Consider the following 57,671-nt stretch of genomic DNA (forward strand, 5'->3'; position numbering starts at 1 on the left):
TTAAAGATGGCATTGAGCGCGCCTCAAAAATATTGATGCCAACCTTGTTTATTATGCTACTGATTATGGTGGGTTATGTCCTAACACTAGAGAATGCGCTTTTAGGTGTTGAGTTCTTTTTAATTCCGGATGTTGCTAAAATTACCCCATCGGTAATTAATGGCGCTTTGTCACAAGCATTCTTCTCCTTGTCTCTAGGTATGGGGATATTGATCACTTATGGCTCTTATATTGACCGTAAAACGGATATTGTTGGCTCCGCAAAACTTGTTGCTCTGACCGATACTGCGGTAGCATTCATCGCTGGCTTAATGATTTTACCCGCGGTATTTTCATTTAATCCCAACGTTAATCCAGCTGAATTAAGTGATAGTTCAGTGTCATTAATTTTTACCTTTTTACCTAAAATATTTTTAGCATTACAAAGCTCAATCGGTTACATCGGCGCGAGTGCTGTTGCGGCATTTTTCTTCACTTTAGTCTTCTTTGCGGCCATCACCTCACTAGTGTCAATTTTAGAAGTACCGGTTTCCTATCTAGTCACAGAGAAAAAACACAGCCGTAAGAAAGCATTGTCAATATTATTGATGAGTGCTGGGCTACTCACTATTTTTGCTACCTTGTCGTTTGGTATGGTGTCATTCTTTACCGAGTTTACCTCATATGCTGGCGGCGTTCGGTCATTTTTTGATGTGGTATATGATGTTTTCTACGAGACTATTTTACCCTTGAATGGCTTTTTATTATGTGTATTTGTTAGCTATCGTTGGAAGAAACTTAATTTATCTGAAGAGCTAGCGAGAGGTAATGCAAACTATATAGGATCTTGGGCCGAAAAGTATATTAACTTCTCTTTAGGTACTTTTATCCCTGTTATTGTTTTTGCTATCTTTATTAATACCGTGCTGCAAAAGTTCTTTGGATATAGCATCTTTGGCTTTTAACCATTTGGTAAGCAAGCATAATTTAAGACGAATAAAACACGTTAAATAAGACTTAAGGCCGGATAATTTGTTATTATCCGGCCTTATTTTTTCTAGCTAGAGCTGCTTATAATGATTGAATTTATCTCCGTATCTGATTTTAGTGAAAGCCAGCGACTATTTCATGGCCGTGGCCATGCATACCCCACATTGTCACATGTCAATGTTGATTGGTTTGAACCCGTAATTCTGATCAGTTTATATCAAGAAGTTGAAGCTCATTGGCTAGCAGAACAAGTAGCGGCTTTACAGACTTTGAGCGATAAGTGTCAATCAATTCAAGTGCAATACCGCTGCCGTAAATTTGCTCCATGTGAATTGCTCTGGGGGCAGGAAGTCACTGACTTGTGTGCTGTGGAGTATGGTTTGAAATACCATATTAGTTTAGGTAAAGCGCAAAATTCGGGTTTGTTTTTGGATATGCGTAATGGCCGAGACTGGGTTCAAAAGCATAGTGAAAATAAGCAGGTATTAAATTTATTCTCTTATACTTGTGCTTTTTCTGTTGCGGCATTGGCTGGTAACGCCAGTAAAGTGGTGAACGTTGACATGAGCAAAAGCTCATTAACTAAAGGTCGAGAAAACCACAGATTAAACCAACAAGATCTCAGTAAAGTTATTTTTGAAGGTGTTGACATTTTTAAGTCTTATGGACGCCTGAAAAGGTATGGACCGTATCAGTTATTAGTGTGCGATCCGCCATCTTTTCAAAAAGGGAGTGTTGATATTGTCAGAGACTATAAGAAAATTATTCGTCGCTTGCCTGAGCTAATGTCAGATAATGGTGATGTATTGTTGTGCTTAAACTCCCCTGATCTTAATGTGGATTTTTTAATGGCTGAGGTTGCAAGAGAATGCCCTGAGTGCGTTTTTCAATATCAACTTAATACACCCGCAGTATTTAAAGAAGCGCATCAAGGTAAAGGGCTTAAATGCTTGTATTTTATATATAAACCGAGCGCATAAATTTCAATTTTTTCCTGTCTAGTTTGCTTGTCTAGTTTAGGGTCAAGCAAACCTTATTATTATTTGTCTCAGCTAGTGAACATTTGTCCACTTTAGGTAGTCTTAATTTAACACCACGCGTGCGGCCAATAAAATCAAAAAGCTACCGGTAACCTTGTCTACCAGATGACTATTGGCTTTTAATTTTTCTAAAATAGGCCCGCGTGACATCATAAAAGCAATAATGACATACCACAGCATATCAATAATGCCGACAGTGGCGGTCATCACAGCTTTTTGCTGCCAACCTGCGTTAGGATCAACAAACTGACTAAATAAAGCGAGAAAAAAAATCGCTAATTTAGGGTTCAAAAAAGCAATCAAAAAACCATCTCGCCAACCATTAATGGTTGGATCTATTGTTTTACCTTGTTGGACAAACTGAATGTTTTGTTGTTTACTCATTAGCGCTTTAATACCCAAGTACAAAAGAAAAGCCGCACCAGCGTATTTGATGGCTGAAAACAACATGGGTGATTGCACGATAAGCAGGCCGATACCTGTTGCGGTTATTGCCGCATATAACGCCACACCTAAGCCGTGACTGATGGCGGTGGCATAACCTTGGCCTGCACCACCATTTAAAGTGTTTTTAATCACTACGGCCAAGCTTGGGCCTGGTGAAAGGGCACCAAGAATACAAATAACCACGAGTGATAGCCATAAATGAAACTCCATAATTGAATGCGCCTTAGATTGGTTAAATTGATTTGTGCGACTAATGTTGATTTTTAATGCGAAGAAAGCTGGCAAATTTTGGCACACCCCGTTGTGTTTTACCAATGTATTTATAGGTTATTATGCTGCCAATTTTAGGTGGTTGCTGGCGCTGCTGATCGGAAAAACCTGTGCCTATTTTAAAAGTGATACCTTCGGGGGTTTTTACTTTAACGGCGCCCAGTAAACCTTGGTATTTTCCTTTACCTAGCGTATGCGCAATGACTAGCGCTTCAGCGTCTTGATATATTTTTAGTTTTAATAGGTTCTTGCTACGGCCACTTTGATAATTTGCTGATGCTAGGTGCAGCATTAAGCCCTCGCCATTATGAGCAACAGTGTCATCCAACAGATCATACAAGGCCATATTACTGGCTAGCTTTTTTTGCTTAATCATCGCGAGGTAAGGCGAGCTATTACTTGCTATCAATTGCTTCATGGTCAAAATACGCTGAGTAAAATCAGCGCTGTGATTGGGTAAGTCGAAAAGCATTAATTTAAGCTTTTTCCAGCATTTTCCATCTGAGTGTTTACGTCGAACACAGGCGCTGATTTGGGAAAATTGTCCTCGGCCGCTCCAAAGTTCACCCCCCATAGGTATGTTAGGCCAATGTTTAATAAACCAACCCGGTGGTGACAAGACATTACCATTGCGGGTTAATAGTTTTTGTCCAGTCCAGTATCCGCGTACACCGTCTAACTTCTCGCTTACCCAGTAATCTTCAATAACCGCGCTCTGCTGATATTTAGTAGCAAGCTGTAGCCGAGGCTTTTGTAGCTTTTTTATTTCTAGGTTTGCTTGCTGAGCAAGTACGCAGGGCAATACGAAGATTAAAAAGTTAAAGCAGAAAATTTTTTGATATGTGGTTGCTTGAAACATCCTTGTTCCTTTTTAGTATCTGAGCCCAAATGATCAAAACGAATATCTTGGGAAATTTTAAAGACAGTATAGAAGCATTTCAGTATTTTGGGCTATTCGTTTGCTTACTTACTTAAAAAACACTTAAACAATACTTTAGGAAAACAACTATTTAAGGTCGAAATTTTTTCAATGTTGACTACACTTTTGCATAAAATAGAATTTAATGGATGATAGTCGATGAAACGGATAATGCTTTGTAGCCTAATGTTGATGCTTTTATGCGCTTCATTTTTGGCGACAGCGGGGAAAAAACACTGCCAAGACTATCGTCAAAAACTCGATAATATTCAAGCGCAACAACGCCAAGCCAATACACATAAACGCAGTCATAGTTTGTCGAGCAAAGAAGCTAAAGCACGCGATAGATGGTGGCGCTGTGAAACCGGTAAACTTAAAGCTAAGTCTAAAGCTAAAGCTAAAGCTAAAGCTAAAGGTAAGTCTAAGTCTAAGCGAGAGAAGAAATCAAAGCAAAAGCTCGCTAGTAAGAAAGCACAAAATAAAAACCGTAGTCAATCCGCTGCCCTTAAGCTATACAAAAATAGTAAAGCTTTAGTGCCTTTTGCTAGCAATAACCCTCTAGTGATACGTTCAAAATATCAAGGTGAACAGTTACAGGCTTGGCTGGTATTTTATCAACCAGCGAAAAAGTGTGCTCGACCAAAATCTATACAAGATTTTGCTAAATGTGTTGAAGACAAGCGTAGCCAACAAACTGAATTTGAAAAAAGCAATTAAGCTTGTGTTTGTAATATTCACTAATTGATTGTCTTTTACACCACTTGAGTCTCATGACTTCAAGGTGTTTTGAATTTAGTTATTTGATAACTAATGATAATTATTTTTGGAACGGCTTTTGCTCTTAACTTGTTAAGTAGGATTGTTAAATAGGCTTATAGACAAGTTAACAGTAAAGAGGGCGTAAAGTATGCAAAAAAATAGACTATTAAAAATAAAGCGCATCGCAAGCATTATGCTAGGTTTTTTATGCTTATTGCTCGGTATGGTTTTTATCTTACTGCCTGGCCCTGCGGTGATTTTTATACCGCTGGGTTTAGCGATGTTAAGTTTGGAATACCCGTGGGCAAAAATAGGCTTAAAAAAAAGCCAGCGCTATTTTCGTCAAGCAGCAGTAAAAACAGATCAAGGTTTGTCTTGGTTGGGGAGAAAATTAGGTCGTTAATAGCAGGTGAGATGTGATTGTAACGGCTTGCATAGTGCTTAATTTAAGCGCTAATAAAAGTGAGTCATTAGTTTTAATATCAATGACTCACTTTTATTATATAGTGTTAATTTTTCTGGGCGATATACTGGGCTTTAGTATGATTATATTGCGTGACAATACTATCAATGGTCTCTTGGCAGTAGTCTCGCAAGCCACTTAGTAGCATGAACTTTTTACCGTGGCCGATGATTTTTTCTTGTGAAACTAAATCAAATGATAAACAGGCGTTACCGCGTTTGCCTTCTATCGCTAAAGTGGTTGAAGATAAACGTAAGGTGATATCTTGAAAATCAAGATTATCCAGTTTAATAGACATACTTTCGTACATAACCATAGGGCGAGTTGGGTTGATCATCACCTTATTTTTTTGCATTAAGTCGACCAAAATATGTGGAAAAGTATGTCCTGAAAATTCAACATAAGCGCGCGTCAACGCTTCAATCGATTGGCTGTTTTTTGTGCAATTACCGGCCACCGACATATTCAAATATTCTTTTTGTTTATCGTCAGTAATACGCGCGGTGCTGTTGATTTCTGTTGGAATATTTAAGGTAGTGGCGTCTGTGACCATACCAGAAAATCTAAAGCTCATTTCTTGGTGCAATCCTGCGCGCTCTAATATTAATGAAAACAGTAAGTCACCTGGAACACAAAAGCGTTTAGCGTTTATGTCATGTAGAGGATTAAAATCGTCAGCAATTTGTTTAGCAAAATCACTCGCCTGTTGACGTGTGAAACTAATTTTATCATCCGAAATTCGGCAATAATTCTCTAAAAACATGGAGTCTTGTCATCACTTTAAGCTATTGAAATCGGTGCTATTCTATCAGTATGCTTAGTCAAAATCGAAGCTTATTAATATTTAACTGACAAAGCAGACCAGTAAAACTAAGGCCTTTAAGCTAACAGCTGCATCGAATAGTTATAAACGAGTTGTTCTTTATTATGTTTGCTAAGTTGCTTAAGTTGATACTCGCGACGACTTGCTTGCTGTCGATTTGGTTGAGATTCAGCGTAAGCTAAAGTTACCGGACGGCGAGCTCGGGTATATTTTGCCGCTTTTTTGTTACATTCGTTGTGCTCAAGTACCCGTCGTTCAAGTGAGGTGGTAATACCCGCATAAAGGCTATTGTCGGCACAACGAAGAAAATAAACGTACCACATAGTAATAAAGTCTGATCAGAGAGCTAATGATGCATTTTCGCAATTTTTTTGTTGAGATTCGAGATAAAAATGAATTAATACTGGCTGCTAGTTGGTGATTTTTATACTATTGCCACCTGAAAAAATAATAGGTTGAGATATGTTGCAAACAGAAACAGGTGCTTTACGCAAAATGCGTGCGGATTTAGCGGCAGATGGTACGGTAAATTACCGTATGGTGCTCGGTGAGCAAGAAGTTGAGTTAAATCCCCTAATAGGCAAGCACCTAACGCTGAATTTTAGTGGTCATATAGATTGTCAGCATTGTGGCAGAAAAGTCAAAAAAAGTTATGCTCAAGGTTATTGTTTTCCTTGTATGCAAAAACTTGCGCAATGTGACATGTGTATCATGAAACCAGAAACTTGCCACTTTGAACAAGGCACTTGTCGAGAGCCAGAATGGGGCGAAAGTAATTGTATGATCCCGCATTATGTCTATCTCGCCAATACCTCAGGTTTAAAGGTTGGCATTACCCGTCATACACAAATTCCAACGCGTTGGATTGACCAGGGTGCTACTCAGGCATTACCTATCTTTAAAGTCAGCACTCGCTTACAATCAGGGTTAGTAGAAGTTGCTTTAGCTGAATTTATTGCGGATAAAACCAATTGGCGGGCGATGCTTAAAGGCAGTGCAGAAGCGATAGATTTAAAAGTCATTGCTGAAGAACTCAAGCCTAAAATCGCCGAAAAATTGGCAAGTGTTAGCTTAAAATATGGTACTGATGCCGTGACTGAGTTGGATGAGGATGTGGTTAACTTGCATTTTCCCGTTAAGCAATATTTAACAAAAATATCATCTTTTAATTTTGATAAAACGCCCGAAGTTTCAGGTGTTTTACTCGGGATAAAAGGGCAATATTTGATTTTTGAAACGGGTGTGATTAATTTACGTAAATTTACGTCATATCATGTTAGTTTGCAGGTAAGTTAATTATTGCCAAGGATAATCAATTTACCTAGGATAGATTATATTTTTAACTATTACGGGGCGGTTTAATTTTACCGCTACGTGAGTTATAGCGATAAAAGAGATGTGAGGATCATTATGAAGAATGTGAACGATTATGCAAAAGCAGCCGGTGAAATATTTGTACTTTCAGATTCTTTTGTCCGCATTAAAGAGTTGATTGATGATGAACAGTCAACGATTGACGATATTGCTGATGTTATTCTTTTGGACCCGGCATTAGTGGCAACCATTTTAAAACTTGCTAATAGCTCATTTTTTAATTATCCAGGAAAAATTGATACTATCTCTAAAGCCTTACTCGTGTTGGGCATTACTGAAGTTTATAATTTAGTGATAGCTTTTTTTACTAACCGCACCTTTAAAAAAGTGAATGTTGAACAGGACTATTTAGATGACTTTTGGTGTAAAAGTGTGGATTGTGCGCTCATTATCAAATATATCGGTAGCAAACTTAATATCCCCAATGCCGAACGCTTGTTTATTATCGGGTTACTACATAACTTGGGTGAGCTTGTTGTTCAGCAAATATCGCCAGAAAAAATATTAGCGGCTAACAATTTTTCTTCACCACAGCTCCCTTGGGAAAAGCAACATCATGAACTTGGTTTTACTTACGGTGAATGCAGCGCTGAACTTTTAAAGCAATGGCAATTACCGTACAGCATTATCGAACCTATTCGTAATCAAGATAATAGCGATTTCTCTTACAGCACAGATGAAATTAAACTCTTGTATCTAGCAAAACGCATTATGTTGAGTCAGTTTGATTTTAGCTCACACCCTATTGAGTTGTTATTAAGCGAAGATGCCTTGCAGCAATTACCGATAGATGAAAACACGATACAAGAGGCGATCAATTTTTGTGACTTTGAGCGCTTAAGTATTTTAGCCATTATCAATCCAGGCGCAGCAATGATTTTTTAATGGTTATGCCATTTCATTGTTTATAGCGACATTAACCACAACTTATATTGATACTTTACATGCATCAATATAAGTCTTAATACCAGTCTCTAGTCATTAATAAAGCGCTAGCGGTGATGTTTTTTTAATGACCTTTTGGTTTTAAAAAACCTCAACGGCTGCTTGAGTATCAGCTTTTAATCCCTCACTGAAAACTTCAACAATTCTGCTTAATATCAGCCTTTAATGCCTCATTGAATACCTCACTGAAACCTCCCCCTTTAGCTTAATGCCATTAGGTCTTTAGTTTTTACATTAATGCCTGACATATCAGTTTGTACAAAAATATAGCTATTAAGCCTTACTCATTTAGCTCTGTTTTAATGGAGAGGGGCTAATTTTTCTTGCTGAAAATATTGCACCAGTAGCTGACAAATAAATTTCATACGCACTATCGTGGTGCGGCAGTATCAAGCTGTAAATTCCTATCTTATTGTTTTTATAGAGTATTTTAATTGGCATGAAGATTGATAAGTATTAGTTAATAATAATTAGGGAATAACAACATGAAACTAGTAAGTGCAATTATAAAACCATTCAAGCTTGATAGCGTCAGAGAGGCTATTTCTGAAATAGGCATTGAAGGCCTAACGGTCAGTGAAGTAAAAGGTTTTGGTCGCCAGAAAGGGCATACCGAATTATATCGGGGAGCTGAATATCAAGTAGATTTTCTCCCGAAAGTGAAACTTGAAATTGCGGTAAATGATGATGTTGTGCAACGGTTAGTTGATGCCATCGCAGAAGCAGCACATACCGGTAAAATTGGTGATGGCAAAATATTTGTTTATGACCTTGAGCATGCCGTGCGAATTCGTACTGGTGAACAAGACGTAGAAGCGATATAGGAGCAAAATCATGGAACAAAATATTTTTCAACTTCAGTACGCAATGGATACCTTTTATTTCCTCATTTGTGGCGCCTTGGTAATGTGGATGGCGGCAGGCTTCTCCATGTTAGAAGCCGGTTTAGTTCGAGCCAAAAATACCACAGAAATTTTGACTAAAAATGTCGCGCTCTATGCGATTTCTTGCATGATGTACTTATTTGTTGGTTACGACATTATGTATGGCGGCGGCATGTTCTTATCAGGTATTGAAACGGTAGATCCCGCCAAGGTATTAGAAGACTTTTCAGCACGAGAAGATGGCTTTACCGGTGCAGCAATATATTCCGCGGCATCTGATTTCTTTTTCCAAGTAGTTTTTGTTGCCACTGCTATGTCAATTGTCTCTGGTGCAGTAGCTGAGCGCATGAAACTATGGGCCTTTTTAGCCTTTGCGGTCGTGTTAACTGGCGTTATATACCCAATGGAAGGTAGCTGGACTTGGGGCGGTAATGCTGTTTTTGGTTTATATACTCTCTCTGAACTGGGTTTTTCTGACTTTGCTGGCTCGGGTATCGTACATATGGCAGGTGCAGCTGCGGCATTAGCGGGTGTTTTACTGTTAGGAGCACGTAAAGGTAAATACGGTAAAAATGGCCAAATAAACGCAATACCAGGCTCAAACCTGCCAATGGCAACGTTAGGAACCTTTATTTTATGGATGGGTTGGTTTGGCTTTAACGGTGGTTCAGTATTAAAACTTGGCGATATTGCGAGTTCACACTCAGTCGCTATGGTATTTCTAAATACCAATGCAGCAGCAGCGGCAGGTGCAATCTCGGCGTTAGTTCTAGCTAAATTGCTCTTTAAAAAAGCAGATTTAACTATGGCGTTAAATGGTGCTTTGGCAGGGCTAGTGGTCATTACGGCTGAGCCATCAACACCGACACCTATTCAGGCCACCTTGTTTGGCGCTATTGCAGGTATTGTGGTGGTGTTATCCATTATCAGCTTAGATAAAATAAAAATTGATGATCCGGTGGGTGCTATCTCAGTACACGGCGTGGTTGGTTTACTAGGCTTATTATTAGTGCCGTTAACCAATAGTGCATCAAGCTTTAGCGGGCAATTAATTGGTGCTGCAACCATTTTTGTTTGGGTGTTTTCTACTAGTTTTGTAGTCTGGTTTGTGCTGAAAAAAGTTATCGGTATCAGAGTCAGCGAAGACGAAGAATATGAAGGTTGTGATCAATCTGATTGTGGTATGGAAGCCTATCCAGAGTTTACTCGTGGCTAAATAACTTAGGTTAATAAAGCGATTAAAACATTAAAAAGCCTGTGTCTTAACTTACACAGGCTTTTATTATTTTAATGGCTCAACACTCAGTTTGATTATTTATAACAGAGCAAGAGTTTGAAATATTTATCAAAGTTCTACTACCATTAGTCATAAAGTGTGTAAGATTAAGTTATTAACCGATATGTTTATGAGTGGATTGTTAGATGGCAAGAGAGCAGTTTGGTGTTTGTGCAGAGCCCAGCCTTCACGGATATTATTTATTATTTAATGCGTTAGATGATAAAAATTTATTTTTACGTAAAGCACTATCGCGTTTACCCGCCTTATTTGATAAATATGCTGACCGTTTTTCAGAAGCCAATTTAGCGGGCGTTATTGCGATTGGCACAAACTTTTGGGATGAACTTTACCCGCAAGGACGGCCTAAGCATTTACGTCAATTTCCAGAAATGGCGATAGAAGACCGCACCGCTCCAGCAAATAACTATGATCTTTATATCGAAATTCGTGGTGACCGAGCTGACGTAAATCATATTGTTGCGACAAAAGTTTGTCAGTTATTAGCAGATAGTGTTGAATTGGTTGAGCAAGTTCGAGCGTTTCGCTTTTTAGATGGCCGAGACTTAACCGGCTTTGTTGATGGCACTGAAAATCCACAAGGCCATCACCGTCGTCGTGTTGCGCTGATCACCGACGCACAAGATGCCGAATTTTCTGCGGGTAGTTATCTGCATATCCAGCGTTATCGCCATAACTTAAATTTGTGGAACTCATTGGAAGTTAAAGAACAAGAAGACGTTTTCTCACGTACTAAAGTGAACAATGATGAGTATTCAGAAGAAAATAAAGCGCCATCTTCGCATATTAAGCGGGTTAATTTAAAAGACAGTGCAGGGAATAGCCTTGAAATATTACGCCAAAGTATGCCGTACGGTGATATGAAGCTGCAAGGCTTGTTCTTCGTCGCTTATTGTCACTCGCCTGAGCCTTTTGAATTAATGCTAAAAAGTATGATTGCTGGTGATGCTCATGGCCATAGTGATCATCTACTCAAGTATACACAAGCGGAAACGGGGGCTGCATTTTTTGTACCTAGCTTAAATGTTTTGGCACAGCTTGGTCACTAATACTGGGTATTTTAGTGCCAACGCTATATTGTTTGGCAGATAAATATAGCGTTGAGCGACACCTAATTAAACCTAAGAATTAAACTCAATAAGTAAACCTAATAAGTAAACCCCATCCTGAATTAAAGACTTAAGTTAAGTTTTTCAAAAATAATGCTTCAAGCCTAACAATGGTTTTTTTTATTGCTTTAACGTCAGTCGGGGCAATAAAAATAGTATCATCACCAGCAATAGTACCAAGTACACCATCACTTTTACTTAAACTGTCGAGCAAGCGCGCGATTAATTGCGCCGCGCCAGGACTCGTTCGAATAATCACCATAACGTCATTGTGCTCAATATCGAGTACTAATTGTTTGAGTGGGCTTTTAGCCGTAGGCATACCCAATTCTGCCGGCAAGCAATAAACCATTTCTTGTCGGGCATTACGGGTTCGTACCGCACCAAACTTGCTTAGCATACGCGATACTTTCGACTGACTAATATTTTCAAAGCCTTGAGATTTTAAGGCTTCGGCAATATCAGCTTGTGAACTAAATTGTTCTTGCTTTAATAAATCTTTGAATGCTTGTACTAAAGCTTCTTGTTTTTGTTGTCCGCTCATATAGGTCCACTACTTGATAAAAATTAGGGTCGACTATTATTGATATATAATACCTACTTAAGACCTAAGTATTATTTCATAATTTTTATTATACGTTATCCTTATAAGGCAATACAGGTTAATAATCCTCAGTCTACCAACTCTATTAAGTCTGTTAAGTTTACTAAGTTAATTTAAGTTAATTTAAGTCCGAGCCGGCTAGGTTAAGTCGTGCAGAAAACAAATTTAACCGTATAGGGTTATAGCCATTTTGCTAAGTTATTGAGTATGAAAGGTTAGAGGCACAGGTTTATAGTTCAAGATGGAAGCTGTGTGTGGGGATCTTTATTAAAATTAATAATACCGAACATAAGTCTTATAAACTGGCCCTTTGGGTATTTAGTTGTAAACTTATAAGCTTGAAAATAAATCTAATATACCGCTAAATGAATACCCTAGGTCAGGCGACTCAGAGGGTAAATACAAGCATAATTATCTATATAATATTTTGCTTGAGCTAAATTCATTCAGAGGCGCTAAGTTGTACAATAAGTTAATCTGTTTGGTAAAATCATTGTTTTTTGGCCATTTTTACTATATCTTTTGGCCGACAAATTATTACGTAATTACTCAAATTTCTGGAGACATCGAATGAAAGTTGCTGTGCTAGGCGCTGCTGGTGGTATTGGCCAAGCGTTATCTTTACTATTAAAAACTCAATTACCTGCGGGTTCTGAGTTATCTTTATATGACGTTGCACCAGTTGTTCCAGGTGTTGCCGTTGACTTATCACACATCCCAACAGCAGTAAAAGTTGCTGGTTTTGGTGCTGATGATCTAGCTGGTGCCCTTACTGGAGCTGATATTGTTATTATTCCAGCCGGCATGCCACGTAAACCTGGTATGGACCGTGCAGACTTATTTGCTGTTAATGCCGGTATTATTAAAACCTTAGCAGAAGGCATTGTTGCAAATTGCCCTAAAGCGCTAGTCGGTATTATTACTAATCCAGTAAACGGTACTGTGCCAATTGTTGCTGAAGTTTTCAAAAAAGCCGGTACTTACGATAAAAACCGCGTTTTTGGTGTTACAACGCTTGACGTTATTCGCTCTGAAGCTTTCATTGCTGAATTAAAAGGCTTGAACGTAAGTGAAGTTAAAATTCCAGTAATTGGTGGCCATTCAGGTACCACAATTTTACCATTGCTTTCACAAGTTCAAGGTGTGACTTTCTCTGATGAAGAAGTTGCGGCTTTAACACCTCGCATTCAAAATGCCGGTACTGAAGTAGTCAATGCTAAAGCGGGTGGTGGTTCTGCTACACTTTCAATGGGCGCTGCTGCTGCTCGTTTTTGTTTATCTTTAGTTAAAGGTTTACAAGGTGAAGATGTTGTTGATTACGCTTACGTAGACGTTGAAGGCGGCGATGCGGCATATTTTGCTCACCCAATTCGTTTAGGTGTTAATGGTATTGCTGAAATATTACCTTACGGCGAGCTAAGTGCATTTGAACAAAAAGCAAAAGATGACATGCTTGCAACATTAAAAGCTGATATCAAAGAAGGTGTTGATTATATCAACGGCTAATTTGTTATAAATTTTGCTTTAAAAACCGCGTTTAACGCGGTTTTTTGTTGCCTAAATTTTGTTCGCGGCTGCTATTATGCTAACAAAGTTATGTTGATAAAGCGGATGATAAATCAACAGCTTTAGTCGTGATTTTATTAATCACCCTTTAAGCTGATTTCCTAGCCTAACTTCGACACTGGCTCCTGAAGTAGAGCAGGGATAAATGCCAGATTAGAAATAAAGTGAACCGCTTTAGTTTATTTTTCCTGCGCACATCAAAATCAGCAACTTAATGGCATTGGTATAATGCCAAAATATTGGTAAAATGCGGGTAACTTCATTAAACATAACTGTAATATGACTCAGCCCTTTAGTTACCAAACAACATTTAAATTAGACAAATCTCATTTTAGTGAATGCTATGATGAATCGGTACCCGCGCCAACTTTCGTTGTGCTATATCGTAAAGGCGCATTTTTGCTACTGATAGGTGCATTGTTGGTGATGTTTTCTGAACTTAATCCATATGCCGCTTGGTTTATTTTCTCTTTAGGCTTGTTAGAGGTTGTCAGCAGTCGCTATAAAAAAGCCTGGTGGGTGGCACGTCAGATGTTAAGTAAAGTGGCGAAAGCTGAGGTGAGCTTAAAAATTGATGCAGACAGTGTGCATATATCGTCATTTTATAACGACAACAAGATGAAATTTAGCGATATAGAGCGAATAACACCCACAGATCAGGGTTGGTTAATTAGTCATAATTCATTTAGACACTATATTTCTAATCGTTGCCTCAATGCATCAGCTCAGGATTTTTTACAGGCTAAAGTTAGCCAATAACCAATAGATAAGTGGTCATGCTGATGAGTTTTCCTGAACAACTTTTTATCTTTCTGATTTAGTAAGATTTTAGGAAAAATCGCATGAAAGCTGAATGAGAATAATTCTCAAAAACCTTGACAGTGATCAGTATCTTGATTAGTCTGGCAGAAAATATAAATTCATCAAATTTTTGATTATTTAGGCGGGCTTCACGTTGAATAAAATCTGGTTTTCTCCTTTGGTATTAGTTGCACTTTTAGCGGCAAGTTTTAATGTGGCAGCAACTGACGAGGTTAATGTTTACTCTTACCGTCAACCGTTTCTGGTTGAACCTCTATTTAATGAATTCACTAAAGCAAGCGGTATTAAGGTTAATGTGGTTTTTGCCAAAAAAGGTATGGCCGAACGCCTAACACGTGAAGGTGAATACAGTCCGGCAGATATCTTATTAACCACAGACATTAGCCGTTTAATTGAATTAAAAGATAATGGCTTATTACAACCGGCTCAATCTGCTGAATTAAGTGCGGCAATTCCTGCGCAATTTAAAGCGGCTGACAATACTTGGTATGCGTTAACTACACGGGTACGAAATATTTACTCAGCAAAAAGATTAGGTAAAATTGACTTCAATTATGAAGATCTTGCTGATGAAAAATACCAAGGTCGAATTTGTACACGCAGTGGTAAGCACCCTTACAATGTTGCTTTAGTGGCATCTATGATTGCAGAACACGGTGAAGCAGATACGCTGACTTGGTTACAAAAATTTAAAGCCAATTTAGCGCGTAAACCACAAGGCAGTGATCGTGCACAAGTGCAAGCCATTCATCAAAACTTATGTGACATCTCGTTAGGTAATAGTTATTACTTTGGTAATATGCTCAAAGATGAAAAACAAAAGCTTTGGGCTGAGGCGGTTTATATTAACTTCCCGAATCAAAATAATCGTGGTGCCCATGTTAATATTTCCGGCATGGCGATGGCAAAATATGCGCCAAATAAAGCCAATGCATTAGCATTAATGAATTTTTTAGTATCAGCGCCGGCGCAAAAAATGTATGCGGAAACCAACATGGAATATCCTGTACGCCCAGGGGTAAAACCGTCTAAATTAGTCGCTGCTTGGGGAGAGTTCAAAGCCGACAGTTTACCGCTAGAAACTATGGCTAAACACCGTAAAGCCGCTTTGATTTTACTGGATAAAGCAAAATTTGATTTATAGCGCTTATCATTAAGTTCTCGCCTCGTGCTCACCGGTAATAAAAACACCAGTTGGAAATTCTTCAGCTGGTTTTTTGCTTTAGCCTTAATGTCGCCAATTGTGGTGATGTTATTGGGCAGCATTAATGCGTCCAGCGATCTTTTTAGCCATTTATGGGCGACGGTATTACCTGAATATATCCGTAATACCTTGGTACTTGGAGTGTTGGTGGCCTTGTTATCATTTTGCTTTGGTGTGCCGGCAGCCGCGCTTATTAGCCAAACTAATATTGTTATGGGCAAGCAGTTAAGATGGTTGCTGATGTTACCGCTCGCAATGCCTGCGTATTTAGTCGCTTATTTATATACCGATTTATTTGATTATGCTGGCCCTGTGCAACGGTTATTGCGCGCGTGGTTTGATTGGCAATCACCCAATGATTATTACTTTTTTGATATTAGAACCCTAGGTGGTGCAGCCGTTGTTATTGCCTTGGTCATGTTTCCTTATGTGTACATGTTGACACGCACCGCTTTTGAGCAACAAGACCGTAACTTGTTAAGAGCAAGTCGGTTATTGGGTTGTACCGAGCGACAAAGTTTTTTTCAGATGACTTTACCTTTAGCTCGTCCGGCTATTGCCGTGTCATTAGCGCTAGTCACTATGGAAACATTAGCCGACTTTGCCACTGTGCAATATTTTGCTGTCAGTACATTAACCACAGCTATTTATGATACTTGGCTTGGCTACAATGATTTTGCTGCCGCTAACGCATTAGCCAGTGTGTTGATGTTATTTATTTTATTTATTGTTGTTGCAGAGCAACGCGCTAGAGCGGGGCAGCGACATCAATCAAGCCGGCCAAATACCCAACACCAGCGTAAGCAGCTTAGTGTTGCTCAGCAAATCATTGGCAGTATATTCTGTTGGTTTTTAGTCTTTGCTGGTTTTTTATTGCCGGTTATTTTATTGCTAGTAATGGTGATAGATTATGCCGATTATCAACAGCTTGTTGCATTAATTGCTACCGGTAAAAACAGTATTGAAATTGCGACTTATACAGCGACCATCGCCACGTTCATTGCCTTGATACTGGCTTTATTTCAACGTTTACATCAAAGCCGGTTTCGGATGTTGCCAGTGCAAATTTCTGGTTTTGGTTATGCTATTCCAGGTACTGTGCTTGCAATGGCCATGCTAGCCACTTTTGGCCCATTAGATCATGCTATTAACGACGTGGCTAAGGCGTTAGGTTTTGCCGCGCCTGGATTAATATTGTCAGGTACTGTTTTTGCTATTGTCTTTGCTTATATCGTCAGGTTTTCAGCTATTGCCAACGGCACTATTAGCGCGGGTATAGAGCAAATTCCAAAATCACTTGATTTAGCACCAGCGAGCTTAGGTGTAACTACCTTGTCAGCAATTTTTCGTGTTCATCTACCGTTATTAAAATCATCTATTTTGGTGGCTTGGTTGTTAGTTTTTGTTGAAGCCATGAAAGAGTTACCTGCGGTACTGTTATTGCGACCCTTTAACTTTGAAACCTTGAGTACGCAAATATATCAGCTTATCTCAGATGAACGTTTAGAGCAGGGCGCGTTAGGCGCTATCTTAATTGTCTTGTTTGGCTTATTGCCGATTATTATTCTCAACCGCCAGAAGGACACCCAGTGAAACCACTGATTAATATTGAAAATTTAGCCGTTGAATTACAAACAAAAGTGATTTTAACGCAAGTTGATTTATCATTGGCTAAAGGTGAAATATTAGGACTGGTTGGCCCCAGTGGTTGTGGCAAAACAACCTTACTAAACACCTTAGCTGGTTTTGTTGCACAAAGTGCCGGCACCATTGAAATTAACACCAGCAATAATCAGCAAATAAAAATCAGTACTGCAGCCATGTTGCCGGCAGAACAGCGTAATATCGGGATGATATTTCAAGACTATGCTTTGTTCCCTCACCTTAGCGTTAATGAAAATATTTGCTTTGGCCTGAAAAAATTAACAAAAACAGAGCAAGCAAAACGCTGTAAAGAGTTACTGACTTTACTTGAATTAACTGAGTTTGGACAAGGTTACCCGCATCAACTATCTGGTGGGCAGCAGCAAAGAGTCGCTATCGCCCGTGCTTTAGCTCCACAACCTAGCTTATTATTACTTGATGAACCTTTTTCAAATATTGATGCTAGGTTACGTAATGAATTAATGATTGAAATCAGGCAGTTATTAAAGCGTTTGGGTATGACCGCTATTTTTGTTACTCATAATAAAGATGAAGTGTTCACCTTTGCGGATAAAATTGCCGTTATGCATCAAGGTAAGGTGCTACAAATTGGCCCTCCTGCTCAGGTTTGCCAGCAGCCTAATAGTTGGCAAGTAGCTGACTTTTTACAACTGGGGAGTTGGCTGCCGGTAGCACTACTGGCGGATTATAATCACGCGCAAGTAACCAGCCTAATTGGCCAATTAGTGCCTAGTGCTATCGTTAATGCACCAGTAGACAACAAGAAAGACTCGACACTTAGTTACCAATTATTGGTTAAACCCAATAATATCGAGTTGTGCGAACAACAGGGCAGTAATGTCATCGTTGAACATATCGGCGTAACCGAACAAGGCTATCACTATTTACTCAGTAGTATTGACCAAGATAGCGCACTAGTCTTCTCACAATTGAGCTTTTATAGCCCAGAACTATTTACCTTAGGTGATAAACTAGCGATCAAGTTAAAGGGCGAAAACTTTAACTTATATACCCGCGCCACTTGAATAGGCAGATTTTTGCCAGATGAAAAAAGTGGGTTTATTGTCACTAATTGTTGACACTAGAATGACTTTTTTAGTTACAAAAAATTAATTTTCAGTCTACATTGGGCGTCAGATCCACAAAAGTGCACAATTTCATTCACTTCCCTCAAAGCCTTTATTTACAGGCATTCAGCGCTATGGATTTGCAAAAACTTTACTTGACATAAGTTTACTTTACTCACTAAACTGTAACAATGTGGTAAAAAGTGGGAATTAGTGGATCGCAGGTGATCCCAAAACAATTAAAGTGGATAATAAAGTAGATTATGTTCAGAGGCACTAGTGCAATAACACTCGACAGCAAAAATAGGATCACTATACCTACGCGGTATCGCGAGGAGCTATTTGCTGATTGCCAAGGAAAAATGGTCTGCACTGTAGATATTCAACATCCGTGTTTATTGTTATATCCACTACCCGAATGGGAAGAAATAGAATTAAAGCTTTGTGAATTGTCGAGTATGAATCCACAAGAGCGTTTATTACAACAAGTGTTATTAGGTAATGCCTCAGATTGCGAAATCGATAAAAGTGGCCGTTTATTAATTAATGGCCCACTGCGTCAACATGCAGGCTTGAAAAAAAACTTGATGTTGGTCGGTCAGTTGAGAAAGTTTGAAATCTGGAATGATAGCGCTTGGCAAAACCAAATGCAGCAAGGCATTGCACAAATTCAGTCAGGTGAAATAGAGCTCACTGACCGATTACTTGATTTATCTTTATGATAAATCGTTCAATGAAAATTATGATAACTAGATGGCGTTGATAAATTTATAATGCAACATGATAATGCACATATTTCAGTTTTACTGGCCGAGTCAATCTCTGGATTGGCGATAAAACCAGAGGGGACTTATATCGACTGTACCTTCGGTCGTGGCGGACATTCAGGTTTAATTCTTGATAATTTAGGTCCTAACGGGCGCTTGATCGCGATAGACAGAGATCTAACCGCGATAGAAGCGGCAAAAAAATATGCCGCCGATAAGCGTTTTATTATCGAACATCACGGTTTTGCTGACTTACAGATGATTGTTGAGAAGCATGAGTTAACTGAAAAAATAGACGGCATTTTACTTGATCTTGGCGTGTCTTCTCCGCAACTCGATGAAGCAGAACGTGGTTTTAGTTTTATGAAAGACGGCCCACTCGATATGCGAATGGATACCACACGTGGCCAAACAGCTGCCGAGTGGATAGCAGTGGCCGACGTTGAAGATATTACTTGGGTGCTAAGAACTTTTGGTGAAGAAAAACATGCTTGGCGAATTGCTAATGCCATCGTTGACGAGCGTGAAGAAACGGCACTGACACGTACCGGACAATTAGCACAGTTAATTAAGAAAACAGCACCACAAAGAGAAATGAAAAAGCATCCTGCAACACGTAGTTTTCAAGCGATTCGCATTTATATTAATAGTGAGTTAGAGCAAATTGAAAAAGTACTGTCTGCGTCTTTGTCGGTATTGGCCACCGATGGTCGTTTGGTGGTGATTAGTTTTCACTCGCTCGAAGATCGGTTAGTGAAACAGTTTATGAAAAAGCATTCGCAAGGCAGAAAAGTGCCACGGGGCCTACCCATTAGCGAAGAAGAATTGAACAAGGGTAAAAACTTGAGCTTAATTGGTCGCAGATTAAAGCCCAGTAAAGATGAAGTGGAAGAGAATGTTCGCTCTCGCAGCTCAGTATTAAGGGTTGCCCAGAGACTGGCGCGCTAATCATGGTGCGTTAGTATGGCAACCAAAAAAGTGGTGTTGTTTTTTGATATCTGGTATGACATTCAACGTCATTTAGCCACTTATGGCGTTTTATTATTGGTGTTGGTATCAGCGTTTTCAGTGGTTTATTTTACCCACTTAAATCGACAAACAACCAGTAAAATTGAAATTTTATTAACCGAACGTGACGCCTTAGAAATTGAATGGCGCAACTTATTACTAGAACAAAACAGCTTAGCCGAACACAGCGCGATAGAAAGCAGTGCAGCAAAGCAACTTAATATGACAAGGCCAGATGCAAGCTCGGAAGTTATTATTAAATTACCATGATTTATTACCACGGGTATGGCAATGAAAAAACCAGCACAACATAATCCAAACACGGTAGCATGGCGTTTTTACGTTGTGCTAGCTGCTGTTGTGCTTATTTATGCTGGCTTGATGGCCCGTACCGCATACATTCAAGTGTTTGAACCCGACATGTTGAAAAAACAGGGCGACAATCGCTCGTTGCGTACCAATACTAAAACGGTGCAACGAGGCTCGATTGTTGACCGTAATGGTCATGAGTTAGCCATTAGTGTGCCAGTAGAAACCGTTTGGGCTGATCCTAAAATTATTTTTGATACTAATGCCTTGTCTATGACAAAACATTGGCAGGCTTTGGCTGATGTCTTGGGCCAAGACGTTAGTGAATTAAAAGCAAGGGTAACTGAAAACGCAAGTAAACGTTTTGTTTATATTGAACGTAAAGTTGCCCCCGCTATGGCGGTTTACATTCAAGAATTGAAAATTCCTGGCATTCATTTGCGCAAAGAATCTAAACGCTTTTATCCGGCGGGTGAAATAAGTGCTCATCTCGTTGGCTTCACCAATGTTGATGATAAAGGCATTGAAGGAGTTGAGCGCGTTTATGATCAACTGCTGACAGGCGAAAATGGCGAGAAACAATATCGTAAAGACGCCAAAGGTCGAAAAATAGAAATATTGTCGGTCAAAGCGGCCACGCCACCAGAAAAAATCACCTTGAGTATAGATCAACGTATTCAAGCACTCGCTTATCGTGAATTAAAGGGCGCAGTGAAGGCGTTTAAAGCGACATCAGGTTCGGCAGTGGTCACCAATGTCAATACCGGTGAAGTTTTAGCGTTAGTAAACAGCCCGTCATATAACCCAAATAATCGCTCTGGTGTTGCCATTCATCGTTTTCGTAACCGCGCTATTACCGATATTTATGAGCCGGGTTCAACCATGAAGCCACTAACGGTATTAACCGCCTTGGAATTTGGCAGTATAAAAAAAGATAGCATTATTGATACTTATCCCGGTTGGATGCGCTTAGGTGGCAGTCGTGTTTCTGATCCACGTTACCTTGGTAAAATTACCCTTTCAGAATTATTGGTACACTCTTCTAATATGGGCACCACTAAGTTGGCGTTATCTGTACCAAAAAATTACCTTATCGATAAATTTTTTGATGCGGGCTTTTCTGAAGACACAGGTACTGGCCTGGTCGGTGAAAGTTCGGGCATGATGCACGATAGGCCGCGTTGGTCAAAATTTGAGTTAGCTACTTTGTCTTGGGGCCACGGCGTAGCCATTACCCCTATTCAGTTGGCGCGTTTTTACACCACATTAGCCAATGGCGGTATTAAAATGCCCTTAACGATTTTAAAGCAAGATGCAGCATCGCTAGCGAAGCAAAAACAGGAGCGTATTTTCTCAGCTGAAAATAGTCAAAATGTTGTCGAGTTGTTGGAAAATGTGGTTAATCAACACTATACCGTTGCAAAAGTAGATGGTTATCGCGTGGGCGGTAAAAGTGGCACAGCGATTAAAGCATTTGCCGGTGGTTATGGTGATGATTATGTTGGCCTGTTTGCCGGTATAGCACCGATCTCAGATCCCGAAATTGCCGTGGTAGTGGTGATTAATGATCCCGGTGGTGATTTATACCATGGCGGTGAAGTGGCTGCGCCAGTTTTTTCACGAATTATGAAGGGCACACTACGACTACTTAATGTGCCGCCTGATGACAACACGCGAGTATCTTCGGTGCAAGCAGAGCAAAAAGCGAAAAATTCACCTAAGGAGCGTGACCATGTCTGATCACGCTTTAACGGTTTCAAATCAAGCCATAAACGTTGCTGCTAAAAACCTTGTTGCTATCGAAGCAGTATTAAGCTTGGGTGAAATATCGCTAACAGCAAATGATTTGACTCAACTTAAAGCGACTTTTAATCAGCAAACTAGTGCTACTAAGGCTAATTTAGTCAACGATACACGAGCACTTATTGCCGGTGATGTATTCTGTGCGGTTATTGGCAGCTTACGCGATGGCCGCGAATATATTGCTCAGGCGCTGGCCGCAAATTGTGCGATGATATTGCAAGAAACTACCGAGTCATCAGAGCATGGTCAACTCACTTGGTGTCAACAGGCATCAGGTAATGCGATACCTGTGTTAAGTTACTATCAACTTAACCATGAGCTATTCGAGCTAGCAAAAGCGTTTTATAACGCGCCCCAGCAATATTTAAATATCATTGGTATTACCGGCACTAATGGCAAAACCAGTACCAGCCAAATTATTGCCAACTTATTAGATGCTTGTCAGAAAAATTGTGCGGTTATCGGCACTAATGGTGCTGGCAAGCTTGCGCACTTAACAACCATTGAAAACACGACGCCGAGTGCGACAGAGCTGCATCAACTACTGGCGTTATTTGCGGAAGAAAAAATTACCGATGTAGCAATGGAAGTATCATCCCACGCCCTAGCGCAAAAACGCGTCAGTGCAAGCCTATTTAACACCGCAGTTTTCACTAATTTAAGCCGTGATCATTTAGATTATCATCAAACCATGACCGAATATGCGGCGGCTAAGCGAGCAATATTTAGCTGTGATGGTAAGCAAGTTGCCGTTATTAATGGTGATGACCCCCAAGCGCAAAGTTGGTTAACCCATTGGCCAAAATTACAGCCTGTTGTAGTTTATGGTCGAGGTGAAAATATCACTAACTTTACGCGCTTTGCCCAAGCATTTAATGTTGAGCATCACACTAAGGGTGTCAGTTTCACGCTCAACACTGAGCAAGGCCAAGCTGAAGTTCGTAGTCAGTTGTTAGGTGATTTTAATGTTGAAAATCTTTTAGCGGCGATTGCCGTATTGATGGTCGAAAATATAGCACTAACCACTATAGTTAGCGCGATTAACCAACTAGTGCCGATTATGGGCCGTATGGAAGCCTTTTCGTCTGCGGGTAAACCGACCACTGTGGTCGATTATGCTCATACCCCCGACGCATTATCTAGTGCGTTAGACGCCTGTCGCTTGCACTGTCATGGCAAGTTATGGCTAGTGTTTGGCTGTGGTGGTGATCGTGATGTGGGTAAGCGGGCATTGATGGCGAAGGTGGCAGAAAGTAAAGCCGATCACATCATCATTACCAACGACAATCCACGCAGCGAAGACCCTGAGGCTATTGCCGCCGATATTATTGCTGGCTTAGGAAAAACCGCTCGCTTTGAAAAAATATTAGATAGAAAAACCGCGGTATTAATGGCATTAAAACAAGCAGATGCTCATGATGTCATTCTTTGTGCTGGTAAAGGCCATGAAGACTACATCATTTTTGGCAATGAAAAACGTCATTATGATGAACGCGCCATTGTAAAAGCATTCTACTCACTAGAAAAAGAGCTAACGTTATGATCTCGTTATCCTTAACTGAGTTATCGCAAGCTGTTAACGGCCAATTAATCGGTGAAAACCTGACCATTAATGCCATTAGTACCGACAGTCGAGCATTAAAGGCCGGTGATGTTTTCTTAGCCTTGCACGGACCAAATTTTGATGGTCACAAATTTTTAAGCCAAGCCAGCGAACTTGGCTGTAGCGCTGTTATTGTTCAGCAAGCTCAAGACAAGCTTAATATTGCGCAAATAGTGGTGAAAGACACCCATCAAGCATTAGGCGACATTGCGGCTTATGTTAAAGCAAAAGTGGCGCCAAAAACCGTGGCAATCACCGGCAGTAGCGGTAAAACCACGGTAAAAGAAATGGTGGCGGCGATTTTAAATCGTTTAGGCAATGTGTTAGCCACAAAAGGAAATTTTAATAACGATATCGGTGTGCCGTTGACCTTATTACGACTAGAGCAAAAACATGACTTTGCGGTGGTCGAATTAGGCGCTAATCATATTGGCGAAATTGCTTATACTGCTGCGCTGGTCAAGCCAGATGTTGCCATGATTAATAATATCGCCGCGGCCCATTTAGAGGGCTTTGGCGATTTATGTGGAGTCGCCCGAGCGAAAGGTGAAATTTTTTCTGGCTTAACCGCCGGTGGTGTGGCGATTTATAACCAAGACACCCCGTGGGCGGATAAGTGGCAATGGCGTTTAACTGACAAACAAGTACGGCGTTTTTCCTGTCAAGGCAGTGCAGATTGTTATAGTCATCAAGAAGTTTTAGATGATAACGGCTGTGCGAGTTTTCAGTTAATAACGCCAATCGGTAATACTTATATTGAACTCACTGTGCCAGGCCACCATAACGTCTGCAATGCGGTTGCGGCTGCAACGATAGCGTTAGAGTTTGGTGCCAGTTTAGATGATATTCGCTTGGGTTTAGCTGCTATGGCTGCGGTGAAAGGGCGTTTGAATCTACATCAACTGAGTAGCAAGATTAAGCTAATCGACGATAGCTATAACGCCAATGTTGAATCAATAAATGCCGCGTCAGATTTATTGGCGAGCTACCCAGGGCGCAGGATACTTATTCTCGGTGATATGGGGGAATTAGGTGGTGAAGCACGTCGTTACCATCAAGAAGTGGGTGAACATGCAAAAAGTAAAGAGATTGATGATTTGTTGACCTTAGGCGTATTAAGTCAAAATGCCTCTGACGCTTTTTATCGAGGGCGCAATACACAGGCACAACATTTTAGTAGCAAAGAAAAACTCATGTCACGTTTACAACAGTTACTTCAAGATGAAGAACAGCAAGTGACATTATTAGTTAAAGGTTCGCGCAGTGCTCATATGGAATACGTAGTGGCTGATATTATTAAATGGCATAACAGTCAGACTATGCAGGAGCAGGCATAATGTTACTTTGGTTAGGTGAGTATCTCACCCCGTATTATTCATTCTTTAATGTTTTTTCTTATTTAACCTTTAGAGCGATCATATCAACGCTTACCGCCTTGATTATCTCGTTATATTTTGGTCCTAAATTGATCCGTGCCCTGCAAAATATGCAGATCGGCCAAACGATTCGTGACGATGGTCCAGAAAGTCATTTAGTAAAATCGGGTACGCCAACCATGGGCGGGCTCCTGATCTTAGCGTCAATTGTGGTCAGTGTTTTATTGTGGGCTGACTTAACCAATACCTATGTTTGGGTGGTGTTATTTGTGTTGGTCAGCTTTGGCTTGATTGGTTTTGTTGATGATTACCGTAAAGTTATTCGCAAAGACTCCAATGGGTTAATTGCCCGTTGGAAGTATTTTTGGCAAACCGTAGTCGGCTTAGCAACCGCTATATTTTTATACCAGTTTGCTCAAGGCCCTGAAGAAACTACGTTATTAATTCCCTTCGTTAAAGATGTGTTGCCACAGTTAGGCTTGCTCTATATCGGCTTAGTCTATTTCGTGATTGTCGGTACCAGTAATGCCGTTAACTTAACTGACGGTCTTGATGGTCTAGCGATTGTGCCAACTATTATGGTGGCAGGGGCGTTTGCGATATTTGCTTATATGACAGGTAATGCCAATTTTTCTGAGTATTTACATATTCCACACATTGCTTTAGCCAGTGAACTTGTGGTGGTTTGTACCGCTATTGTTGGTGCTGGTTTAGGTTTTTTATGGTTTAACACTTACCCTGCGCAAGTTTTTATGGGTGATGTTGGCTCGCTTGCTTTAGGCGCTGCGCTAGGCGTTATTGCTGTCTTAGTTAGGCAAGAGTTAGTGCTATTTATTATGGGCGGCGTTTTTGTGATAGAAACGCTCTCGGTTATTTTGCAGGTAGGCTCATACAAGTTGCGCGGGCAACGAATTTTTCGTATGGCGCCCATTCATCATCATTATGAGTTAAAAGGTTGGCCCGAGCCAAGAGTGATTGTGCGCTTTTGGATAATTTCTTTAGTCTTAGTCTTGGTTGGATTAGCAACCTTGAAATTAAGGTAAAAATAAACGCGTGAATAAACAATTGCACCAGTCGGTAACGACGCAATTAGCCAATAAGCGAATCGTGATCTTAGGAATTGGGATCACGGGCTTGTCGTGCGCGCGCTTTTTACATCGCCATCAAATTTCTTTTGCTGTAAACGACAGCCGAGCAATGCCTATTTCTCCCGGTGATTTTAAACAGCAATTTGCTGATAATACCTTAGTGCTTGGTCATTGGGAGCAAGCATTAATAGCCCAAGCCGATATTTTGATTGTTAGCCCAGGCATTAATATGGCTGAGCCGGCTATTCGTAATGCCATGGCTAAAAATTGTGATGTTATTGGTGATATTGAATTGTTTTGCCGATTAAGTGATACGCCGATATTAGCGGTTACTGGCTCCAATGGTAAATCTACCGTTGTTTCAATGTTAAATTACGTTGGTAATGCTCTAGGTTACCGCGTGCAGTTGGGTGGCAATATTGGTCTACCAGTACTGGATCAAATAGATCAAGAAGTTGCCGATTTTATTGTGTTAGAGCTATCGAGTTTTCAGCTTGAAACAGTAAAAAGTATGAAGGCATTGGCCGCGACTGTATTGAACTTAAGTGACGATCATTTAGATCGTCACAAAACCCTTGAAAATTATGGCGCAATCAAACAAAGCATTTATCAACACTGTAGCTATGCGCTTTATAACCGTGATGACAAGGCTACTCTGCCTAACGCCTGTTATAGCGATAGTCAGCGGTTAAGTTTTGGTAGCGAACCCGCACAAAATGGTGATTTTGGTCTTGCAGAGCATCAGGGTATCAGCCACTTAATGTTAGGTGACCAGCCATTATGTTCTTTAGCTGAATTGCCATTACAAGGTCTTCATAATGCGTTAAATTATTTAGCCGTATTGGCGTTAGGAAAATGTGCCGGTTGGGATTTAAAAGCCATGTTGGCAAGCTTAAAGACCTTTAAAGGCTTAGCACATCGTTGTGAAGTGATTGAAACAAACGATGGTATTCGTTGGATTAATGACTCAAAAGCCACCAATGTTGGCGCAACACTGGCCGCCATTGAAGGATTAGCGCCCACCTTACCTGCGAATAAACTGGTTTTAATTGCCGGCGGCGATGGTAAAGGTGCTGATTTTTCTCCATTATCTCAAGCATTAACTCAACACGTAGATTACTTGATCACGCTCGGCAAAGACGGACCTGCTATTGCCGCATTACGCTTACCAAGCCAAGCCGATAAAACCTCGCACGTTGATTCGCTAGCCGCAGCAGTAACACTGGCCAGAACACAGGCAAAGGCCGGCGATATGGTTTTACTCTCCCCCGCCTGTGCCAGTTTAGATATGTTTGCTAACTACGTTGAACGGGGCGTGGTATTTATCACCTCAGTATTAACGCATCAGGAGCAAAGGTAATGTCGCTATCTTTTGCTAATTTATCACAATGGGCCTTACCGCCATGGTTGCAAACCGATGAAAGAACGGTAGAAACCTTTGACCGTAGCTACATAATACTTGCGTTTAGTATGTATATAATTGGCTTAATTATGGTAGCAAGTTCATCAATGCCGATTGCTGAACGTTTATTTGACAACCCGTTTCATTTTATTGTTCGTCATATGATTTATATCATACTCAGTCTGGGTGTTGCCGCCTTTACCTTGCAAATACCTATGCATCGTTGGCATGAATACAGCAGTAAGTTGCTGTTAATCGCTGTTATTTTACTTGTGGTTGTTTTAGTTATAGGTCGAAATGTTAATGGTGCTACCCGTTGGATTAGCGTTGGACCGATAACGGTACAAGCCGCAGAGCCGGCTAAACTTTTTTTCTTTTGTTATTTGTCTGCTTACTTAGTTAGGCGCCGTAATGAAGTAATGGAAAATATTAAAGGCTTTGCCAAGCCTTTAATGGTTTTTGGTCTATTAAGTGGTTTGTTATTAATGCAGCCTGATTTAGGCACCATTATTGTGATGTTTGTTACCACGTTTGGTTTGTTGTTTTTAGCCGGTGCAAAATTATGGCAGTTTATTGCTATATCAGGTGTAGGTATCACTTTATTGACCATGTTAGCGTATTTCTCGCCTTATCGTTGGGCACGAGTAACCGGCTTTCTCGACCCATGGAAAGACCCTTTTGGTAGTGGTTATCAGCTAACTCAATCACTGATGGCTTATGGTCGCGGTGAAACATTTGGTCAAGGCTTAGGTAATAGCGTACAAAAATTAGAGTATTTGCCTGAGGCACATACGGATTTTGTTATGGCTGTATTGGCAGAAGAGTTTGGTTTTATCGGTATTAGTGTTATTTTACTGTTAAGTATGACCTTGGTTTTTAAAGCTTTACTGCTAGGTCGAAAAGCGGTTAATCAAGAAAAGTATTTTGAAGGTTTTTTTGCCTATGCCATTGGTATCTGGTTTTGCTTTCAAGCAGCGGTTAATATCGGTGCGAGTGCAGGCGTAGTGCCAACCAAAGGCTTAACAATGCCGCTGATTAGTTATGGTGGTAGTTCAATGATTATTATGACCCTTGCTGTAGTGATTTTGATTCGCATTGACCACGAAATTCGCTTGCAAAGTATTCAAGCCACTAGTCGCACGACTGGTGATCATAAAGACAGCAATAAGAAACCCAGAAAAGTGCATCAAACAAAAATTATTGAGAGCGAAAATGACTGAACAGACAAGTCATGAAGTAAAGCGCCCAACCCTGCTAGTGATGGCAGGTGGAACCGGTGGTCATATATTTCCAGGTATTGCGGTTGCACAAGCCCTAGTAAAACAAGGCTGGAACATCCATTGGCTTGGTACCGCTGAGCGTATGGAAGCGGAATTGGTACCAAAAAATGGTTTTCCCATTTCATTTATCAATATGTCTGGCGTACGTAATAAAAACTGGCAAACGTGGTTGAAAACACCGTTTAAAATTTTGCAATCTGTACTGCAGTCAATTCAAATACTGCGCAAGGTTAAGCCTGATGCGGTGCTTGGGATGGGCGGCTATGCCAGTGCACCGGGTGGTGTGGCAGCATGGTTATTAGGTATTCCCTTGGTATTACATGAACAAAATGCCGTTGCGGGCATGAGTAATCGCTTTCTGTCGTATCTAGCCACCAGAACGTTAAGTGCGTTTCCGGGCGCATTTAGCAATCGAGTCACCTCAAAGGTGGTTGGCAACCCATTGCGTAGCGAGATTATCGCTATTGAAACCGTGATGCCTGAAAAACCGGCCACCAGCAAAAAAGTATTAGTTGTGGGTGGCAGTTTAGGCGCGAAAATACTCAATGATGTTGTGCCACAAGCGATGAAGCAAATTAAAGTACAAAGTATTGATGTGTGGCATCAAACCGGTGGCGGCAATGAACAGTCAGTGTTAAAAAGTTATCAAGATTACGGTTTACCAGAAGAGAAGGTTAAGGTAACAGAGTTTATTGATGATATGGCAGCAGCCTATAAATGGGCTGACGTAGTGATTTGCCGAGCGGGCGCACTCACTGTGTCTGAATTAGCGATGGCAGCAAAGCCCGCTATATTCGTACCTTTGCCACATGCGGTTGATGATCATCAAACCAAGAACGCTATGTATTTGGTTAACTGTGGCGCGGCAAAGTTAATTGTTCAAAAAGAATTTAACGGCACCACACTAGGGCAAATGCTTAATAGTTTGTTTATATCCGACAAAGTGCTGCAGCAGATGTCTAAAGCTGCACACAACGCTGCCCATGCTGATGCCACTAACCTGGTAGCAACAGCTTGTATTGAGGTGGCAAAAACATGAGTAAAGCAATGACAACAGCAAGTAACAGCGATGCAAGATTACACAATACAACATCAAATAATGCCAGTAACAGGATGCCGGAAATGCGTCGGGTTAAAACCATCCACTTTGTGGGTATTGGTGGTGCGGGTATGGGCGGTATCGCTGAAGTTTTGCTAAATGAAGGTTATCAAATTACCGGATCTGACATTGGTGAAAACCAAGTCGTTAAGCGCTTAACATCCTTGGGTGCAAAAATCACCTTAGGTCATCATCAAGATAACGTAAACGATGCGAGCGTTATTGTGGTGTCAACAGCAATTAATGCTGAAAATCCAGAGCTGCTTGCTGCACATCAACAACGTATTCCTGTAGTGCGTCGCGCTGAAATGTTGGCAGAGCTTATGCGTTTTCGCCACGGTATTGCCATTGCGGGCACCCATGGTAAAACCACCACTACAAGTTTAATTGCCAGTATTTTTGCTCAGGCAAATTTAGACCCCACTTTTGTGATTGGGGGCTTACTTAATAGCGCGGGCACCAATGCGCGTTTAGGCAGTAGCCGTTATTTGATTGCAGAAGCGGATGAAAGCGATGCGTCTTTCTTACATCTACAACCTATGGTTTCTGTGATCACCAATATCGACGAAGACCATATGGAGACTTATCAAGGTGATTTTGAAAAACTTAAAGACACCTATATTGAGTTTCTCCACAACTTACCTTTTTATGGTTTAGCCGTGGTGTGTTTAGATAATCCAGCGGTGCGAGAAATATTACCGCGCATTAGTCGCCAGGTTATTACCTATGGTTTTTCTCAAGATGCTGATGTAAGAGCCACGCAATATCAACAATCAGCCGGCGTTAGTTCATTTGTTGTTGAGCGCAAAGACTACGCACCCTTAGCCATTAGCGTTAATTTGCCAGGTGAGCACAATGTGTTAAACGCCTTAGCAGGTGTGGCCGTTGCCATTGATGAAGGTGTTGCCGATAACGCTATTCAGCAAGCTTTACAAAACTTTGCTGGTATTGGTCGACGCTTTGAACAATTAGCAACTTTACGCACTGAGCAAGGCGAAATGATGTTCATAGATGATTATGGTCATCACCCAACAGAAGTTAAAGCCACTATAGCGGCCATGCGAAATGGCTGGCCTGAAAAACGCTTGGTGATGGTATTTCAACCCCATCGCTATTCGCGTACTCGTGATCTTTATGAAGACTTTGTCGAAGTGTTATCTGAGGTAGATTGCTTATTTTTACTTGATGTTTATGGTGCGGGTGAAACGCCCATTGCCAATGCCGACAGTAAAAGTTTAGCGCGCAGTATTCGTCAACGCGGCCAAATTGAACCGATTTATGTCAGCGACAGTGACAAGTTAGCTGAATTATTGGCAGCGCAGTTACGTGACAACGACATGGTTATTACGCAAGGTGCTGGAAATATCGGTACTATTGCCAGTAATTTAGCGACAGATAAAAAATTAACGGTGGCACTATGATGAAGCCTTTAATCGAGCAAAAATTAGCCGTCTTATATGGTGGTACATCAGCAGAAAGAGCGATATCACTAAATTCTGGTAAAGCGGTTGCAAAAGGCTTAACCGAAGCCGGTTTTAATGTGCAATTAATTGATACCCAAAATTATTGCTTAAGTGATTTAGCAACACTGGATATTGACCGTGTTTTTATTGCCTTACATGGTCGTGGTGGCGAAGACGGTTGTGTGCAAGGTGCGCTGCAATATATGAATATACCTTACACCGGCTCTGATGTGCTTGGCTCTGCACTATCAATGGACAAAATTCGTAGCAAGCAAGTATTTCAAGCGATGAACTTACCTACGCCTGCCTTTGCCATTGTCAGTAAAACTGACTATCAAATGGGCGACGCGGCAAAAATTTCACAGCAGTTAGGCGCTGTTGTTATGGTTAAACCTGCCAATGAAGGCTCAAGTATTGGCATGTCAAAGGCAAATACTAGCGAAGAATTGCATCAAGCACTTATGGCCGCGTTTAACTACGACCAACAAGTATTAGTAGAAGCTTGGGTGCAAGGCCCTGAGTATACCGTCGCCATTCTGGGCCAAATACCTTTGCCAGTGATTCATATGGAAACGCCGCACGATTTTTATGACTACGATGCGAAATATAAATCAACTAGTACGCAATATCATTGTCCGTGTTCATTATCAGCAGATGATGAGGCAGAGGTACAAAATATCGCCTTGCGAGCTTTTAATGCCACCGGAGCAAAAGGTTGGGGCCGGGTAGATATTATGCGCAATGGCCAAAATCAATGGCAGATATTGGAAGTTAACACAGTACCTGGTATGACAGAAACGTCATTAGTACCCAAAGCCGCTAAAGTTCACGGCTTAAGCTTTAGTGAATTAGTGACAGAAATTGTCGCTATAAGCGCACAAGGGGCTTTGTAAAATATGGTTGCGGCAATGAACAAACAACTGCCTTTAAAGGAAGAAGTAGCAAACTTACACTGGTCATTTTGGCTAGGTGTTGCGTTTTTCGTTGCTGTTATTGTCGCTATATTATCCTTCGGTATTTTTCTGAACAAAAATTTAAGTTCAGAAGAGTCAGCGCCGGTTACCTCAATTGCGATTGCCGGTGAAATGCCATATACCACGCGTTTAGATATTGAACGTGCGATAGAACAAGTTAATTTAGGCAATTTTTTTAATTTAGATGTTAATGATGTTCAGCAAAAAGTGGCTAAGTTGCCATGGGTTTATTCCGTTTCAGTACGGAAAAAATGGCCGGATGAATTGAAAATTTATGTTGTTGACCAAAAACCTATTGCCCACTGGAATGGTGACTTTCTACTTAACGCTAATGGCAAAGCGTTTCAGGCTGATGTGCAGCGTCTGGTCAAACAGTTACCGGCATTTTTTGGTCCAGAGGGCAGTGAACAAATAGCCTTAGAGAACTTTATAAACTTGAACAAGCTATTAGATTTTAGCCAATTAGCCATTGATGAATTAGTACTAACTGAGCGTTTTGCTTGGCAGTTAATCTTAAATGATGGTGTCACCATTAATTTAGGACGTGATAATCGTGTAGAACGCATACAACGTTTTATGGACATTTATCCGGAAATAAAATTGAATAAAAAGCAGGATCAACAAGTCGATTATGTTGATCTGAGATACGATACTGGTCTAGCCGTTGGTTGGAAAGCCGCGAATAATAAAGAAAGAGTTTAGCCTTAATGCCAAAAATAACTGAAAGAAATTTAGTGGTTGGATTAGATATTGGAACGTCAAAAATTTCAGTAGCCGTTGGTGAAATCACGCTTGACAACCAGCTGAGTATCGTTGGTGTTGGTAATCAACCGGCACGTGGTATGGATAAAGGTGGCGTTAATGATTTAAACCTAGTTATTCAGTCAATTCAACGGGCTATTAATGAAGCTGAATTGATGGCTGACTGCCATATTACCTCGGTATATTTGGGTATTTCCGGTAAGCATATTAGTTGTCAAAACGAGAACGGTATGGTGCCTATTAACGACAAAGAAGTTATGCAAGATGACGTTGATAACGTTATTCATACCGCCCGTTCAGTCCCTATTTCTGCAGAGCGTCGCATGCTACATGTTTTGCCACAAGAATATAGCATTGACTGTCAAGACGGCATTAAAAGCCCGATTGGTATGTCAGGTGTACGAATGGAAGCGAAAGTTCATATCGTGACTTGTGCCAATGACATGGCAAAAAATATTGTTAAATGTGTTGAACGTTGCGATTTAAAAGCGGATCAACTGATTTTTTCGGCGCTGGCTTCTAGTTATGCAATATTAACAGATGATGAAAAAGAGCTGGGTATTTGTATTGTTGACATGGGCGCCGGCACCATGGATATCGCGGTTTTTACTGGCGGAGCTTTACGCCATACCGCGGTAATTCCCGTAGCGGGCAACCAAGTGACTAGCGACATTGCAAAAATTTTCCGCACGCCATTAAGCCACGCAGAAGACATTAAAGTTCAGTATGCTTGCGCATTACGCCAAATGGTGAGTATGGAAGAAAATATTGAAGTCCCTAGTGTCGGTGGACGTCCTGCGCGGTCTATGTCACGTCATACATTAGCAGAAGTTGTTGAGCCTAGGTATCAGGAATTATTTGAACTGATCCAAGAAGAATTACGTGAATCTGGTTTAGAAGATCAAATTGCTGCAGGTTACGTGTTAACCGGTGGTACAGCCAAAATGGAAGGTGTGGTTGAATTTGCAGAAGAAGTGTTTCAAATGCCAGCACGCGTTGCCAAGCCTTTTGATGTTTGTGGATTGAAAGAGTATGTCAACGACCCCACATATTCAACGGTAGTTGGCTTGCTGCATTATGGTATGCAGGCGCATCAGCAAAAAAATAAAGAGCAAAAGAAAAGTGAATCAGTCAGGAGCATCGGCTCTAAAGTACTCGCTTGGTTTAAAGGTGAATTTTAATTAGCTGCTTTGGCCGCTAGTTAGACCCATGCCAATCATTTAATGGCCTAGGTCTTAGAAAGTAAAAAGAGTTTTGGTGGAACAAAACGTAACAAAAATTGGAGATAATAAAATGTTTGAATTAATGGAAGATCATAACGAAGAAGCAATCATCAAAGTCATCGGTGTTGGTGGTGGTGGTGGCAATGCGGTAGAACATATGGTGTTACAAACCATAGAAGGTGTTGAATTTATCACCGCAAATACCGATTCACAAGCACTACGCAATTCGGGCGCTGATGTGACTTTGCAGCTAGGCCATAATGTTACCAAAGGTCTAGGCGCTGGCGCTAACCCTGAAATTGGTCGTCTTAGTGCAGAAGAAGACAGAGAAACCATCAAAGAAGCACTTAAAGGTGCAGATATGGTATTTATCGCCGCAGGTATGGGCGGAGGTACAGGCACAGGCGCCGCGCCTGTGGTTGCTGAAATAGCGAAAGAAATGGGTATTTTGACCGTTGCGGTAGTGACTAAGCCATTTCCATTTGAAGGCAAAAAACGGATGAATTATGCCGATCAAGGCATTGAGTTTTTATCAAAAAGTGTTGACTCACTGATCACTATTCCTAATGAGAAACTATTAAAAGTATTAGGGCCTGGAACCAGTTTGTTAGATGCTTTTAAAGCAGCCAATGATGTTTTATTAGGCGCAGTTCAAGGTATTGCTGAACTTATTACTCGTCCGGGACTCATAAACGTTGATTTTGCCGATGTTAGAACCGTGATGTCTGAAATGGGCACAGCGATGATGGGCTCAGGTACAGCATCAGGTCCGGATCGTGCAGAAGAGGCAGCAGAAGCTGCAATTTCAAGTCCATTACTTGAAGACGTTGATTTGGCAGGAGCTCGCGGCATATTGGTTAATATTACAGCCGGTATGGATATTAGTATTGATGAGTTTGAAACTGTTGGTAATGCCGTTAAAGCCTTTTCTTCTGAAAACGCCACTGTGGTTGTTGGTGCAGTTATTGACCCGGAAATGACAGATGAACTACGAGTCACGGTTGTTGCCACGGGTATTGGTGCGGATCGCAAGCCTGATATTACGCTAGTTAACCCAACACCGATAGCAGAGCCACAAGTGGTTGGTGGTGATTATACACCAAGCGCGCAGCCAGAGTTATCGTCAAACCCGGTCACTATGCCAGAAGCAAATGCTCAAGCGCAAAGAGTAACAGCAACAGAGCTTGATGATTATTTAGATATTCCAGCATTTTTACGCAAACAAGCAGATTAATACGTGTTAGTGAAGTTAATTGAATGCTGCTAAAAATTTGGAATTTTGATTTTGTTAGGCTTTTTTGATATATTACGTCTCCGCATATTCAGTGGCGGCTAATTGATACAAAAATATAGGCTTAAGAAGGCTATTTATGATTAAACAACGTACGTTAAAAGAAAGTGTCTCTGCTATTGGTGTAGGGCTACATAAAGGTGAAAAGGTGCAGATTACTCTCCGTCCTGCACCCGCTAACACCGGTATTATTTTTCGCCGAGTTGATTTAGATCCCGTTGTCGATATCCCCGCGACACCGGAAGCTGTGGGCGAAACTACCTTATGTACGTGTTTAGTGAATGAGCAAGGTGTTCAGATTTCCACCGTCGAACACTTGCTTTCTGCTGTTGCAGGCTTAGGTATTGACAACCTTATTGTTGAGGTTGACTCATCTGAAATTCCAATTATGGATGGCAGTGCTTTACCCTTTGTTTACTTAATTCAGTCGGTTGGCATTGAAACGTTAAATGTTGCTAAACGTTTTTTACGTATTACAAAAGCAATACGTGTTGAAGAAGGCGATAAATGGGCAGAACTAAAGCCTTATGAAGGCTTTCGAGTCAATTTTGCGATTGAATTTGAACACCCTGTGATTGTAAATACTTGTCAATCGATGAGTATGGACCTTTCAAGCTGTTCATTTATCAAAGAAATTAGCCGTGCGCGTACTTTTGGTTTTATGAAAGATATTGAGTTTTTACGCTCTCATAATTTAGCCCTGGGTGGCAGCTTAGAAAATGCCATCGTGCTAGACGAATACCGTATGCTTAATAAAGATGACCTGCGCTATGACGACGAATTTGTAAAACATAAAATTCTTGATGCCATTGGCGACTTGTATATGGGTGGTGTGAGTATTTTAGGTGAATTAAATGCCTTTAAATCTGGCCATGCTCTCAATAACATGTTGTTACGCGAAGTATTTAAACAAGTTGATTGTTTTGAATGGGTGACGTACGAAGATACGATTGAATCACCTATTGAATTTCAAGAGATTAATGCGGCTGCTTTTTAATACTGCCGTTTAATCGCAAAGTCCCATAAATTAAACCAGTCAATGTACTGGTTTTTTTATGTTCAGATGTTCATAGCCATCTCGGTAATTACTTCTGCATCACTCTACTGACTTACATCCGTGTAAGAACCTAGCTCCACAACGTTAGTGCCGCCATTCACGTCGATGAAGGGTATGTTTATGTTGCGTTGACATATCTGTGAAGAAGGCATAGATATGGCTAAATCTTACCAGTTTGACGACATAAATGCTGAGCTATAAATAGCTTTGATTTTTCAGCTGACAATGGCAACTAAAAGAAAACTGCTTTTACTTTACTGCTTTGTTGGATTTTTGAACATTAGGTTATGTGTTCGCTGAACGGTTGACGGACTAAAGTCCGACCTACAAAATCTCACTCACGACTACAATATCACCTACAAGATTCAAAATACCGAGTAGTCGTTCGTAGTCTCAATCTAGGCTGGACGTTAATCCCTCGGCTTGATGTCTTAACGGTGGCAGCTGAACAGCCAATATTAATGAATATTGCACAAAGAAATATAACCTTTATTGCTTTTATCAGTGTTACTGCTGCAATAAGCTATGGCTAAAGTACATTCCTAAAAGTGATGGATAAGCTTAAGAGTGATAAGTAAGTTGCGTATATCAAACTATTTATTAGCGTGTGCAGCCAGTTTTTCGAGTTTCTTACGTAAACTCTCGGGCGCAGTTGCCGCTATTTTTAATAAATCTGCGGCAGTAGCAGCTGAAATTGTTGAATTAATAGCGTTGGGGATAACCGTTTTTTCGGGCACTTTATGTCGAAAAGGCGTGATCTTTATCTCTATTTGATTAAACTCATTGTTGGTCACTTGGGCTAATTCACGACAAATATTCATTCTTTCAAATTGTAAACGTTGGCTCCAAACAGCTGATTTTACCTCAATAATAATAGCATTGGCTTTAAAGTTGGCTATTTTGAAGACATCGGCTGGTAGGTCGGGGCAAATTTGGCGTACAATGTCCGACAATACGGTTAAAGAGTTGGTTTTTGCGGCTATTTGTGCCAAAGTGCCTGACGTTGAATTAAACAGCGCTGACATGTCTGTGGGGATTCTAGATTTTCGTGCCATAAGTCAGCTCTGAACAAACGATAAATGAAATATGAGTTTAACATTACTATACCGTGGAAAGAACGTTAGATTTTCAATGAAGCTAAATAAGCTGCATTGGTTATCTGCTCTCGTTGCCTTTGCCTTGGTTTCTGGCCTCATTGTGCATTTAATTGCTTCAGCAGATGACGTACCACAAAATCCGGCTTATCTCCTGTCAAGTTTACCCACTATTGATAACCTTAAAGTCAACAGCCAAGTAACCGCAGTAACCATGAAATTGGCCGAATTACAAAGCCAAGTGTTGAGGTTAAATGCTTTAGGCGATCGCTTAGCAGAAGAAGCTAGCATTCCAGACAATGAGTTTAATTTTCAACAAGCGCCGCCTAGCGGTGGCCCAATGTATCAGGCCGATAGTGTTAAGCAAAAAAGTTTAGCCGAATTGAGCCAAGGTATAGATACATTGGCAGAAACACTCGAACATGAAGAAAAACAATTAAAAATGCTTGAATCTGTTAGTTTTGGACACCATATAGAGAATACTCGGTATTTATCTGGTCGACCAATTACTAAGGGTTGGTTGTCATCGTATTTCGGATTACGTAAAGACCCTTTTAATGGTAAACCTGCCATGCATAAAGGTGTTGATTTTGCGGGCAGTGAAAATGATGACATTATTGCCACGGCATCAGGTGTGGTAAGTTGGGCGAGTTCTCGTTACGGTTATGGTAATTTAATTGAGATTAATCATGGTGATGGTTTAAAAACTCGCTACGGTCATAATAAAACCATAGCAGTATCAGTTGGTGATGTAGTTAACAAAGGTCAAGTTATCGCGAAAATGGGCAGTACAGGGCGCTCGACAGGGCCGCACGTACACTACGAAATTTTACGTAATAACCGACAAATAGATCCAAGCAAATATGTTTATCGCAAAGCAAAATAATGCAAAATAATAACTTTTGCTCTAATTTCAGTTGTTTAAAATAGAACTGGCATTACAATACTAAGCAAGTTTATGTGATCGGCTCAACCGATCATTTTATTTTCAGTTGAAGATATTCTTCTCAATATGGTTTAACACGATGTTTGTAAATATAATGACAAAACTGTTTGGTAGTCGAAATGATCGATTGCTTAAACAAATGCAGAAAGAAGTAAGTAAGATTAATGCCCTAGAGCCGGTTTTTGAGGCACTCAGTGATGAAGAACTAAAAGCAAAAACACCTGAGTTTAAAGAACGTATTGCACAAGGCGAAGAGCTTGACGCTCTGCTTCCTGAAGCTTTTGCGGTAGTACGCGAAGCGAGTAAACGGGTATTTGGTATGCGTCATTTTGACGTGCAAATGATCGGCGGCATGGTGCTCAATTCTGGTAAAATAGCGGAAATGCGTACCGGTGAGGGTAAAACACTTACCGCCACCTTACCGTCTTATTTAAATGCACTAACCGGTAAAGGTGTGCATGTAATTACGGTCAATGACTATCTTGCTAAGCGAGATGGTGACTGGAATCGGGCATTATTTGAATTTTTAGGCATGACGGTGGGTTGTAATGTCGCGGGTATGGCACCAGAAGATAAGCAAGCCGCTTATAATTCGGATGTTACTTACGGTACTAACAACGAATTCGGCTTTGATTATCTGCGTGATAACATGGCTTTTTCACCAGAAGAGCGGGCACAAAAACCGTTAAATTTTGCGGTTATCGATGAAGTCGACTCGATATTAATTGATGAAGCACGTACACCGCTCATTATTTCTGGCCAAGCAGAAGATAGCTCAGCGCTTTATCGTAATATCAACCTCGTTGTACCCACACTAGTACAGCAGGAAGAAGAAGATAAAGAAGGTGAAGAAAGTACCGGTGACTTCACTATCGATGAAAAAGCCAAGCAAATTTATTTAACTGAGCTTGGTCAAGTTCGTATCGAAGAAATCATGCTCGAAAAAGGCTTGATGCAGCAAGGAGACTCACTTTTCTCAGCAGCAAACATTACCTTATTACATCATGTTATGGCCGCGTTACGTGCACATAAGTTATTTCAAAGAGACGTTGATTACATCGTAAAAGATGGCGAAATTGTTATTGTTGACGAGCATACCGGACGTACAATGGAAGGTCGTCGTTGGTCAGAAGGTTTACATCAAGCTGTTGAAGCAAAAGAAGGTGTAGATATTCAAAACGAAAATCAAACACTGGCGTCAATTACCTTCCAAAACTTTTTCCGTATTTACAATAAACTGTCAGGAATGACAGGTACTGCCGACACTGAAGCGTTTGAGTTTAATCATATTTATGCTTTAGAAACCGTAGTTATCCCAACAAACCAGCCAATGGTACGTAAAGATTTACCTGATTTAATTTACTTAACAGGTGAAGAAAAGTTTGAAGCCATTTTAGAAGATATTAAAGATTGTGTTAAGCGTGGGCAACCCGTGTTGGTGGGTACCATCAGTATTGAAACTTCAGAATTTTTGTCGTCATTCTTAAAGAAAGAAAAAATTAAGCACAAAGTACTTAACGCTAAGTTTCATCAACAAGAAGCTGAAATTGTTGCTGATGCCGGGAAAATTTCCGCAGTGACTATTGCCACTAACATGGCGGGTCGTGGTACCGATATAGTACTGGGTGGTAACTTAACCACTACACTTGAAAAGCTAAATAATCCCAGTGAAGAGAAAATTGCTGAAGTTAAAGCGGCTTGGCAAGTAGAGCATGACAAAGTATTAGCCGCCGGTGGTTTACACATTGTTGCGACAGAGCGTCATGAATCTCGTCGTATTGATAACCAATTGCGTGGTCGTTCGGGTCGCCAAGGTGATGCGGGTTCAACACGTTTTTACCTGTCAATGGAAGATAGTTTGATGCGAATTTTTGCTTCAGAGCGTATCGGTAACATGATGCGTAAACTTGGCATGGAGCACGGCGAAGCTATTGAACACCCTTGGGTAACTAAGAGCATTGAAAACGCGCAGCGTAAAGTAGAAGGTCGTAACTTTGACATTCGTAAACAATTACTTGAATTTGATGATGTTTCAAATGATCAACGTAAAGTTATTTACGAACAACGTAACGAATTAATGGATGAAGCGGATATTGCTGACGTGATTACCGCTATCCGTGCTGACGTGGTTAATGGCCTAATTGGCCAACATATTCCGCCACAATCGTTAGAAGAAATGTGGGATATTACTGGCTTAGAAGAGCGCTTTAAAGGCGAACTTACGCTTGAACTTCCTATTGCAAAATGGCTAGAAGAAGACAGTAATTTGCATGAAGACACTTTACGTGAAAAAATCTTAGATACAGTTGATGCCAGTTATGCAGCCAAAGAAGAAATGGTGGGTGCTGAGGTTTTACGTCAATTTGAAAAAGCTGTTATGTTGCAAAGCTTAGACTCGCATTGGAAAGAGCACCTAGCGGCGATGGATCATTTACGTCAAGGCATTCATTTACGTGGTTACGCGCAAAAGAACCCGAAACAAGAATTTAAACGTGAGTCGTTTGAACTGTTTGCTGAGTTGCTTGATAACTTAAAATACGACGTTATTGGTATCTTAAGTAAGGTACAAATCAGAGCAGAATCTGATGTTGAAGCCGTTGAAGAGCAACATAGAAAAGCCGATGAATTGCCCAAAGAGTTTAAGCATGAATCAGCTTCAGCGCCAGAACAAGCAACCTTGCCACGTGTGGGTCGAAATGAACCTTGCCCATGTAACTCAGGTAAGAAATATAAGCAGTGCCACGGTAAATTAACCTAAGCACTCAACAAGTAAATTGTTGATAAATGCCAGTCACTTGACTGGCATTTTTATTTTCAGGATGAGGGTGTGTCACAATCACATGGCGGTTACTACCGATACATAGCTGCACGGCATTAGTGTATGCTTGCACGCTAGGTGAAAGAGTGACAATGTGCAGACATGCTAATTTTTGAGGCATGGTTGTTTTGTGTTTCAATGCAGTTGAAATAGCCTGTATTTTAATGGACTAAAGTGCAGCTGGTAGGATCTACGGGTGGTATGTGGTGTAGGGCCGTTTTTTTGTAGGTCGGACTTCAGTCCGTCAACTATTAAGCTGGCGATCAACATGATGTGCTAGCAAGTATCTGCAGCGGGTATAATTTTTTATACACGTTTGATTAATTAAATGAGCTAGTTTTTACTTCAGCCATTAAAAATGCGCAGATAATAAATTAACCTAGTATTAGATAAGTATTAGATAAGTATTAGATAGGTATTTAGGATAAATAATGACAAAAATTGTGCATGTGGCGGTTGGGGTGATCAAGCAAGATCATAAGTTTTTTCTCACTAAACGATTAGCTGATAGTCATCAGGGTGGCAAGTGGGAATTTCCCGGTGGCAAAGTTGAAGAAAATGAAACTGTTCATCAAGCGCTTCACAGAGAGCTAAAAGAAGAAGTCGCCATTGAAACCCTGACGTGTACACCATTAATGCAAATCAGCCATGATTACGGCGATAAAAAAGTGTTACTAGACGTATTTGTTGTTGATAACTTTAACGGCCAAGCAAAAGCTTTAGAAGGGCAGCAATCAGGTTGGTTTAGTTTAGCTGAGTTCGCTACTTTAAACTTTCCGGCGGCTAATCAAGCCATTATTGAAAAGCTGCTAAAAAATTATCAATAATATTTTATCGCTGATCCACTCTAACAATAGCGGCACTATTAACATTAACAGCGCTTATGTTAAGTAAGCTATATTTTACTAAGTTGATTAATTAGCTGTGCATTTTTAATGGTTAAAATGCAAAGCTACGGCGTTATAAATTTTATAAGGTGAATAACGCCTTATTAAATTTTATGCCTGGTATCTATCCATTTTTCCAGATAAAAAAGGGGATCACTTAATTAATTAAATGGTTATTACTCAGGTTCAACAAAGAATTTATTATGTTGTAAAAATTCGGCTTCTAAAGCATCGAGCATCTCTTCATTTAACTCAACAGCACCTTGCACGGGTTGGCTAATTTTATGATTCTCGTCAGCCCAATCACCAATATCGATTAACTGGCAACGTTTACAACAAAATGGGCGATATTGACTTTCTTCTTGCCAAATTACTTCTTTTTTACAAGTGGGACAAGCTACTTTTAGTGTCATAAGAGTTACTACTAACTTAAAATTGTTATGTCATTATAAGAGAATTTTACTTAAGCGGCTAGGGGAAGCGATAAGCTTTCAGTTTTAAGCTGTCAGTTTTAAGCTGTCAGTTAAAAGCTGTCAGTTAAAAGCTAGCAGCTTAAAACTAACAACTATGTCGATACTGATAGCTGACAGCTTAAAACTATTAACTAATCACTCTATTAACTAAGTTTATTTACACCGAGCCAACTGGAAGTGGGTAGTTTGCTTGGCGTATTTACGGCCGCTTTCATTGCAGGGCGTCATAAAGCGTATTGAGTAGCGAAAACGGTTACCACTAATAATGGGATAAAAAGGTAGGTGATCCGCAATCTTGATACGTAATAATATTAACCCTTCGCCATTGTCTTGGTAAAAGCCACTATCGGTTGTTACTTCCTTGAACTGCGTCCGTTGACGAACAAACTTTAGCACCAGTGATAAAGCAGCACTAATTTGTGCCAGTAACGACAGCCAATGGCGACATTGTGCTTCAACTTCCGCGCTTGGTTGGCTTAACCAAAACTGTAATTGTGGTAGATCAAAGCGCGAACTGCCGCCCTGAATCGCGAAACGCTGCTTTAACGCCATCAAAAATTTATCATCTTTGAATTGCAGCCACTTAGGGCTAGGGACTTTTAATTGGCTGGAGAGGGCAACCGTTTGTTTTAAGTTATCTTCGAGCGCGGCGCTATTAATATCTGGAATTTGTGACCAAAGCACTAAATTTTGTTCTAGTTTTTCTAAGTCTTTAATCAAGTCACCACGTATATCATTACGATCAACGGTATCTAGAATGGCAAATAAAGCATTAAAAAACACACTGTGACTAGTGGCCATATTGTATTGTAAGCAGTCTGAAGCTTGGACAAATAATTGCTCAAGTTTTAAATAATTACGAATACGCTCATTGAGCGGATGTTCATACAGTATAGCGGTCATTAATTAGAAACTTTTTTTGAAAATGAGTGAGTGATGTCTTTATAGTACGCACAGCTTGGTAAAATGGCGAATTTTTTATCAAAAACACTGCCCAAAGGCTTACTTATCAAGGCTAGAGTGGAAAGTGCTAGCAGATAATAACTGGTATTTTTTATCTAAAATTATCACCTGTTGGCGAATATCTTCAAGACTTTTATGCTGATTATTGATGATGTCATCAGCAAAGCTTAGGCGTTGTTCACTCGGCATTTGGCTCGCTATAATACGCTTAATTTCTGCCGCTGAACTTGGATCACGTGCTAGGGTGCGTTCAACTTGGCTTGCTTCGTCAACATTCACCACTAAAACGCGGTTGACCATTTTATGTAAATTATTTTCTAGCAGCAAGGGCGCCACTAGTAGGCAGTAGCTGCTATTGGCCTGCGCTATTTGGCTGACTATTTCTGCTCGAATTAACGGGTGTAATAAATTATTTAACCAAGCTTTATCTTGAGGCTGACTAAAAATTCGGCTGCGCAGTTTTGCTCGGTTAAGTTCGCCATTATCAGCAATATAGTCAGCGCCGAAATGCGCTTTAATCGCTAATAGTGCTTTACTGCCGGGCTGCACAACAATACGGGCGGCAATATCTGCATCGATAATGTCGATGTTTAATTCAGCGAAAATATCACTGACGGTGGTCTTGCCACTGCCAATACCGCCGGTTAAGCCTACAATAAATTCAGACATAAATAATTCCTGTTTAAGCTTAAAGCTTTAAGTTTGAAGCTGTCAGCTATCAGTGTCACCTAACCGTCTAGAGGCGATTGTTTTTACTGAAAGCTTCTTTTACTGACAGCTGACAGCTTTTTCCTGTCTTCGAACGCTTGTTAAGTCAATGTACTTAAATACCACGACCAAATGCCATTACCCCAGAGTAGCGTTATCCAACCTGCAACCGCTAAATAGGGGCCAAAGGGGATCACTTGCTCTCGCTGGTGATTTTTAAATACTATTAGGCTAATGCCAATAACAGCGCCAACGGCTGAGGCCATTAAAATCAGTAAGGGTAATAACTGCCAGCCTAACCAAGCCCCAAAAAGCGCCACCAGTTTAAAGTCACCATGGCCCATACCTTCTTTGCCGGTCATTAACTTAAATAACCAAAATATACTAAACAAGCTCAAGTAACCGGCAACCGCGCCAATAACTGCTTCGTTTAATGGCACAATACTGCCATTAATGTTAACCAATAGTCCTAGCCATATTAATGGCAGCGTTATTTGATCAGGTAATAGCATGTGATCAAGATCAATTAAGGTTAAACAAATTAAGCCCCAAGTTAATACTAATAGCATAAGTGTGGTGAAGCTAACGCCATAATGGGCGGCAATAACCATACTTAATAGCGCAGTAGTTAATTCAACTAACGGATAACGCAGCGCTATTTTCTCCTGACATTGACTGCATTTACCGCGTAAACATAACCAACTTATGACAGGAATATTTTCGTAAAAACGAATTTTATGTTGGCAAGAGGGGCAGCTAGAACTTGGCGTTGACAGGGTAATAATCGCTTCTACCGGCTTGACGGGTTTAGCAAGTTCATCAGCTAAAAATTCACGACATTCTCTTTTCCAACCTTGTTCTAGTATTTTAGGTAAGCGATAAATAACCACATTTAAAAAGCTCCCTATTAGTAATGAAAATACGATGACAACACCATAGAAAAATGCGGGTGAGTGGGTCATTAGTGTAATAAAGTCAGTCAAAAGAATAGGCCTCAAAATGTAGATGATTTATGTTAATGGCTTTGATTAAATAATGCCAAGTGAACAAAAAAACGATGACAAGCATCGCGTTAATTTCATTGTGTTAAGTCAAGGTATATGGCCAATGTTTTAAGCTAACTTATACCACCATACCAATTTGAAAAATAGGTAAATACATGGCAATAATTAAGCCCCCGATAACCACACCTAGCACCGCCATAATCATAGGTTCAAGCAGTGTGGTTAAATTGTCCACCGCATTGTCAACTTCTTGCTCATAAACCGTAGCCACTTTTGCCAGCATATCGTCAACTGAGCCAGACTCTTCACCAATGGCGACCATTTGCACCACCATATCAGGAAAAATAGCACAATTGCGCATGGCTAAGTTCATTTGCATACCTGAGGTTACTTCAGCGCGAATTTCTAAAATAGCCTCACGAAATACCGCATTACCTGAGGCGCCAGCAGCAGACTCTAACGCATCGGGTAAAGGTACACCAGCGGCAAAGGTAGTTGATAAGGTTCTGGCATAACGAGCAACAGCTGCTTTTTTTAGCACGCTACCAATAACAGGAATTTTTAATATTTTTCTATCAACGCTATCGCGAAAAGTCAGACTATTGGTATGGGCTTTTTTAAAGAAGTAACTGCCAATAAATAGCCCGGCAAGCCCAAAATACCAATAGGCCTGCATAAATTCTGATATCGCAATAACCAGTAACGTAAAGCCGGGTAGTTCTGCACCAAAACTAGCGAAAATGTCTTGGAATACCGGCACCACAAAAATTAATAAAACTGAGGTAACAATAAAAGCGATAACTAAAACAGAAATAGGATAAGTCATGGCTTTTTTGATTTTTGCTTTTAGTGCTTCTGCCTTTTCTTTATAGGTCGCAATACGTTCATAGATAGTTTCAAGTGAACCCGATTGTTCACCTGAGTTAACTAAATCACAATATAAGTCATCAAAATATTTTGGGTGCTCACGCAAACACTCAGACAGCGGGATACCCGACTGTAACTTGTGACCTATAGTGGCGAGTAATTTTTGCATATTACCATTGTTGTGGCCAGAGCCGATCATTTCAATGGTTTGCACTAAGGGTACGCCAGCCGATAACATGGTGGCAATTTGGCGAGTAAGTACCGCAATATCAACCGGCATGATTTTTTTATCGCCGCCCAGACCAAATAAAGGTTTAGCTTTTTTGCTGATTTTACCTGGGGTTATACCTTGCTTACGCAGCTGGGCTTTAAGCTCTAAGATGCTGGTGGCATTAAGCTCACCATTGATTTTTTTACCTTTGCGGTTTAGCCCTTGCCATTTATAAACATCAAGCGCTTTAACTTTAGTTTTTTTGTTTTTTACTTTTACTGTTGAAGAAACAGCCATGGGCTTAACCTAATTTTTTTATTGTTTAGTTATGGTCTAGTTATGGTCTAGTTATGCTTTAGTTATGGTCTAGTTATTACCTAGCTATGGTTAAGCTGATTGCTAGCCATAGCGCTAGGTTAATTCTTATCATTGTTATAGTCACATTGAGCTTATCGCTATTGGCTACACTTGGCAATTTTTAGCCAGGGATCGCAGGTTAGCGAACAGCATCTATTGGCTAAGGGGGTAATAAATAAGGCTGACCGTTTTCAAACAACGAGTAATATTATAATGTTAAGTGGTGTAGCAGTAAAACGCTTAGGCGTTGGTTACCCGATTAACTTCTTCTAAACTGGTTACCCCTAAAGCGGCTTTTTCTAACCCTGACTGGCGTAAATTATTGTAGCCTTCACGTTGGCATTGGGCGGCAATATCTAAGGAGTTAGCGCCGTTCATAATTAAGTTTGCGGTAATGTCACTAATTTTTATCACTTCATAGATACCCACTCGACCTTTATAGCCGCCGGTGCAAAAATCGCAACCCATGGGTTTAAATAATTTTATCTCGCTAACTTGCTCAGGTAAAAAACCTTGAGCGAGCAGTTCACTTTCAGGTATGTGCTCTTCTGTTTTGCATTGGGTACATAATCGTCGGGCCAATCGCTGAGCGATAATAATGGTGACTGAACTAGCAACGTTGTATGACGGCACACCCATATTTAATAAACGGGTTAAGGTTTCTGCGGCTGAATTAGTATGTAATGTGGATAAAACTAAGTGGCCAGTTTGCGCGGCTTTAATGGCAATTTCTGCGGTTTCTAAATCACGAATTTCACCAACCATGACAATGTCGGGATCTTGGCGTAAAAATGAGCGTAATGCACTGGGAAAGGTTAAACCGGCGCGGGTATTAATTTGTACTTGGTTAACGCCTTCAAGGTTAATTTCAACGGGATCTTCGGCGGTAGAGATATTTCGCTCTTCGGTGTTTAAAATATTTAAGCCGGTATAAAGTGAAACCGTTTTACCTGAGCCGGTTGGCCCAGTGACTAAAATCATACCTTGTGGTTGTGCTAAGGCGTCCATGTAAATTTGCTTTTGCTTGGGCGCATAGCCTAGCATGTCGATGCCTAACATGGCACTTGACGAGTCAAGAATACGCATAACCACTTTTTCGCCCCACATGGTGGGCAGGGTACTGACACGAAAATCAATCGACTTCTTTTTAGATAAGGCTAATTTAATACGGCCATCTTGTGGCACACGACGTTCAGCAATATCTAATTTTGACATCACCTTTAAACGTGCGGCCATTCGTGCGGCTAGTGATACTGGAGGCCTAGCCACCTCGTTTAAAATACCGTCAATACGAAAACGAATGCGGTAAGACTTTTCATAAGGTTCAAAATGTAAATCTGACGCACCTTTGCGGATGGCGTCGAGCAGTATTTTATTGATATAGACCACAATGGGCGCATCTTCTTTATCGCCAAGACCAATGTTTTCTTCTTCTTTTCGCTCTTCTTGAACATCCATGCCAGCTAGTTCTTTCGCGTCGATATCAGAAATATCAAGGGCATCACTGTCGGCTTCTAATAGTTTTTCAATGCAATTGCTTAAAGCGGTTTCGTTGGCAATGACTAACTCGGTCGCATAGCCGGTATTAAACTGAATTTCTTCTAGGGCATCAAGGTTAGTGGGATCAGACATGGCAACAAATAACACTTTTCCACGTAAATATAACGGCAGGGCGTTGTGTTTACGGATCAGTTTTTCGTTACGTATGCCATCAGGAATTATCGAGGTATCAAAATGTTCTAAGTCGATTAATGGACAACCAAAACTACGCGATAAGGTGCTAGCAATATCTTTAGCATTAATCTCTTTGTCTTCAACTAAATAGCGCAAAAAAGGCTTGTTTTGCCGAATAAAATCAGCACTGATTTTTCCTGCTTTTTCAGTCGGGACGACGTTATGCCTAGATAGCGCAGAGAGTAGGCTAGATTGTTGATGCAGTCCTTTCATAAATCTCTAAAACTCAGTAATTACCAACAGCTACAGTGTAATTATTTTAGTTAGGGAAAACAAAAAACAATTATTATAAAATATAAGATAAAAAAGCTCCTAAAGGAGCTTTAATAATTATGCATATATCTTAGCAAAGATTATTACAGTTATCTGTCCAAACAACTTTACCAGCTCCGTATACAGCAGTTAATACATAATCTTGGCCTATTGGATTAACAACAGTAATAGCACCATTTTCATTATCTGTCACAACCCAGGCCGTAGATGTAACATTTTGGGCAACTACTGCATCATCATCAGCTGGAACGCCGTTATTACCAGCGGTACAGTTTGTTAACCCAGCTTCAACTTGTGCACAAACATCAACTGCTGTTTTAATTGAACTTGCAGCTAAAACCACTTCACTATATTTTGCTTTATCTGTATAAGTTTGATAAGCCGGTAATGCCACTGCGGCTAAAATACCGATAATCGCAACAACGATCATTAATTCAATTAGGGTAAAACCTTGTGCTTTTTTGATTGTATTTAGTTTTTTCATGATTAATTCCATATCTGATTATATTCGCTAAATTTATATTGCGGTAAAAAAGACTAAATGTAAATTACTTGTGAAATTTTTTTTAAAATATTTGCCTTTTTAAGGCTATGTGATTAATTTTAACGCTATTTAATAACTTATAAATATATTTTTAAGCTATCAGCTATCAGTCATTAGAGCTTAGCGGTATTTGCTAGCGATTAACTTGGCTTCAGTTTTAAACTGACCGCTTTGAACTGAAAGCTGACAGCTTTACTTTATTTTATTTTTTTTGTTTCAACAAAAGCGCATTGACAGATCAACCGCCTGTACATGTTTGGTTAATGCCCCTACCGAGATAAAGTCGACGCCTGATTTTGCATAATCTGTTAATGTTGCCAGTGTCATATTACCCGACACTTCTAACTTGGTTTTACCGGCCGATATGTCTGCGGTTAATTGCACCGCTTGTTCAATCATCTGCGGGCTAAAGTTATCTAACATAATGATATCGCTACCGGCATTTAATGCTTGTGTTAGCTCTTCAATGCTCTCAACTTCCACTTCTACTGTTTTATCACTATGGTTGATGCGTGCGGTTTTGATGGCTTTTTCAATACCGCCACAAGCGGCAATGTGATTTTCTTTAATTAAGAAGGCATCAAACAAGCCAATTCTATGATTGACCCCACCACCGCAAGTTACCGCGTATTTTTGTGCGCTGCGCAGGCCGGGTAAAGTTTTACGGGTATCAAGTAGCTTAGTGCTGGTGCCTGACAAGTGTTTAACAAAGCTGCTAGTCACGGTTGCGGTACCTGAAAGGCTTTGTAAAAAGTTTAAGGCGGTGCGTTCACCGGTTAATAAAATACGCGCATTACCCGTTAATTCAAATAAGGTGGTATTGGCTTTTACGCTTTCGCCATCGTTAACAAACCAAGTGATTTTGGTGCTGGTGTGGTAAATGTTATCAAGTTGTTTAAACACTTCATTTACCCAAGCAACGCCACATATAACACAGGCATCGCGACTAATAATGTTAGCTACCGCTTGGTTTTCTAATGGAATAAGTTCGGCGGTTATATCACGGCTAGTGGCGAGTTCTTGGTAGGTATTAACGCCTAGGTCTTCACATAATGCCCAGGTAACGGTTTTGCTGATGTCGTGTAATAATGAGGCTGGTAACATTTAAAGCTGCTCTCGTAAAATTAGTTGTTTTCCGGTTTGGCTAAATTCTACTCTTTTTAGCGCGCTCATGCCCAATAGAATTTCATCAGCCGCCATGCTGGGGTTAATATTTGCTGCTATATCATACAAATAAATATTACCTATGCGTAACTCGTTTATTTGGGTGGTAAAGACGGTAATAATGCCATTAGCGGTTTGCACACGTTGTTGTCCTTGCGCTTGCAGGGCGAGATTTTCTGCAATATGGGCCGGAATTGACACTTGTGTTGCGCCAGTATCAAGTAAAAAGGTAACCTGGCGGCCATTAATAGCCCCGTTGGTTACATAATGCCCTTGGCGGTTTTGTTCTAAGGTAACGGCGGCTTTACCATTGGCTTGCATTGAAAGCTTAGGGTCTTGATTGGGATTATATTGTCCGTCTAACAAGTCTTGAAAAATAAAAACTAATAAGGCGATGCCAAGCACCCAAGCTATCCAGACAAAACCTTTGCCAAAATTTGCTGTTGTGTCATTTTCAGTCATTTATGTCCAACTCTTAGGTTAATCTGTTTGGTATATCTTGTTCTGTTGTCCACTTTACTATGTAATAGTATCAGGATAAACAACCGGTGAATTATTGTATGTCATCTTTGCCAAATGATCGAAAAAATAGCGCTGAACTGAGCATTAAAAAGGGTTGGCTCAGTGGCGTTGAAATTCAACCGTCGAGCCACTTTGAGCCTAGAGCCGAAAATGAAGCCGTGAGTTTATTGGTTGTGCACAATATTTCATTGCCACCGGGGCAATTTGGCGCTGACCACATCACTAATTTTTTTCTGGGTAATTTAGACCCAAGCATAGATCCTTACTTTGAAAGTATATACCGCCTACGTGTATCGGCGCATTGCCTTATTCAGCGTGACGGTAATATTGTGCAATATGTTTCGTTTAACGATAAAGCTTGGCACGCTGGCCTGTCGTGTTATCAAGGTCGAGAAAAGTGTAATGATTTTTCAATTGGTATTGAGCTAGAAGGGACTGACGATATTCCTTATACTGAAGTACAATATCAGCAGCTTAGCCGAGTGAGTCAGAGCTTAATCGGCACTTATGCCGGCTTAGAAAATAACATTGTTGGTCATTGTGACATTGCGCCGGGACGTAAAACAGACCCTGGGGCGGCGTTTGATTGGCCAAGTTTTAGAACATTATTAATACAAAAGCGGTCAGTTTGAAGCTGCCAGCTGTCAGCTGTCAGCTGTCAGTAAAAAAAATACCAACTGTGGGTTGGGAGTAACTGATAGCTGACAGCTTAAGACTTACAGCTAAAAAGGTAGCTTAAGACTTACAGCTAATAAAACGTAGCTGAAGAGCCAAGATTTTTTAAAAAACATAGGATAATTAAAGATGAGCTTAATTAGTTTGTTAATTGCACTAGCTGCTGAGCGTTACTTGTCGTCAAGTGCTTGGCAGTTTAATACCTTGTACCAACGATATATGGCGGTAATTAAACAGACTAAGTTGCTGGCTAATTATCGACATTCTGCACTGTTAAGCTATGCAGTGATTTTTATTCCTGTACTAGGTTGTCATTTTTTATTGGCACAAGTGGATAACGCTTTACTGTATTTAATTGCCTCCACCTTAATATTGATTGTTTGCTTTGGTTGCATGAAAACGCGCGAGGCTTATAAAAGCTATTTACAATCAGCTTTTAAAGGTGAATTAACTAGTTGTGAGTTGCATCACTTGCAACTACAGCAAGATAAAAATATTGCTGACATGGACTTTGGCCAAACAATGGTTTGGTTAAATTATCGCTACTTTATCGCGGTTATGCTGTTTTTCGTTTTATTCGGTGCGGCAGGTGCATTGTTTTATCGCCTATTAACTACGGTAAATGAAAGTGTTAACGCGCAAAACTCTGCTGCGGATGTTGAGGATGAAGATAGCGAAGAGCGGGCTATTGACGACGGCGATGACGGTGATAAAGCAACGCAACAATTATTATTTTGGGTTGATTGGCTACCGGTTAGGCTGGTTGCTTTTGGTTATATGTTTGTTGGCCATTTCTCAAAAGCCATGCCGGCTTGGATAGATAACTTATTTGAATTTGAAAAAACACCAAGCCAAGTCTTAATCAGTGTTGCTCAAATGTCGGAAGACTTTATGGTTGACGCGGATGACTATACTGCAGGGCCTTGTTTATTAGTAAAATTAGCCAAACGTACCTTGTTACTATTTCTAGCGGTAATAGCGGTATTAACCTTAACCGGTATTATTTCTTAGTTTTAAAGAAAAGTTTTAAGCTGTCAGTGCTCAGCTGTCAGCTTAAAACCAAAGCCAAGTTTAATCGTCTAACCATATAGCTAAACTCTTGTTACTGAAAGCTGACAGCTTAAAACTTACCGCTTAGAACATAAAACTACCTGTTATAATTTTCATTTCCACAAAGTGAAATCGAAAGCGTTTATTCACGCTGCTACACCGATATCACGAAACTACTTAAGTCGCGCAATTGATTATAAATCACCCACAGTGTTTACAACGCTAAAGGCATTTGTTACATTATATTCGAAATTATCAAATTGGTAAGACCAATTGACCAAGGTATTTGGAAGTAAAGCCAGTGGCTTTAGATACCTAATAGTGCAATAACAAAGGATTTTATATGTCAATTCCGAGTATTAAAAAGCCGGTAAAGCAAGCTAAGTTGTCAGATATTATTTTGGCTCAGCTTGAGACTATGATCCTAGAAGGTAGTGTGAAGCCGGGCGAAAAATTACCGGCAGAGCGAGAACTGGCTAAACAGTTTGATGTTTCTCGTCCTTCGTTACGTGAAGCTATGCAAAAGTTAGAAGCAAAAAATTTAGTCACCCGTCGTCAAGGTGGCGGCACTTATGTTAGTGATAAAATTTTGAGTGGACTGTCAGACCCACTATTTGCCCTAATGGCGAACAATAAAGAATCACAATTTGATTTATTAGAGTTTCGCCATGGTATTGAGGGTATGTCAGCCTATTATGCCGCTATGCGTGGTACTCAAGCTGATTTTGAAGAAATTCAGCGGAAACATGACAGTATTGGCACCGCGCAATTGGATGACAATTACCGGCTTGAAGCTGAAGCGGTTTTTGGTTTTTACATTGCTATATGCGCCGCGAGCCACAATGCGGTTATTCTGCATTTAGCCCAGAGTATGGCGCCATTGTTGATTGACAACATTGAGAAGAATTTAACTATATTGGCTAAGCGACCTGACGTGTTTAGCCAAATATCTGATTATCGTACACGTTTAATGAGTGCGATTGTCAGTGGCAAGCCCCAAATTGCTTGGGGAGCTAGCCATCGCCATTTAGCCTTCATTGAAGAAGTGCTATTAAAAATGTCGCAGGAAAATAGTCGTATGGAACGCTCAATACGCAGAATGAAACGACCGAAAACTGTCAGAAATTAAAAAATGAATGCTTGCCAAGTGCATGATTTATTACTTGAACGGTATAGGTGTGATAAAAAATTACTACGAATTAACGTTATCTGTTTAATAACAGCTATCTTTAAACCACTAAATTTACTTAACAAACAACAACTGGAGACTAAGTAATTATGTCTGAGCTCCCAAATCTAGATATTGATTCAATGGAAACCCAAGAATGGTTAGAATCAATGGAGTCTGTGTTAGAAAACGAAGGGCCGGAACGCGCTCATTTTCTACTTGAAAAGTTAATCGATAGAGCCCGTCGTAGCGGTACACATTTACCGTTTGACGCCAAAACGGCTTATGTAAACACCATTCCTCCAGGGTTAGAGCCGCATATGCCGGCTGACCAAACCATAGAAGCACGTATTCGTGCTGCTATTCGTTGGAATGCGTTAGTTTTGGTATTACGTGCCTCTAAAAAAGATTTAGACCTAGGTGGCCATATTGGCAGCTTTGCGTCTTCTGCTATGTTATACGATGTTGGCTTTAACCATTTCTTTAAAGCCGCTTCTGAAAAAGATGGTGGCGACTTTATTTTTGCCCAAGGTCATATCTCTCCAGGTATTTATGCTCGTGCTTTTATGGAAGGACGATTAACCGAAGAGCAAATGAATAATTTCCGCCAAGAGTGTGATGGCAAAGGCTTATCGTCATATCCTCATCCGCATTTAATGCCAGACTTTTGGCAGTTTCCTACGGTTTCAATGGGCTTAGGTCCACTACAAGCTATTTATACCGCACGTTTTCTTAAATATTTAACTGACCGTGGTATTAAAGACTGTTCAGACCAACGGGTTTATTGTTTCCTAGGTGACGGTGAAACAGATGAGCCTGAATCACTAGGTGCTATTGGTTTAGCAACACGTGAAGGTTTAGATAATTTAACTTTTATTATCAACTGTAACTTACAGCGCTTAGATGGCCCTGTTCGTGGTAACGGTAAAATTATTCAAGAGCTTGAAGGCACATTTCGCGGCGCAGGCTGGGAAGTGGTAAAAGTTATTTGGGGTTCTTACTGGGATGCGTTAATTGCCCGTGACACTTCAGGTAAATTATTACAGTTAATGAGTGAAACCGTTGACGGTGAATACCAAAACTGTAAAGCCAAAGGGGGTAAATACACCCGCGAGAACTTCTTCAATAAATACCCTGAAACTGCTGCACTAGTGGCGAATATGTCAGATGAAGATATTTACCGTTTAAACCGCGGTGGTCATGATCCAGTGAAAGTTTATGCGGCTTATAAAAAAGCCCAAAACACTAAGGGTCGCCCAACCGTTATCTTAGCTAAAACAGTTAAAGGTTTTGGTTTAGGTGCTTCAGGTGAAGCCTTAAATATTGCTCATAACGTGAAAAAAATGGACCTTGATTCGCTTAAGCATTACCGTGATCGTTTCAATATTCCAGTTAGTGATGAAAATATTGCTGATTTACCTTTCTTCAAGTTCTCAGAAGAAAGTGAAGAATTTCAGTACATGAAAGCACGCCGAGAAGCCTTAGGCGGTTCATTACCTGCACGTCGTCAGCAAGCCGAAGAGTCACTTGATATTCCAGCATTAAAAATATTTGAGCCGATTTTAAAAGGTTCAGGTGAACGTGAAGTATCTTCAACCATGACTTTTGTTCGGGTACTTAACAGCTTATTAAAAGACAAGAAAATTGGTAAGCGTATTGTGCCTATTATTCCTGACGAAGCGCGTACTTTTGGTATGGAAGGTTTATTCCGCCAAGTAGGTATTTATGCTAGCGAAGGTCAAAAATATGTGCCACAAGATGCTGACCAAGTCGCTTATTACCGTGAAGACAAGAAAGGCCAAGTGTTACAAGAAGGGATTAACGAGCTAGGTGCTATGGCGTCTTGGGTTGCTTCAGGTACTTCTTATTCAACGTGTAACGCGACCACTATTCCATTCTACATTTACTACTCAATGTTTGGTTTCCAACGTGTGGGTGATTTAGCATGGGCTGCGGCTGATAGCCAAACGCGCGGTTTCTTATTAGGTGCTACTGCCGGTAGAACCACGCTTAATGGTGAAGGTTTACAACATCAAGATGGTCATTCACACGTGCAAGCGGGTTTAATTCCTAACTGTGTGACTTACGATCCAACTTACGGTTATGAAATTGCCGTTATTGTGCGTGAAGGTTTACGTCGTATGTATGAAGAAAATGAAAATATTTTCTTCTACTTAACGCTAATGAATGAAAACTATCAACATCCGGCGATGCCAGAAAACAAAACGGTTGAAGATGAAATCATTAAAGGTATTTACCAACTTGAACGCGTTGAAGCTAAAAAAGCTAAAGCGAATGTGCAATTAATGGGCTCAGGTACTATTTTACAAAAAGTGCGCCAAGCTGCACAAATTTTGTCAGCAGACTATGGTGTTTCAAGTGACGTTTATTCAGTAACTTCGTTTAATGAATTAGCCCGTGAAGGCCAAGCCGTAACGCGCTGGAATATGCTACACCCAGAAAGTAAGCAACAAACAGCCTATCTTTCTAAGGTGATTACGAGCGATAAAGGCCCAGCGATTGCCGCTACTGATTATGTTAAAAACTATTCTGATCAAGTACGTGCTTATATCAATACTGAGTATCGTGTTCTAGGTACTGACGGTTTTGGTCGTAGTGACAGCCGTGATAATTTGCGTCAACATTTTGAAGTGGATCAAAACTACATTGTTGTTGCGGCACTTTATGAACTGGCGAACCGTGGTGATATTAAACACGCTGTGGTAAGTGAAGCGATTAAACGCTTTAATATTAACGCTGACAAACTTAACCCGCTTTACGCGTAATTAAGACTAGATAAGGAATTAACAAATGTCTGATATTGAAAAAATTCTAGTCCCAGATGTCGGTGGCGATGAAGTAGAAGTTATCGAAATATGTTTTGCAGTCGGCGATAGTTTAGAGGCTGACGAAGGTATTATTACCGTTGAAACAGATAAAGCCTCAATGGATATTCCAGCTCCGTTTGCTGGTGAACTTGTTGCCCTGTCAGTTAAAGTGGGCGATAAGATCAAAGAAGGTGATGTGATTGCCGAGATGAAAGGTACGGCAACAGCATCGACTGAAGCACCAGCAGAAGTTGCAGCTGAGCCAGAAGCTGAAGCAGAAAAAGCAGCAGCACCTGCAGCCGAGCCAACGCCAGAAAAAGCGCCTGTTGCGGCTGCCAGTAGTGAAGTTATCGACATCGTGGTACCTGATATTGGTGAAGATGGTGAAGTTGACGTGATTGAAGTCTTGGTGGCTGTTGGTGATGTTATTGAAGCTGAAGATGGCTTGATCACCCTAGAAACTGATAAAGCGACTATGGATGTACCGTCACCGCATGCCGGGACGGTAAAAGAAGTCTTCATTAATACCGGTGATAAAGTTAAGCAAGGCTCTATTGTTATTAAACTTGAAACTTCATCGGGTGCATCGGGTGCACCTGTTGACGTTGATGAGCCTGTAGCAGAACCAGTAGCGGCTCCAGTGGCCGCTCCTG

At 40.5% G+C, this 57,671-nt stretch carries 54 protein-coding genes (2 of these 54 cut by a window edge); 38 read left to right on the forward strand and 16 right to left on the reverse strand.

Features of this window, described 5'->3' with window-relative positions; genetic code table 11:
* Positions 1-944 carry the 3' portion of a sodium-dependent transporter gene (locus H4J61_RS04230; RefSeq protein WP_182136621.1) on the forward strand. 481 nt of this gene lie to the left of the window's left edge, so the window shows 944 of its 1,425 coding nt (coding positions 482-1,425); the start codon falls outside the window, past its left edge; the stop codon is at positions 942-944.
* Positions 945-1,055: 111 nt separating this feature from the next.
* Positions 1,056-1,949, forward strand: coding sequence for a class I SAM-dependent methyltransferase (locus H4J61_RS04235; protein WP_182183931.1), 894 nt, complete (start codon positions 1,056-1,058; stop codon positions 1,947-1,949).
* A gap of 102 nt (positions 1,950-2,051) precedes the next feature.
* On the opposite strand, the gene H4J61_RS04240 is transcribed toward H4J61_RS04235, so the two are convergent.
* Together H4J61_RS04240 and H4J61_RS04245 are read right to left on the reverse strand one after the other, a co-directional pair.
* Positions 2,052-2,666 carry a LysE family translocator gene (locus H4J61_RS04240; protein WP_182183933.1) on the reverse strand — a complete coding sequence of 205 codons (615 nt, stop codon included), beginning with the start codon at positions 2,664-2,666 and terminating at the stop codon, positions 2,052-2,054.
* Between the two features lie 40 nt (positions 2,667-2,706).
* Complete coding sequence (locus H4J61_RS04245) at positions 2,707-3,585, reverse strand: DNA ligase (protein ID WP_182183935.1); 879 nt, start codon at positions 3,583-3,585, stop codon at positions 2,707-2,709.
* A 219-nt stretch (positions 3,586-3,804) separates the two neighbouring features.
* Between H4J61_RS04245 and H4J61_RS04250 the strand changes: the two genes are divergently transcribed.
* Both H4J61_RS04250 and H4J61_RS04255 read left to right on the forward strand, forming a co-directional pair.
* Positions 3,805-4,362 carry a hypothetical protein gene (locus H4J61_RS04250; RefSeq protein ID WP_182183937.1) on the forward strand — a complete coding sequence of 186 codons (558 nt, stop codon included), beginning with the start codon at positions 3,805-3,807 and terminating at the stop codon, positions 4,360-4,362.
* Between the two features lie 190 nt (positions 4,363-4,552).
* Positions 4,553-4,807, forward strand: coding sequence for a PGPGW domain-containing protein (locus H4J61_RS04255; protein ID WP_182183939.1), 255 nt, complete (start codon positions 4,553-4,555; stop codon positions 4,805-4,807).
* 106 nt (positions 4,808-4,913) lie between these two features.
* Here the strand turns inward: H4J61_RS04255 and H4J61_RS04260 are convergent, their stop codons facing one another.
* Together H4J61_RS04260 and H4J61_RS04265 are read right to left on the reverse strand one after the other, a co-directional pair.
* Entirely contained in the window at positions 4,914-5,630 is a 717-nt protein-coding gene (locus tag H4J61_RS04260; protein WP_182183941.1) for a DUF3581 family protein, read from the reverse strand.
* 116 nt (positions 5,631-5,746) lie between these two features.
* Entirely contained in the window at positions 5,747-6,013 is a 267-nt protein-coding gene (locus tag H4J61_RS04265) for a GIY-YIG nuclease family protein (protein ID WP_182183943.1), read from the reverse strand.
* Positions 6,014-6,185: 172 nt separating this feature from the next.
* On the opposite strand from H4J61_RS04265, the gene H4J61_RS04270 reads away from it, so the two are divergent.
* The 5 genes from H4J61_RS04270 to H4J61_RS04290 all read left to right on the forward strand — a co-directional run bounded on the left by H4J61_RS04270 (position 6,186) and on the right by H4J61_RS04290 (position 11,239).
* The gene (locus H4J61_RS04270; RefSeq protein WP_404852059.1) at positions 6,186-6,986 is read left to right on the forward strand and encodes a DUF2797 domain-containing protein; all 801 of its coding nucleotides are present in this window, start codon (positions 6,186-6,188) and stop codon (positions 6,984-6,986) included.
* A gap of 114 nt (positions 6,987-7,100) precedes the next feature.
* Entirely contained in the window at positions 7,101-7,949 is an 849-nt protein-coding gene (locus H4J61_RS04275) for an HDOD domain-containing protein (RefSeq protein ID WP_182183948.1), read from the forward strand.
* A 545-nt stretch (positions 7,950-8,494) separates the two neighbouring features.
* The gene (locus H4J61_RS04280) at positions 8,495-8,833 is read left to right on the forward strand and encodes a P-II family nitrogen regulator (RefSeq protein ID WP_182136611.1); all 339 of its coding nucleotides are present in this window, start codon (positions 8,495-8,497) and stop codon (positions 8,831-8,833) included.
* A 10-nt stretch (positions 8,834-8,843) separates the two neighbouring features.
* On the forward strand, positions 8,844-10,109 hold the full coding sequence (locus tag H4J61_RS04285) for an ammonium transporter (protein ID WP_182183949.1): 1,266 nt from the start codon (positions 8,844-8,846) through the stop codon (positions 10,107-10,109).
* 206 nt (positions 10,110-10,315) lie between these two features.
* Positions 10,316-11,239: a Dyp-type peroxidase gene (locus H4J61_RS04290; protein ID WP_182183951.1), complete on the forward strand. Its 924-nt coding sequence runs from the start codon at positions 10,316-10,318 to the stop codon at positions 11,237-11,239.
* A 130-nt stretch (positions 11,240-11,369) separates the two neighbouring features.
* On the opposite strand, the gene argR is transcribed toward H4J61_RS04290, so the two are convergent.
* A complete protein-coding gene (gene argR / locus H4J61_RS04295) occupies positions 11,370-11,843 on the reverse strand; it encodes a transcriptional regulator ArgR (RefSeq protein WP_182183953.1) in 474 nt (157 codons plus the stop codon).
* 630 nt (positions 11,844-12,473) lie between these two features.
* Between argR and mdh the strand changes: the two genes are divergently transcribed.
* The 21 genes from mdh (at position 12,474) to lpxC (ending at position 36,672) form a co-directional block, all read left to right on the forward strand.
* Positions 12,474-13,409, forward strand: a complete 936-nt coding sequence (gene mdh, locus H4J61_RS04300) for a malate dehydrogenase (protein WP_182136607.1) — start codon at positions 12,474-12,476, stop codon at positions 13,407-13,409.
* A gap of 339 nt (positions 13,410-13,748) precedes the next feature.
* Positions 13,749-14,228: a YcxB family protein gene (locus H4J61_RS04305; RefSeq protein ID WP_182183955.1), complete on the forward strand. Its 480-nt coding sequence runs from the start codon at positions 13,749-13,751 to the stop codon at positions 14,226-14,228.
* Positions 14,229-14,433: 205 nt separating this feature from the next.
* Positions 14,434-15,435 carry an extracellular solute-binding protein gene (locus H4J61_RS04310; protein ID WP_182184088.1) on the forward strand — a complete coding sequence of 334 codons (1,002 nt, stop codon included), beginning with the start codon at positions 14,434-14,436 and terminating at the stop codon, positions 15,433-15,435.
* Between the two features lie 24 nt (positions 15,436-15,459).
* Entirely contained in the window at positions 15,460-17,088 is a 1,629-nt protein-coding gene (locus tag H4J61_RS04315) for an iron ABC transporter permease (RefSeq protein WP_310649951.1), read from the forward strand.
* Positions 17,085-18,185, forward strand: a complete 1,101-nt coding sequence (locus H4J61_RS04320; protein ID WP_182183957.1) for an ABC transporter ATP-binding protein — start codon at positions 17,085-17,087, stop codon at positions 18,183-18,185. The genes H4J61_RS04315 and H4J61_RS04320 overlap by 4 nt, the downstream gene beginning before the upstream one ends.
* A 305-nt stretch (positions 18,186-18,490) precedes the next feature.
* Positions 18,491-18,949 (forward strand): division/cell wall cluster transcriptional repressor MraZ, encoded by a 459-nt coding sequence (gene mraZ / locus H4J61_RS04325; protein WP_182183959.1) that lies wholly within the window; start codon positions 18,491-18,493, stop codon positions 18,947-18,949.
* A gap of 51 nt (positions 18,950-19,000) precedes the next feature.
* Positions 19,001-19,942, forward strand: coding sequence for a 16S rRNA (cytosine(1402)-N(4))-methyltransferase RsmH (gene rsmH, locus H4J61_RS04330; protein ID WP_182136603.1), 942 nt, complete (start codon positions 19,001-19,003; stop codon positions 19,940-19,942).
* Positions 19,943-19,957: 15 nt separating this feature from the next.
* Positions 19,958-20,272, forward strand: coding sequence for a cell division protein FtsL (gene ftsL, locus H4J61_RS04335; RefSeq protein WP_182183961.1), 315 nt, complete (start codon positions 19,958-19,960; stop codon positions 20,270-20,272).
* Positions 20,273-20,287: 15 nt separating this feature from the next.
* Positions 20,288-22,051 (forward strand): penicillin-binding transpeptidase domain-containing protein, encoded by a 1,764-nt coding sequence (locus H4J61_RS04340; RefSeq protein WP_182183963.1) that lies wholly within the window; start codon positions 20,288-20,290, stop codon positions 22,049-22,051.
* Positions 22,044-23,657 (forward strand): UDP-N-acetylmuramoyl-L-alanyl-D-glutamate--2,6-diaminopimelate ligase, encoded by a 1,614-nt coding sequence (locus tag H4J61_RS04345; protein WP_182183965.1) that lies wholly within the window; start codon positions 22,044-22,046, stop codon positions 23,655-23,657. Before H4J61_RS04340 ends, H4J61_RS04345 begins: the two co-directional genes overlap by 8 nt.
* Positions 23,654-25,054, forward strand: a complete 1,401-nt coding sequence (murF, locus tag H4J61_RS04350) for a UDP-N-acetylmuramoyl-tripeptide--D-alanyl-D-alanine ligase (RefSeq protein ID WP_182183968.1) — start codon at positions 23,654-23,656, stop codon at positions 25,052-25,054. The genes H4J61_RS04345 and murF overlap by 4 nt, the downstream gene beginning before the upstream one ends.
* The gene (gene mraY / locus H4J61_RS04355; RefSeq protein WP_182136598.1) at positions 25,054-26,136 is read left to right on the forward strand and encodes a phospho-N-acetylmuramoyl-pentapeptide-transferase; all 1,083 of its coding nucleotides are present in this window, start codon (positions 25,054-25,056) and stop codon (positions 26,134-26,136) included. The genes murF and mraY overlap by 1 nt, the downstream gene beginning before the upstream one ends.
* Positions 26,137-26,146: 10 nt before the next feature.
* Positions 26,147-27,541 carry a UDP-N-acetylmuramoyl-L-alanine--D-glutamate ligase gene (gene murD, locus H4J61_RS04360; protein WP_310650031.1) on the forward strand — a complete coding sequence of 465 codons (1,395 nt, stop codon included), beginning with the start codon at positions 26,147-26,149 and terminating at the stop codon, positions 27,539-27,541.
* The gene (gene ftsW / locus H4J61_RS04365; protein WP_182183970.1) at positions 27,541-28,803 is read left to right on the forward strand and encodes a cell division protein FtsW; all 1,263 of its coding nucleotides are present in this window, start codon (positions 27,541-27,543) and stop codon (positions 28,801-28,803) included. The genes murD and ftsW overlap by 1 nt, the downstream gene beginning before the upstream one ends.
* The gene (gene murG, locus H4J61_RS04370) at positions 28,796-29,902 is read left to right on the forward strand and encodes an undecaprenyldiphospho-muramoylpentapeptide beta-N-acetylglucosaminyltransferase (protein WP_182136596.1); all 1,107 of its coding nucleotides are present in this window, start codon (positions 28,796-28,798) and stop codon (positions 29,900-29,902) included. Before ftsW ends, murG begins: the two co-directional genes overlap by 8 nt.
* Before the next feature lie 74 nt (positions 29,903-29,976).
* Positions 29,977-31,383 (forward strand): UDP-N-acetylmuramate--L-alanine ligase, encoded by a 1,407-nt coding sequence (gene murC, locus H4J61_RS04375; protein WP_220461186.1) that lies wholly within the window; start codon positions 29,977-29,979, stop codon positions 31,381-31,383.
* On the forward strand, positions 31,383-32,318 hold the full coding sequence (locus H4J61_RS04380; RefSeq protein WP_259363101.1) for a D-alanine--D-alanine ligase: 936 nt from the start codon (positions 31,383-31,385) through the stop codon (positions 32,316-32,318). Before murC ends, H4J61_RS04380 begins: the two co-directional genes overlap by 1 nt.
* Positions 32,319-32,333: 15 nt before the next feature.
* Positions 32,334-33,101 carry a cell division protein FtsQ/DivIB gene (locus H4J61_RS04385; protein WP_259363088.1) on the forward strand — a complete coding sequence of 256 codons (768 nt, stop codon included), beginning with the start codon at positions 32,334-32,336 and terminating at the stop codon, positions 33,099-33,101.
* 5 nt (positions 33,102-33,106) lie between these two features.
* Complete coding sequence (gene ftsA / locus H4J61_RS04390) at positions 33,107-34,342, forward strand: cell division protein FtsA (RefSeq protein ID WP_182136593.1); 1,236 nt, start codon at positions 33,107-33,109, stop codon at positions 34,340-34,342.
* Positions 34,343-34,454: 112 nt separating this feature from the next.
* Positions 34,455-35,618 carry a cell division protein FtsZ gene (ftsZ, locus tag H4J61_RS04395; protein ID WP_182136713.1) on the forward strand — a complete coding sequence of 388 codons (1,164 nt, stop codon included), beginning with the start codon at positions 34,455-34,457 and terminating at the stop codon, positions 35,616-35,618.
* 136 nt (positions 35,619-35,754) lie between these two features.
* The gene (lpxC, locus tag H4J61_RS04400; protein WP_182136592.1) at positions 35,755-36,672 is read left to right on the forward strand and encodes a UDP-3-O-acyl-N-acetylglucosamine deacetylase; all 918 of its coding nucleotides are present in this window, start codon (positions 35,755-35,757) and stop codon (positions 36,670-36,672) included.
* A 653-nt stretch (positions 36,673-37,325) separates the two neighbouring features.
* Here the strand turns inward: lpxC and H4J61_RS04405 are convergent.
* The gene (locus tag H4J61_RS04405; protein WP_182183977.1) at positions 37,326-37,787 is read right to left on the reverse strand and encodes a DUF721 domain-containing protein; all 462 of its coding nucleotides are present in this window, start codon (positions 37,785-37,787) and stop codon (positions 37,326-37,328) included.
* Positions 37,788-37,863: 76 nt separating this feature from the next.
* Here H4J61_RS04405 and H4J61_RS04410 point away from each other — a divergent pair, with 76 nt between their 5' ends.
* Positions 37,864-38,712 carry a M23 family metallopeptidase gene (locus tag H4J61_RS04410; protein ID WP_259363089.1) on the forward strand — a complete coding sequence of 283 codons (849 nt, stop codon included), beginning with the start codon at positions 37,864-37,866 and terminating at the stop codon, positions 38,710-38,712.
* Between the two features lie 139 nt (positions 38,713-38,851).
* Positions 38,852-41,530, forward strand: coding sequence for a preprotein translocase subunit SecA (secA, locus tag H4J61_RS04415; RefSeq protein WP_182183982.1), 2,679 nt, complete (start codon positions 38,852-38,854; stop codon positions 41,528-41,530).
* Between the two features lie 4 nt (positions 41,531-41,534).
* On the opposite strand, the gene H4J61_RS04420 is transcribed toward secA, so the two are convergent.
* Positions 41,535-41,729 (reverse strand): hypothetical protein, encoded by a 195-nt coding sequence (locus H4J61_RS04420; protein ID WP_182183985.1) that lies wholly within the window; start codon positions 41,727-41,729, stop codon positions 41,535-41,537.
* Positions 41,730-42,021: 292 nt separating this feature from the next.
* Here H4J61_RS04420 and mutT point away from each other — a divergent pair, with 292 nt between their 5' ends.
* On the forward strand, positions 42,022-42,417 hold the full coding sequence (gene mutT, locus H4J61_RS04425; protein WP_182183987.1) for an 8-oxo-dGTP diphosphatase MutT: 396 nt from the start codon (positions 42,022-42,024) through the stop codon (positions 42,415-42,417).
* 236 nt (positions 42,418-42,653) lie between these two features.
* On the opposite strand, the gene yacG is transcribed toward mutT, so the two are convergent.
* The 9 genes from yacG to H4J61_RS04470 all read right to left on the reverse strand — a co-directional run bounded on the left by yacG (position 42,654) and on the right by H4J61_RS04470 (position 51,237).
* Positions 42,654-42,890 carry a DNA gyrase inhibitor YacG gene (gene yacG, locus H4J61_RS04430; protein WP_182136586.1) on the reverse strand — a complete coding sequence of 79 codons (237 nt, stop codon included), beginning with the start codon at positions 42,888-42,890 and terminating at the stop codon, positions 42,654-42,656.
* 213 nt (positions 42,891-43,103) lie between these two features.
* Positions 43,104-43,853 carry a cell division protein ZapD gene (gene zapD / locus H4J61_RS04435; RefSeq protein WP_182183990.1) on the reverse strand — a complete coding sequence of 250 codons (750 nt, stop codon included), beginning with the start codon at positions 43,851-43,853 and terminating at the stop codon, positions 43,104-43,106.
* A 99-nt stretch (positions 43,854-43,952) separates the two neighbouring features.
* Positions 43,953-44,582, reverse strand: a complete 630-nt coding sequence (gene coaE, locus H4J61_RS04440) for a dephospho-CoA kinase (protein WP_182183992.1) — start codon at positions 44,580-44,582, stop codon at positions 43,953-43,955.
* Between the two features lie 140 nt (positions 44,583-44,722).
* Positions 44,723-45,604: a prepilin peptidase gene (locus H4J61_RS04445; protein WP_404852058.1), complete on the reverse strand. Its 882-nt coding sequence runs from the start codon at positions 45,602-45,604 to the stop codon at positions 44,723-44,725.
* Positions 45,605-45,743: 139 nt separating this feature from the next.
* The gene (locus tag H4J61_RS04450; protein WP_182183995.1) at positions 45,744-47,000 is read right to left on the reverse strand and encodes a type II secretion system F family protein; all 1,257 of its coding nucleotides are present in this window, start codon (positions 46,998-47,000) and stop codon (positions 45,744-45,746) included.
* Positions 47,001-47,300: 300 nt separating this feature from the next.
* Complete coding sequence (gene pilB / locus H4J61_RS04455) at positions 47,301-49,007, reverse strand: type IV-A pilus assembly ATPase PilB (protein WP_182183997.1); 1,707 nt, start codon at positions 49,005-49,007, stop codon at positions 47,301-47,303.
* A gap of 130 nt (positions 49,008-49,137) precedes the next feature.
* Positions 49,138-49,551, reverse strand: coding sequence for a prepilin-type N-terminal cleavage/methylation domain-containing protein (locus tag H4J61_RS04460; protein ID WP_220461180.1), 414 nt, complete (start codon positions 49,549-49,551; stop codon positions 49,138-49,140).
* 276 nt (positions 49,552-49,827) lie between these two features.
* On the reverse strand, positions 49,828-50,715 hold the full coding sequence (gene nadC, locus H4J61_RS04465; protein ID WP_182183999.1) for a carboxylating nicotinate-nucleotide diphosphorylase: 888 nt from the start codon (positions 50,713-50,715) through the stop codon (positions 49,828-49,830).
* Positions 50,716-51,237 (reverse strand): TIGR02281 family clan AA aspartic protease, encoded by a 522-nt coding sequence (locus tag H4J61_RS04470; protein WP_182136461.1) that lies wholly within the window; start codon positions 51,235-51,237, stop codon positions 50,716-50,718.
* A 98-nt stretch (positions 51,238-51,335) separates the two neighbouring features.
* Between H4J61_RS04470 and ampD the strand changes: the two genes are divergently transcribed.
* The 5 genes from ampD to aceF form a co-directional block, all read left to right on the forward strand.
* A complete protein-coding gene (gene ampD, locus H4J61_RS04475; RefSeq protein WP_220461181.1) occupies positions 51,336-51,929 on the forward strand; it encodes a 1,6-anhydro-N-acetylmuramyl-L-alanine amidase AmpD in 594 nt (197 codons plus the stop codon).
* A 172-nt stretch (positions 51,930-52,101) separates the two neighbouring features.
* Positions 52,102-52,983, forward strand: a complete 882-nt coding sequence (gene ampE / locus H4J61_RS04480) for a beta-lactamase regulator AmpE (protein ID WP_182184002.1) — start codon at positions 52,102-52,104, stop codon at positions 52,981-52,983.
* 397 nt (positions 52,984-53,380) lie between these two features.
* A complete protein-coding gene (pdhR, locus tag H4J61_RS04485; protein ID WP_182184105.1) occupies positions 53,381-54,151 on the forward strand; it encodes a pyruvate dehydrogenase complex transcriptional repressor PdhR in 771 nt (256 codons plus the stop codon).
* A gap of 149 nt (positions 54,152-54,300) precedes the next feature.
* Complete coding sequence (aceE, locus tag H4J61_RS04490) at positions 54,301-56,976, forward strand: pyruvate dehydrogenase (acetyl-transferring), homodimeric type (protein ID WP_182184005.1); 2,676 nt, start codon at positions 54,301-54,303, stop codon at positions 56,974-56,976.
* 25 nt (positions 56,977-57,001) lie between these two features.
* Positions 57,002-57,671, forward strand: the 5' end (the start) of a protein-coding gene (aceF, locus tag H4J61_RS04495) for a dihydrolipoyllysine-residue acetyltransferase (RefSeq protein ID WP_182184007.1). Its footprint extends 1,001 nt past the window's final position; 670 of the gene's 1,671 nt are visible here — the first part of the coding sequence; its start codon is at positions 57,002-57,004; its stop codon lies beyond the right edge, outside the window.

This window comes from Colwellia sp. MB3u-4, assembly GCF_014077065.1.
In the GTDB taxonomy this organism is placed as follows: Bacteria; Pseudomonadota; Gammaproteobacteria; order Enterobacterales; family Alteromonadaceae; genus Cognaticolwellia.

Bases quoted from the DNA above. Each gene is read 5' to 3' on its own strand.
- H4J61_RS04235 (WP_182183931.1), top strand. From the start codon at position 1,056: ATGATTGAATTTATCTCCGTATCTGATTTTAGTGAAAGCCAGCGACTA.
- H4J61_RS04240 (WP_182183933.1), bottom strand. From the start codon at position 2,666: ATGGAGTTTCATTTATGGCTATCACTCGTGGTTATTTGTATTCTTGGT.
- H4J61_RS04245 (WP_182183935.1), bottom strand. From the start codon at position 3,585: ATGTTTCAAGCAACCACATATCAAAAAATTTTCTGCTTTAACTTTTTA.
- H4J61_RS04250 (WP_182183937.1), top strand. From the start codon at position 3,805: ATGAAACGGATAATGCTTTGTAGCCTAATGTTGATGCTTTTATGCGCT.
- H4J61_RS04255 (WP_182183939.1), top strand. From the start codon at position 4,553: ATGCAAAAAAATAGACTATTAAAAATAAAGCGCATCGCAAGCATTATG.
- H4J61_RS04260 (WP_182183941.1), bottom strand. From the start codon at position 5,630: ATGTTTTTAGAGAATTATTGCCGAATTTCGGATGATAAAATTAGTTTC.
- H4J61_RS04265 (WP_182183943.1), bottom strand. From the start codon at position 6,013: ATGTGGTACGTTTATTTTCTTCGTTGTGCCGACAATAGCCTTTATGCG.
- H4J61_RS04270 (WP_404852059.1), top strand. From the start codon at position 6,186: ATGCGTGCGGATTTAGCGGCAGATGGTACGGTAAATTACCGTATGGTG.
- H4J61_RS04275 (WP_182183948.1), top strand. From the start codon at position 7,101: ATGAAGAATGTGAACGATTATGCAAAAGCAGCCGGTGAAATATTTGTA.
- H4J61_RS04280 (WP_182136611.1), top strand. From the start codon at position 8,495: ATGAAACTAGTAAGTGCAATTATAAAACCATTCAAGCTTGATAGCGTC.
- H4J61_RS04285 (WP_182183949.1), top strand. From the start codon at position 8,844: ATGGAACAAAATATTTTTCAACTTCAGTACGCAATGGATACCTTTTAT.
- H4J61_RS04290 (WP_182183951.1), top strand. From the start codon at position 10,316: ATGGCAAGAGAGCAGTTTGGTGTTTGTGCAGAGCCCAGCCTTCACGGA.
- argR (WP_182183953.1), bottom strand. From the start codon at position 11,843: ATGAGCGGACAACAAAAACAAGAAGCTTTAGTACAAGCATTCAAAGAT.
- mdh (WP_182136607.1), top strand. From the start codon at position 12,474: ATGAAAGTTGCTGTGCTAGGCGCTGCTGGTGGTATTGGCCAAGCGTTA.
- H4J61_RS04305 (WP_182183955.1), top strand. From the start codon at position 13,749: ATGACTCAGCCCTTTAGTTACCAAACAACATTTAAATTAGACAAATCT.
- mraZ (WP_182183959.1), top strand. From the start codon at position 18,491: ATGTTCAGAGGCACTAGTGCAATAACACTCGACAGCAAAAATAGGATC.
- rsmH (WP_182136603.1), top strand. From the start codon at position 19,001: ATGCAACATGATAATGCACATATTTCAGTTTTACTGGCCGAGTCAATC.
- ftsL (WP_182183961.1), top strand. From the start codon at position 19,958: ATGGCAACCAAAAAAGTGGTGTTGTTTTTTGATATCTGGTATGACATT.
- H4J61_RS04340 (WP_182183963.1), top strand. From the start codon at position 20,288: ATGGCAATGAAAAAACCAGCACAACATAATCCAAACACGGTAGCATGG.
- H4J61_RS04345 (WP_182183965.1), top strand. From the start codon at position 22,044: ATGTCTGATCACGCTTTAACGGTTTCAAATCAAGCCATAAACGTTGCT.
- murF (WP_182183968.1), top strand. From the start codon at position 23,654: ATGATCTCGTTATCCTTAACTGAGTTATCGCAAGCTGTTAACGGCCAA.
- mraY (WP_182136598.1), top strand. From the start codon at position 25,054: ATGTTACTTTGGTTAGGTGAGTATCTCACCCCGTATTATTCATTCTTT.
- ftsW (WP_182183970.1), top strand. From the start codon at position 27,541: ATGTCGCTATCTTTTGCTAATTTATCACAATGGGCCTTACCGCCATGG.
- murG (WP_182136596.1), top strand. From the start codon at position 28,796: ATGACTGAACAGACAAGTCATGAAGTAAAGCGCCCAACCCTGCTAGTG.
- murC (WP_220461186.1), top strand. From the start codon at position 29,977: ATGCCGGAAATGCGTCGGGTTAAAACCATCCACTTTGTGGGTATTGGT.
- H4J61_RS04380 (WP_259363101.1), top strand. From the start codon at position 31,383: ATGAAGCCTTTAATCGAGCAAAAATTAGCCGTCTTATATGGTGGTACA.
- H4J61_RS04385 (WP_259363088.1), top strand. From the start codon at position 32,334: ATGAACAAACAACTGCCTTTAAAGGAAGAAGTAGCAAACTTACACTGG.
- ftsA (WP_182136593.1), top strand. From the start codon at position 33,107: ATGCCAAAAATAACTGAAAGAAATTTAGTGGTTGGATTAGATATTGGA.
- ftsZ (WP_182136713.1), top strand. From the start codon at position 34,455: ATGTTTGAATTAATGGAAGATCATAACGAAGAAGCAATCATCAAAGTC.
- lpxC (WP_182136592.1), top strand. From the start codon at position 35,755: ATGATTAAACAACGTACGTTAAAAGAAAGTGTCTCTGCTATTGGTGTA.
- H4J61_RS04405 (WP_182183977.1), bottom strand. From the start codon at position 37,787: ATGGCACGAAAATCTAGAATCCCCACAGACATGTCAGCGCTGTTTAAT.
- H4J61_RS04410 (WP_259363089.1), top strand. From the start codon at position 37,864: ATGAAGCTAAATAAGCTGCATTGGTTATCTGCTCTCGTTGCCTTTGCC.
- secA (WP_182183982.1), top strand. From the start codon at position 38,852: ATGTTTGTAAATATAATGACAAAACTGTTTGGTAGTCGAAATGATCGA.
- mutT (WP_182183987.1), top strand. From the start codon at position 42,022: ATGACAAAAATTGTGCATGTGGCGGTTGGGGTGATCAAGCAAGATCAT.
- yacG (WP_182136586.1), bottom strand. From the start codon at position 42,890: ATGACACTAAAAGTAGCTTGTCCCACTTGTAAAAAAGAAGTAATTTGG.
- zapD (WP_182183990.1), bottom strand. From the start codon at position 43,853: ATGACCGCTATACTGTATGAACATCCGCTCAATGAGCGTATTCGTAAT.
- coaE (WP_182183992.1), bottom strand. From the start codon at position 44,582: ATGTCTGAATTTATTGTAGGCTTAACCGGCGGTATTGGCAGTGGCAAG.
- H4J61_RS04450 (WP_182183995.1), bottom strand. From the start codon at position 47,000: ATGGCTGTTTCTTCAACAGTAAAAGTAAAAAACAAAAAAACTAAAGTT.
- pilB (WP_182183997.1), bottom strand. From the start codon at position 49,007: ATGAAAGGACTGCATCAACAATCTAGCCTACTCTCTGCGCTATCTAGG.
- H4J61_RS04460 (WP_220461180.1), bottom strand. From the start codon at position 49,551: ATGAAAAAACTAAATACAATCAAAAAAGCACAAGGTTTTACCCTAATT.
- nadC (WP_182183999.1), bottom strand. From the start codon at position 50,715: ATGTTACCAGCCTCATTATTACACGACATCAGCAAAACCGTTACCTGG.
- H4J61_RS04470 (WP_182136461.1), bottom strand. From the start codon at position 51,237: ATGACTGAAAATGACACAACAGCAAATTTTGGCAAAGGTTTTGTCTGG.
- ampD (WP_220461181.1), top strand. From the start codon at position 51,336: ATGTCATCTTTGCCAAATGATCGAAAAAATAGCGCTGAACTGAGCATT.
- ampE (WP_182184002.1), top strand. From the start codon at position 52,102: ATGAGCTTAATTAGTTTGTTAATTGCACTAGCTGCTGAGCGTTACTTG.
- aceE (WP_182184005.1), top strand. From the start codon at position 54,301: ATGTCTGAGCTCCCAAATCTAGATATTGATTCAATGGAAACCCAAGAA.